The 56,117-nt window shown below is 66.7% G+C and carries 55 protein-coding genes (2 of these 55 running past the window's edge); 35 read left to right on the forward strand and 20 right to left on the reverse strand.

Going from position 1 to position 56,117, the window contains the following annotated elements; genetic code table 11:
• Positions 1-779 carry the 5' portion of a two-component system sensor histidine kinase NtrB gene (locus tag CWC60_RS10020; RefSeq protein ID WP_109793839.1) on the reverse strand. The gene continues 307 nt to the left of window position 1, outside the view, so only the first 779 of its 1,086 coding nucleotides appear in the window; the start codon lies at positions 777-779; its stop codon lies beyond the left edge, outside the window.
• Positions 776-1,750 carry a tRNA dihydrouridine synthase DusB gene (gene dusB / locus CWC60_RS10025; RefSeq protein WP_109793840.1) on the reverse strand — a complete coding sequence of 325 codons (975 nt, stop codon included), beginning with the start codon at positions 1,748-1,750 and terminating at the stop codon, positions 776-778. The genes CWC60_RS10020 and dusB overlap by 4 nt, the downstream gene beginning before the upstream one ends.
• Positions 1,751-1,869: 119 nt before the next feature.
• Between dusB and CWC60_RS10030 the strand changes: the two genes are divergently transcribed.
• Genes CWC60_RS10030 through CWC60_RS10040 form a run of 3 tightly spaced genes read left to right on the forward strand, consistent with a single transcriptional unit; the run spans position 1,870 to position 4,024 of the window.
• Positions 1,870-3,051, forward strand: a complete 1,182-nt coding sequence (locus CWC60_RS10030) for a bifunctional 2-C-methyl-D-erythritol 4-phosphate cytidylyltransferase/2-C-methyl-D-erythritol 2,4-cyclodiphosphate synthase (RefSeq protein WP_109793841.1) — start codon at positions 1,870-1,872, stop codon at positions 3,049-3,051.
• Entirely contained in the window at positions 3,048-3,521 is a 474-nt protein-coding gene (locus CWC60_RS10035; RefSeq protein WP_109793842.1) for a phosphatidylglycerophosphatase A family protein, read from the forward strand. The genes CWC60_RS10030 and CWC60_RS10035 overlap by 4 nt, the downstream gene beginning before the upstream one ends.
• Positions 3,518-4,024: a CinA family protein gene (locus tag CWC60_RS10040; RefSeq protein ID WP_109793941.1), complete on the forward strand. Its 507-nt coding sequence runs from the start codon at positions 3,518-3,520 to the stop codon at positions 4,022-4,024. The genes CWC60_RS10035 and CWC60_RS10040 overlap by 4 nt, the downstream gene beginning before the upstream one ends.
• Positions 4,025-4,107: 83 nt before the next feature.
• Here the strand turns inward: CWC60_RS10040 and CWC60_RS10045 are convergent, their stop codons facing one another.
• The gene (locus tag CWC60_RS10045; RefSeq protein WP_206419866.1) at positions 4,108-4,359 is read right to left on the reverse strand and encodes a hypothetical protein; all 252 of its coding nucleotides are present in this window, start codon (positions 4,357-4,359) and stop codon (positions 4,108-4,110) included.
• A gap of 237 nt (positions 4,360-4,596) precedes the next feature.
• A complete protein-coding gene (locus tag CWC60_RS10050) occupies positions 4,597-4,794 on the reverse strand; it encodes a hypothetical protein (RefSeq protein ID WP_109793942.1) in 198 nt (65 codons plus the stop codon).
• Between the two features lie 356 nt (positions 4,795-5,150).
• Between CWC60_RS10050 and CWC60_RS10055 the strand changes: the two genes are divergently transcribed.
• The 3 genes from CWC60_RS10055 to CWC60_RS10060 are packed head-to-tail and all read left to right on the forward strand — an operon-like array spanning position 5,151 to position 5,716.
• The gene (locus CWC60_RS10055) at positions 5,151-5,342 is read left to right on the forward strand and encodes a hypothetical protein (protein WP_109793844.1); all 192 of its coding nucleotides are present in this window, start codon (positions 5,151-5,153) and stop codon (positions 5,340-5,342) included.
• The gene (locus CWC60_RS23585) at positions 5,339-5,479 is read left to right on the forward strand and encodes a hypothetical protein (RefSeq protein ID WP_164516468.1); all 141 of its coding nucleotides are present in this window, start codon (positions 5,339-5,341) and stop codon (positions 5,477-5,479) included. Before CWC60_RS10055 ends, CWC60_RS23585 begins: the two co-directional genes overlap by 4 nt.
• Positions 5,480-5,536: 57 nt before the next feature.
• Positions 5,537-5,716: a hypothetical protein gene (locus tag CWC60_RS10060; RefSeq protein WP_109793845.1), complete on the forward strand. Its 180-nt coding sequence runs from the start codon at positions 5,537-5,539 to the stop codon at positions 5,714-5,716.
• A 148-nt stretch (positions 5,717-5,864) separates the two neighbouring features.
• On the opposite strand, the gene CWC60_RS10065 is transcribed toward CWC60_RS10060, so the two are convergent.
• From CWC60_RS10065 to CWC60_RS10095, 7 genes are all read right to left on the reverse strand, one after another.
• Positions 5,865-6,317, reverse strand: coding sequence for a type II toxin-antitoxin system RatA family toxin (locus CWC60_RS10065; protein WP_109793846.1), 453 nt, complete (start codon positions 6,315-6,317; stop codon positions 5,865-5,867).
• Between the two features lie 7 nt (positions 6,318-6,324).
• A complete protein-coding gene (lipA, locus tag CWC60_RS10070) occupies positions 6,325-7,278 on the reverse strand; it encodes a lipoyl synthase (protein ID WP_109793847.1) in 954 nt (317 codons plus the stop codon).
• Positions 7,279-7,308: 30 nt separating this feature from the next.
• Positions 7,309-8,709, reverse strand: coding sequence for a dihydrolipoyl dehydrogenase (gene lpdA, locus CWC60_RS10075; RefSeq protein ID WP_109793848.1), 1,401 nt, complete (start codon positions 8,707-8,709; stop codon positions 7,309-7,311).
• Between the two features lie 18 nt (positions 8,710-8,727).
• Positions 8,728-10,050, reverse strand: a complete 1,323-nt coding sequence (locus CWC60_RS10080) for a pyruvate dehydrogenase complex dihydrolipoamide acetyltransferase (RefSeq protein ID WP_109793849.1) — start codon at positions 10,048-10,050, stop codon at positions 8,728-8,730.
• Between the two features lie 13 nt (positions 10,051-10,063).
• On the reverse strand, positions 10,064-11,473 hold the full coding sequence (locus CWC60_RS10085; protein WP_109793850.1) for a pyruvate dehydrogenase complex E1 component subunit beta: 1,410 nt from the start codon (positions 11,471-11,473) through the stop codon (positions 10,064-10,066).
• Positions 11,474-11,489: 16 nt separating this feature from the next.
• Positions 11,490-12,542: a pyruvate dehydrogenase (acetyl-transferring) E1 component subunit alpha gene (pdhA, locus tag CWC60_RS10090; protein WP_109793851.1), complete on the reverse strand. Its 1,053-nt coding sequence runs from the start codon at positions 12,540-12,542 to the stop codon at positions 11,490-11,492.
• Between the two features lie 112 nt (positions 12,543-12,654).
• Positions 12,655-12,987 carry an FtsB family cell division protein gene (locus CWC60_RS10095; protein ID WP_109793852.1) on the reverse strand — a complete coding sequence of 111 codons (333 nt, stop codon included), beginning with the start codon at positions 12,985-12,987 and terminating at the stop codon, positions 12,655-12,657.
• Positions 12,988-13,369: 382 nt separating this feature from the next.
• Between CWC60_RS10095 and CWC60_RS10105 the strand changes: the two genes are divergently transcribed.
• From CWC60_RS10105 to CWC60_RS10135, 6 genes are all read left to right on the forward strand, one after another.
• A complete protein-coding gene (locus tag CWC60_RS10105; RefSeq protein ID WP_109793854.1) occupies positions 13,370-14,419 on the forward strand; it encodes a TRAP transporter substrate-binding protein in 1,050 nt (349 codons plus the stop codon).
• A gap of 161 nt (positions 14,420-14,580) precedes the next feature.
• Complete coding sequence (locus CWC60_RS10110) at positions 14,581-15,234, forward strand: TRAP transporter small permease subunit (protein ID WP_109793855.1); 654 nt, start codon at positions 14,581-14,583, stop codon at positions 15,232-15,234.
• Positions 15,235-15,236: 2 nt separating this feature from the next.
• On the forward strand, positions 15,237-16,835 hold the full coding sequence (locus CWC60_RS10115; protein ID WP_109793856.1) for a TRAP transporter large permease: 1,599 nt from the start codon (positions 15,237-15,239) through the stop codon (positions 16,833-16,835).
• A 100-nt stretch (positions 16,836-16,935) separates the two neighbouring features.
• On the forward strand, positions 16,936-17,307 hold the full coding sequence (locus CWC60_RS10120) for a VOC family protein (protein WP_109793857.1): 372 nt from the start codon (positions 16,936-16,938) through the stop codon (positions 17,305-17,307).
• A complete protein-coding gene (locus CWC60_RS23590; protein WP_206419867.1) occupies positions 17,297-17,716 on the forward strand; it encodes a thiol-disulfide oxidoreductase DCC family protein in 420 nt (139 codons plus the stop codon). The genes CWC60_RS10120 and CWC60_RS23590 overlap by 11 nt, the downstream gene beginning before the upstream one ends.
• A complete protein-coding gene (locus CWC60_RS10135; RefSeq protein ID WP_164516469.1) occupies positions 17,713-19,449 on the forward strand; it encodes a saccharopine dehydrogenase family protein in 1,737 nt (578 codons plus the stop codon). The genes CWC60_RS23590 and CWC60_RS10135 overlap by 4 nt, the downstream gene beginning before the upstream one ends.
• A 17-nt stretch (positions 19,450-19,466) precedes the next feature.
• On the opposite strand, the gene CWC60_RS10140 is transcribed toward CWC60_RS10135, so the two are convergent.
• The 5 genes from CWC60_RS10140 to CWC60_RS10160 form a co-directional block, all read right to left on the reverse strand.
• A complete protein-coding gene (locus tag CWC60_RS10140) occupies positions 19,467-19,988 on the reverse strand; it encodes a helix-turn-helix transcriptional regulator (protein ID WP_109793859.1) in 522 nt (173 codons plus the stop codon).
• On the reverse strand, positions 19,985-20,599 hold the full coding sequence (locus CWC60_RS10145; protein WP_109793860.1) for a cytochrome b/b6 domain-containing protein: 615 nt from the start codon (positions 20,597-20,599) through the stop codon (positions 19,985-19,987). Before CWC60_RS10145 ends, CWC60_RS10140 begins: the two co-directional genes overlap by 4 nt.
• Positions 20,599-21,006, reverse strand: coding sequence for a PepSY domain-containing protein (locus CWC60_RS10150; protein ID WP_109793861.1), 408 nt, complete (start codon positions 21,004-21,006; stop codon positions 20,599-20,601). The genes CWC60_RS10145 and CWC60_RS10150 overlap by 1 nt, the downstream gene beginning before the upstream one ends.
• A gap of 137 nt (positions 21,007-21,143) precedes the next feature.
• Positions 21,144-22,019, reverse strand: a complete 876-nt coding sequence (locus tag CWC60_RS10155) for a DMT family transporter (protein ID WP_206419868.1) — start codon at positions 22,017-22,019, stop codon at positions 21,144-21,146.
• A gap of 79 nt (positions 22,020-22,098) precedes the next feature.
• Positions 22,099-23,649 (reverse strand): fatty acid--CoA ligase, encoded by a 1,551-nt coding sequence (locus tag CWC60_RS10160; protein ID WP_206419869.1) that lies wholly within the window; start codon positions 23,647-23,649, stop codon positions 22,099-22,101.
• A 765-nt stretch (positions 23,650-24,414) separates the two neighbouring features.
• Between CWC60_RS10160 and CWC60_RS10165 the strand changes: the two genes are divergently transcribed.
• From CWC60_RS10165 to CWC60_RS10220, 12 genes are all read left to right on the forward strand, one after another.
• On the forward strand, positions 24,415-24,948 hold the full coding sequence (locus CWC60_RS10165; RefSeq protein WP_109793862.1) for a peroxiredoxin: 534 nt from the start codon (positions 24,415-24,417) through the stop codon (positions 24,946-24,948).
• A gap of 207 nt (positions 24,949-25,155) precedes the next feature.
• Positions 25,156-25,728 carry a hypothetical protein gene (locus tag CWC60_RS10170; RefSeq protein ID WP_109793863.1) on the forward strand — a complete coding sequence of 191 codons (573 nt, stop codon included), beginning with the start codon at positions 25,156-25,158 and terminating at the stop codon, positions 25,726-25,728.
• A gap of 19 nt (positions 25,729-25,747) precedes the next feature.
• On the forward strand, positions 25,748-27,430 hold the full coding sequence (locus tag CWC60_RS10175; protein ID WP_109793864.1) for a methyl-accepting chemotaxis protein: 1,683 nt from the start codon (positions 25,748-25,750) through the stop codon (positions 27,428-27,430).
• A gap of 94 nt (positions 27,431-27,524) precedes the next feature.
• Positions 27,525-28,643, forward strand: a complete 1,119-nt coding sequence (gene dprA / locus CWC60_RS10180; RefSeq protein ID WP_109793947.1) for a DNA-processing protein DprA — start codon at positions 27,525-27,527, stop codon at positions 28,641-28,643.
• Between the two features lie 104 nt (positions 28,644-28,747).
• Entirely contained in the window at positions 28,748-31,348 is a 2,601-nt protein-coding gene (gene topA, locus CWC60_RS10185) for a type I DNA topoisomerase (protein ID WP_109793865.1), read from the forward strand.
• Positions 31,349-31,350: 2 nt separating this feature from the next.
• Positions 31,351-33,579 carry a ribonuclease R gene (gene rnr, locus CWC60_RS10190; protein ID WP_109793866.1) on the forward strand — a complete coding sequence of 743 codons (2,229 nt, stop codon included), beginning with the start codon at positions 31,351-31,353 and terminating at the stop codon, positions 33,577-33,579.
• 50 nt (positions 33,580-33,629) lie between these two features.
• Positions 33,630-34,334, forward strand: a complete 705-nt coding sequence (locus CWC60_RS10195; protein ID WP_109793867.1) for a histidine phosphatase family protein — start codon at positions 33,630-33,632, stop codon at positions 34,332-34,334.
• A gap of 63 nt (positions 34,335-34,397) precedes the next feature.
• On the forward strand, positions 34,398-36,479 hold the full coding sequence (locus tag CWC60_RS10200) for a molybdopterin-containing oxidoreductase family protein (RefSeq protein ID WP_109793868.1): 2,082 nt from the start codon (positions 34,398-34,400) through the stop codon (positions 36,477-36,479).
• Between the two features lie 30 nt (positions 36,480-36,509).
• Positions 36,510-36,920 carry a DUF6524 family protein gene (locus CWC60_RS10205; RefSeq protein ID WP_206419870.1) on the forward strand — a complete coding sequence of 137 codons (411 nt, stop codon included), beginning with the start codon at positions 36,510-36,512 and terminating at the stop codon, positions 36,918-36,920.
• Positions 36,921-36,996: 76 nt separating this feature from the next.
• On the forward strand, positions 36,997-37,164 hold the full coding sequence (gene rpmG, locus CWC60_RS10210) for a 50S ribosomal protein L33 (protein ID WP_109793870.1): 168 nt from the start codon (positions 36,997-36,999) through the stop codon (positions 37,162-37,164).
• Positions 37,165-37,328: 164 nt separating this feature from the next.
• A complete protein-coding gene (locus CWC60_RS10215) occupies positions 37,329-39,266 on the forward strand; it encodes a flavin-containing monooxygenase (protein WP_109793871.1) in 1,938 nt (645 codons plus the stop codon).
• Between the two features lie 10 nt (positions 39,267-39,276).
• Entirely contained in the window at positions 39,277-39,801 is a 525-nt protein-coding gene (locus tag CWC60_RS10220; RefSeq protein ID WP_109793872.1) for a pyridoxamine 5'-phosphate oxidase family protein, read from the forward strand.
• Positions 39,802-39,899: 98 nt separating this feature from the next.
• Here the strand turns inward: CWC60_RS10220 and CWC60_RS10225 are convergent, their stop codons facing one another.
• Positions 39,900-41,039: an NADH:flavin oxidoreductase/NADH oxidase gene (locus CWC60_RS10225; RefSeq protein ID WP_109793873.1), complete on the reverse strand. Its 1,140-nt coding sequence runs from the start codon at positions 41,037-41,039 to the stop codon at positions 39,900-39,902.
• 86 nt (positions 41,040-41,125) lie between these two features.
• On the opposite strand from CWC60_RS10225, the gene CWC60_RS10230 reads away from it, so the two are divergent.
• Together CWC60_RS10230 and CWC60_RS24270 are read left to right on the forward strand one after the other, a co-directional pair.
• Positions 41,126-41,896, forward strand: coding sequence for an enoyl-CoA hydratase/isomerase family protein (locus CWC60_RS10230; RefSeq protein ID WP_109793874.1), 771 nt, complete (start codon positions 41,126-41,128; stop codon positions 41,894-41,896).
• 271 nt (positions 41,897-42,167) lie between these two features.
• On the forward strand, positions 42,168-44,483 hold the full coding sequence (locus CWC60_RS24270; protein WP_164516470.1) for a calcium-binding protein: 2,316 nt from the start codon (positions 42,168-42,170) through the stop codon (positions 44,481-44,483).
• On the opposite strand, the gene CWC60_RS10240 is transcribed toward CWC60_RS24270, so the two are convergent.
• The gene (locus CWC60_RS10240) at positions 44,480-44,911 is read right to left on the reverse strand and encodes an acyl-CoA thioesterase (protein WP_109796306.1); all 432 of its coding nucleotides are present in this window, start codon (positions 44,909-44,911) and stop codon (positions 44,480-44,482) included. The two genes, CWC60_RS24270 and CWC60_RS10240, sit on opposite strands and share 4 nt — an antisense overlap.
• A gap of 84 nt (positions 44,912-44,995) precedes the next feature.
• On the opposite strand from CWC60_RS10240, the gene CWC60_RS10245 reads away from it, so the two are divergent.
• From CWC60_RS10245 to CWC60_RS10270, 6 genes are all read left to right on the forward strand, one after another.
• Positions 44,996-46,945 carry an AMP-binding protein gene (locus CWC60_RS10245; protein WP_109793877.1) on the forward strand — a complete coding sequence of 650 codons (1,950 nt, stop codon included), beginning with the start codon at positions 44,996-44,998 and terminating at the stop codon, positions 46,943-46,945.
• Between the two features lie 334 nt (positions 46,946-47,279).
• Positions 47,280-48,134 carry a diaminopimelate epimerase gene (gene dapF / locus CWC60_RS10250; RefSeq protein ID WP_109793948.1) on the forward strand — a complete coding sequence of 285 codons (855 nt, stop codon included), beginning with the start codon at positions 47,280-47,282 and terminating at the stop codon, positions 48,132-48,134.
• On the forward strand, positions 48,131-49,375 hold the full coding sequence (gene mtaB / locus CWC60_RS10255; protein WP_109793878.1) for a tRNA (N(6)-L-threonylcarbamoyladenosine(37)-C(2))-methylthiotransferase MtaB: 1,245 nt from the start codon (positions 48,131-48,133) through the stop codon (positions 49,373-49,375). Before dapF ends, mtaB begins: the two co-directional genes overlap by 4 nt.
• Complete coding sequence (ftsY, locus tag CWC60_RS10260) at positions 49,375-50,310, forward strand: signal recognition particle-docking protein FtsY (RefSeq protein ID WP_109793879.1); 936 nt, start codon at positions 49,375-49,377, stop codon at positions 50,308-50,310. The genes mtaB and ftsY overlap by 1 nt, the downstream gene beginning before the upstream one ends.
• A gap of 3 nt (positions 50,311-50,313) precedes the next feature.
• Positions 50,314-50,961, forward strand: a complete 648-nt coding sequence (locus CWC60_RS10265; RefSeq protein WP_109793880.1) for a septation protein A — start codon at positions 50,314-50,316, stop codon at positions 50,959-50,961.
• Positions 50,958-51,839, forward strand: a complete 882-nt coding sequence (locus CWC60_RS10270; protein WP_164516471.1) for a heme-dependent oxidative N-demethylase family protein — start codon at positions 50,958-50,960, stop codon at positions 51,837-51,839. Before CWC60_RS10265 ends, CWC60_RS10270 begins: the two co-directional genes overlap by 4 nt.
• A gap of 85 nt (positions 51,840-51,924) precedes the next feature.
• Here the strand turns inward: CWC60_RS10270 and CWC60_RS10275 are convergent, their stop codons facing one another.
• Positions 51,925-52,860, reverse strand: coding sequence for an alpha/beta fold hydrolase (locus CWC60_RS10275; protein ID WP_109793882.1), 936 nt, complete (start codon positions 52,858-52,860; stop codon positions 51,925-51,927).
• Positions 52,861-52,927: 67 nt separating this feature from the next.
• On the opposite strand from CWC60_RS10275, the gene CWC60_RS10280 reads away from it, so the two are divergent.
• From CWC60_RS10280 to CWC60_RS10285, 3 genes are read left to right on the forward strand one after another with little or no spacing between them, the layout of a single operon-like run.
• Entirely contained in the window at positions 52,928-54,094 is a 1,167-nt protein-coding gene (locus CWC60_RS10280; protein WP_164516472.1) for a serine hydrolase domain-containing protein, read from the forward strand.
• Positions 54,091-54,261, forward strand: a complete 171-nt coding sequence (locus CWC60_RS23595) for a c-type cytochrome (protein WP_164516473.1) — start codon at positions 54,091-54,093, stop codon at positions 54,259-54,261. The genes CWC60_RS10280 and CWC60_RS23595 overlap by 4 nt, the downstream gene beginning before the upstream one ends.
• Before the next feature lie 9 nt (positions 54,262-54,270).
• Positions 54,271-55,548: an NAD(P)/FAD-dependent oxidoreductase gene (locus tag CWC60_RS10285; protein ID WP_109793884.1), complete on the forward strand. Its 1,278-nt coding sequence runs from the start codon at positions 54,271-54,273 to the stop codon at positions 55,546-55,548.
• A 21-nt stretch (positions 55,549-55,569) separates the two neighbouring features.
• Here CWC60_RS10285 and CWC60_RS10290 read toward each other — a convergent pair whose 3' ends face one another.
• A protein-coding gene (locus tag CWC60_RS10290; protein WP_109793885.1) for an aldo/keto reductase crosses the window boundary here: on the reverse strand, positions 55,570-56,117 show its 3' portion. Its footprint extends 439 nt past the window's final position; 548 of the gene's 987 nt are visible here — the last part of the coding sequence; its start codon lies off the right edge, out of view; the stop codon is at positions 55,570-55,572.

Genomic DNA, 56,117 nt, shown 5'->3' on the forward strand with positions numbered 1-56,117 from the left:
CCGTTCTTCTTCGGCACCGCCTCGGCGGCGTTCTTCACCAGATTGAGGAAGACCTGGATGAGCTGATCGCGGTTGCCCAGCACAAGGGGCAGCGATGGATCGTAGTTCTCGACGAAGCGCACGTTCGGCGCGAAGCCGTTCTCGGCCACCCGGCGCGCCCGCTCCAGCACCTCGTGGATGTTGACCGCCGTGCGCTCGGACGGCCGCGGGTCGGAGAACGCCTCCATCCGGTCGACCAGGGCGACGATGCGCTGGACCTCGTCGACGATCAGGCGCGTCAGTTCCTGATCGGGTTCGTCGACGTTCTGTTCCAGAAGCTGCGCCGCGCCGCGGATGCCGGAGAGCGGGTTCTTCACCTCGTGCGCCAGCACCGCGGCCATGCCGGTCACCGCCCGGGCCGCGCCCCTGTGGGTCAGCGAGCGGTCCATCTTCGAGGCGATGGTGCGCTCCTCGATCTGGATCACGACGGAGCCGGGCTGCTCCACGATCGGCGAAAGCTGGATATTGACCGTCTTCACTTCGGAGCGTGGCGTACCCAGCAGAACGCCATATTCGGAAATCGCGCCCATCCCGTCCCGCGCCTGGCGGAACAGCGACAGGAGCGGGCTGCCGAAGGGCGCGATGTCGTTGATGGTCTGACGGCGGAGCATGGCCTGGCCGATGCCGAAGAACTCCTCGGCGGCGGGGTTGGCCAGCAGGATCCGGCCCTGCCCGTCCACCACCAGAAGCGGGTCGGCGATGGCGCTGACGACCGCCTCGTGGCTCGGCGTCGCGGTCATGCAGCCATGGCCCTTTCCCGGAAGTGGGATTCGATCGCCGTCAGCACGCGGTCCGGATCCGCCTCGGTCATCACCTCGCGGCGGAAGGCAGTCGGGTCATCGAGATGCTCGCCGTACCAGCCGAGATGCTTGCGCGCGATGCGCACGCCGTGCTCGAGATCGCCGGCGGCGACGATGTCGCGGTAGTGGTCCATGGCGATGCGGCCGATCTCCGCCAGGCCCGGGCCGGTCCAGTTGCGGCCGTTCAGTTCCGCGGCGATCCGCGCCGGCAGCCACGGCCGGCCCTGGGCGCCGCGGCCGATCATCACGCCGTCGGCCCCGGACTGAGCCAGACACGCCCGCGCATCCGCTGCGGTGCGGATGTCGCCATTGGCTATCACCGGCACGGAGACCGCGGCCTTGACCCGGGCGATGAAACGCCAGTCCGCCCGGCCCTTGTAGAACTGGCAGCGGGTACGGCCATGCACGGTGATCATCTTCACGCCGATGTCCTCGGCGATGCGTGCGAGTTCCGGGGCGTTGCGGCTCTCGTCGTCCCAGCCTGTCCGCATCTTCAGCGTCACCGGCACGTCGACCGCGCCCACCACGGCGCGGATGATCGCCGCCGCCTTGCCGAGGTCGCGCATCAGCGCGGAGCCGGCATAGCCGCCTGTGACCTGCTTTGCCGGACAACCCATGTTGATGTCGATGACCGCGGCGCCCCGGTCGGCGTTGAAGCGCGCCGCCTCGGCCATGATCGCAGGATCGCAGCCGGCGATCTGCACCGCCGGCACGCCGACGCCGTCCGGCGCCATCATGCGCCGCGCCCGGTTCTGGCCCGTCAGCGCCTGGCGGCCGGCCACCATCTCCGAGAAGGCGAGCGCAACGCCGAAGCGCTTGACGGCGCGGCGGAACGGCGGGTCTGTGATGCCCGACATCGGAGCCATGAGCACATGCCCGTCCAGCTGGATGTCGCCGATTTCAATGCTCATAATTTGATCAACTGAGAACGCTGATTAATTCATAGCCAAACATGGCGCATTGTCGCCCGAATGGCAAGCGGACCATCGAGCTATGGCGAAGCGGCGAAACGCTGTAGTAGCTTCCGGCCATGAACTGCGCCGCCCTCATCGTCGCCGCAGGCAGAGGCCGCCGGCTGGGCGGTTCCCTGCCAAAGCAGTACCTGCCGCTCGGCGAGGGCGCGGTGCTGCGGCATACCGTAAAGGCATTTCTGGGTCATCCGGAAATCGGGGCCGTCCGGGTCGTCATCGGCGCGGAGGACCGCGCCCTCTACGAATCGGCGGTAGGCGACCTCGAACTGGAGCCCCCGGTGACCGGCGGCGCGGAACGGCAGGACTCCGTCCGCCTCGGCCTGCAGGCGCTGCGCGACTTCGCCCCCGAAAGGGTTCTGATCCACGATGCCGCGCGCCCTTTCGTCTCCCGGAAACTGATCGACGCCGTGCTGGCCGGACTGGCCGGCGCCGATGGTGCGCTGCCCGCGCTGGCCGTCAGCGACAGCCTGAAACGTATCTCGGGCGAGGTGATCGCAGAGGATGTGGACCGCGCCGGGCTGGTGCGGGCGCAGACGCCCCAGGGCTTCCGCTTCGACACCATTCTCGCCGCCCACGAGGCGGCGGCGGGACAGGCGCTGACCGACGACGTGGCCGTCGCCCGCATGTACGGCATCGACGTGGTCACCGTCCAGGGCGAGGAAGACAACTTCAAGATCACGACAGCCGGCGACCTCGCCCGCGCCCGCGGCCTCCTCGCCGGACGCGCAGCCGCGTCGCGCAGTTCCCACGTCTACCGGACCGGCAACGGCTTCGACGTACATCGCTATGCGGCCGGCCGGCCGATGGTCGTCTGCGGCATCGAGATCCCGCATGACCGGGGCCTCGCCGGCCATTCCGACGCCGATGTCGGCCTGCACGCCATCACCGACGCCGTCCTCGGCGCCATCGCCGACGGCGATATCGGCGACCATTTTCCGCCAGGCGATCCGCAATGGCGCGGTGCGTCGTCCGACCGGTTTCTCCGCTTTGCCGCCGACCGGGTGCGGCAGCGGGGCGGCGAGATCGTCGCCGTGGACGTCACCCTGATCTGCGAGACGCCGAAGATGAAACCGCACCGCGAAGCGATGCGCGCTTGCATCGCCGCCATCGCCGCCATCCCGACGGACCGGGTCAGCGTGAAGGCCACGACCACCGAAAAGCTCGGCTTCACGGGCCGCGGCGAAGGCATGGCCGCCCAGGCCACGGCGACAGTGGCTCTCCCCGCCGGAACCACCGGATGATTGATCGCTTCGCGACCATGGTCGCCACCTTCTTCTGGGTCGGCAACGCCCGCTGGGCGCCCGGCACCATGGGCTCGATCGCGGCGGCGCCGGTCGGCTGGGCGATGCTGGAATTCGGCGGCAAGCCGGCGCTGCTGACCGGCGTCCTGATCGCCTCGCTGCTGGGCTGGTGGGCGGCCAGCCGCCACATGCGCGTACGCGACCGCCGCGACGATCCGCAGGAGATCGTGATCGACGAGGCGGCGGGCCTGTGGATCGGCTATCTGGCGCTGCCGGACGCCGGCTGGGCCGGCTGCCTCGCGGGGCTGGTGCTGTTCCGCGTGATCGACATCTGGAAGCCCGGGCCCATCGGCTGGGCCGACAGACGGCTGAAGGGTTCGCTGGGCGTGATGGTGGACGACCTGATGGCCGGGATGCTGGCCGCGCTGCTGCTCGGCGGCGGCTACTGGATGATGGAGCAATGGGCATGACCACCGACAGCGGGGCGCTGCATCGGGCGGCGATCGATCTTCTGGAGGCGCTGAAGGCGCGGGAGGCGATGATCTGCACGGTGGAAAGCTGCACCGGCGGCATGATCGCCGCGGCGCTGACCGATATCGCGGGCTCATCCGCCGCCGTCGCCGGGGGCCTGGTGACCTATTCCAACGAGGCCAAGCACGATCTGGCGGGGGTGCCGATGGCACTGATCGAACGGCACGGCGCGGTTTCGGAGCCGGTCGCCGTCGCCATGGCCGAGGGCGGGCTGCAGGCCTGCCGCGCCCATATCGCGATCGCGGTGACCGGCGTCGCGGGACCGGGCGGCGGCAGCGTCGAGAAGCCGGTCGGGCTGGTGCATTTCGCCTGCGCCGCCACGGGCAGCACGACGCTGCACGAACGCCACCTGTTCGCCGACCGCGGGCGCGCCTTCATCCGCCGCGAGACCGTGGCGCAGGCCTTCCGGCTCGTGCACCGCATGCTGCGCGCACAAGACTGAGCCGGACGGCCCGAAGGACGCACGGCTCCACGTTCATTGAATTTCCCGATTGCCGCCGAAACCGGCCGGCCGGCGGCGCAGGTTCAGGCCCTGCGGGCTTCCTTAGGGTCGACGACGCGGAACTCGCTCGAGGCTCTTTCCTCGCCCGTCTCGCCAAGCTCCTCGTCCCTGACTTCCAGACCGCGCCGGATCAACTCACGGATCGCGGCCGCGCGGGTCGGCATCCGGTTGCGGAACCGCCAGTCGTCGACGGTTTCCAGCTCGTGATCGTCCAGCATGAGCTGGAGCTTTTCGGTGCGCTTCGGCGGATGCGTATTCGATATGCTACTCGTCACTGACCGCCCCTCCTCGCTGCGTGGTAACGCTCTTCATCACAGGGTGTCATTACAACACGCCAACGACCGCTTCGGCCAGTGCTGCCGCAGCAAGAGTTCCCCACCTACGCTCAGCGCGGCCGGCCCGTGACATTCAGCGGAACCTGCAAGTTACCGAAATAGCTCGATAATCGGAAGCCATGCGTCAAGGACGGGTCAGAACCGCTCCGTGCTTCAGGGAACGCGCGGCGTTGCCGGTCAGTCCTTCTGTTCCCGGGCTTCGTCGGGATCGACGATGCGGAAATCCGTGGATGTCCGGTCGCTCAGATCCTCGGGCACATCGGCTGGCGAAAGCAGCCCCCGCCGGATCAACTCGCGAATGGCGGCCGCCCGCGACGGCATCCGGTTGCGGAACCGCCAGTCGTCGATCGCTTCCATCTCGAGGTCGTCCAGCATCAACTGGAGCTTCTCGGTCCTCTTGGGGGGATGCGCCTCAACCATGCTACTCAACTCTCCAACCAAACATGATGGGACATTCATCCTAAGGCACATGGGTCACTTACTCCAACTACTTATTTACCATCGGCCACGTCACCTGCGTCATATGCATGGGTTCACAATACTCGGTAGATAACTGAAAAACCAGCGGTACCATCAAATCATGAATAGATGTGACATCACTATTTGGGTGAACTCCCCTACATGGATGAAATGTAGCAAGTAGATCATACGAAAATATTTGATCCGGTTCGCTTCGGTTTCTAGGTTCAGGGGCATGGCAACAACGCCATCAACGACAAGAAGGAGCCGACATGCCCTTGCTGCTTTCGATCGTGGTCACCGAAGACATCCTCGACGATGTCACCAGGGGTCCCGGGGAGGTGAGGGATCCCGATGTCCGGGGCGCGCTGAAGACGGACGGAAAAGCCCGCACCGCGCGCCGGACGGCCAAGGAAGGCCGGGACATGGTCAAGGCTCTGGAAGAACGGAGTACAACAAGATGAGCATCCGCGAACGCATCCTCGCCTACATCGCCATTGTCGCCTTCGGCGGCGCGCTGATCGCCTGCGAGAACACCATTCGCGGGGTCGATCAGGACGCCGAGGAAACCGGCGAAGCGATCGAGGACAGCTTCGAGTAGACGCCCGGACACAACCGGGCCCGATGAATCAATGCGTAGAGTAGACAGGAGGGCAAGATGATCAGTGACCGTGCAGCAGGACGCCTGATCGCGATTGCAACGATACTCGTGGGCGCCATGGTTGCCATGGCGACGGAACCCCTGCCCGCTGCGACGCAGCACGAAACGAACTCCGGGCTGACCGAGATCGCGCCGACAGAAGCGCTGCAGCCCGATCTCGCCAGCCTGGTTCCCTGAGCGGCGGAGCGGTGCGCGACCGCACATCCTCTGCAATGCCTGAATTCGGCCCCACAGGCAGAGTGAACCGGGATCGGTCAGTACAATAACAAGACCCGGGAAAGGGCCAGGGGCCGAAAGTCGAGCAGTCACCTGAAAAGGTGGCTGCTCATTTTCTTTGGGCCGCCGTTTCGCCGTAGAGTGCGTCGGCACGTCTCTCGAACGCCGTCACCATGCGCCGCACGGCTTCGTTGAACAGGGGTTCCACCGCCCTGCGCAACAACCGGGAGCGGAACTCGAAATCGACCATGAAGTCGACCTCGCAGCCCTTCTCGTGGTCGCGGAAGACCCAGTGGTTCTCGAGATACCGCATCGGCCCTTCGATATAGGCCACATCGATGCGCGGGGTCGCGGGCTCCAGGTCCACTTTCGAACGGAATCGTTCGCGGAACATCTTGAAGCCGATCAGCAGGTCGGCGGTGATCTGTTCGGCGCCGTGGGAGACGATGCGAACGCCGACGCACCAGGGCAGGAACTGCGGATACTTCTCCACGTCCGCGACCAGCGCGTACATCTGTTCGGGCGTGTAGGGCAGCACGCGATTTTCGGAGTGTTTCGGCATCAGCCGGTCAGGATGCCGCCTTCAGGCGCCGTTCCCGCGCTGCGCGCAGCCGCTCGAAATCGTCGCCGGCGTGATAGGACGACCGTGTCAGCGGCGTCGCCGAAACCATCAGGAAGCCCTTGCCATAGGCGCTCCGCTCGAGGCTCGCGAATTCGTCCGGCGTGACGAAGCGGTCGACCGCGTGATGCTTGCGGCTGGGCTGCAGGTACTGGCCGATGGTCATGAAATCGACCTCGGCGGAGCGCAGATCGTCCATGACCTGCAGCACTTCCTCCCGCCCCTCGCCCAGGCCGACCATGATGCCGGACTTGGTGAACATGGACGGGTCGATTTCCTTCACCCTGGAGAGGATGCGCAGCGAATGGAAATAGCGGGCGCCGGGGCGGACCTCGCCGTAAAGCCGCGGCACCGTCTCCAGATTGTGGTTGAAGACGTCGGGCCGGGCATCGACGACCTTCTCCAGCGCGCCGGGCTTCTTCTGGAAATCCGGGGTCAGCACCTCGATGGTGGTGCCGGGGCTGGCCTCGCGGATGCGCAGGATGGTCTGCGCCATGTGATCGGCGCCGCCGTCGTCGAGGTCGTCGCGGTCGACCGAGGTGACGACGACATGGTTCAGCCCCAGCTTCTTCACCGACTGGGCGACGCTCTCCGGCTCGAAGGGATCGAGCTGGCCGGGCCGGCCCGTCTTGACGTTGCAGAAGGTGCAGGCGCGGGTGCAGGTGTCGCCCATGATCATCATGGTGGCATGGCCCTTGGCCCAGCACTCGCCGATGTTCGGACAGGCCGCTTCCTCGCAGACCGTATGCAGCTTGTGCTCGCGCATGATCGCCCGGGTTTCCTGGTAGGCGGGCGAGGTCGGCGCCTTCACCCGGATCCAGGCCGGCTTCTTCTTCCACACCGGCTGGTCGGGCCTGTGGGCCTTCTCCGGGTGGCGCGGCGCGGCTTTGACGATGTCGGTCATGCAGACCTCAGGACTTCCACGGAACTCGGATCAGAAATGGATGGCCCGACCATAGGCGTCAAGCACGGACTCATGCATCATCTCCGACAGCGTCGGATGCGGGAACACCGTGTGCATCAGTTCCACCTCGGTCGTCTCCAGCGTCTTGGCGATGCCGTAGCCCTGGATCAGCTCGGTCACTTCCGCGCCGATCATGTGCGCGCCCAGCAGTTCCCCCGTCTTCCTGTCGAAGACCGTCTTGACCATGCCTTCCGGGTCGCCCAGCGCGATGGCCTTGCCGTTGCCCATGAAGGGGAAGCGGCCGACATTGACCTCGTGGCCCTTCGCTTTCGCCGCGGCCTCGGTCAGGCCGACGCTGGCGACCTGCGGCTGGCAGTAGGTGCAGCCGGGAATGTTGGTGACCTCGAGCGGGTGGACGTCCATCCCGGCGATCTTCTCGACGCAGATGACGCCCTCATGGCTCGCCTTGTGGGCCAGCCAGGGCGGACCGCAGAGGTCGCCGATGGCGTAGACGCCGGGCTCGCCCGTGCGGCAGTAGCCGTCGATCTTCACGTGCGCGCGGTCGACCTCGACCTTCGTGTTCTCCAGGCCGATGTTCTCGACATTGCCGACGATGCCGACGGCCAGGATGACGCGCTCGACCGTGATCTTTTCGCTCTTGCCGTCCTTCTTCTTCACCGTCGCAGTGACGCCGTCCTTCGTCTTGTCCAGCTTCTCCACCGTCGCGCCGGTCATGATCTTCATGCCCTGTTTGGTGAAGGCCTTCTCGGCGAAGGCGGAGATCTCCTCGTCCTCCACGGGGAGGACGCGGTCCAGCACCTCGACCACCGTCACCTCGGCGCCCAGCGTGCGGTAGAAGCTGGCGAATTCGATGCCGATGGCGCCGGAGCCGACGACCAGCAGCGATTTCGGCAGGCTTTCGGGGACCATCGCCTCCTTGTAGGTCCAGATGCGGTCCCCGTCGGGCTCCAGGCCGGGCAGCGTCCGCGCCCGGGCCCCGGTGGCGAGCACGATGTGCTTCGCCCTGATCTCGTCGACCGCCTTGCCGTCCTTCGTGACCTTGACGACGCCCTTGCCGCCCAGCGCGCCGTGGCCGTCGAAGACAGTGACCTTGTTCTTCTTCAGCAGGTGCTTGACGCCGCCGGAGAGCTGGCCCGCCACCTTGCGCGAGCGCTTGACCACGGCGGCGGCGTCGATCTCGATCTTGCCGTCGATTCTGAACCCGAAATCCCCGGCGTGCTGCATCAGGTGGTAGACCTCGGCCGATCGCAGCAGCGCCTTGGTCGGGATGCAGCCCCAGTTCAGACAGATGCCGCCCAGGTGCTCCCGCTCGACCAGCGCCACGTTCATTTTCAGCTGCGCCGCCCGGATCGCGGCGACATAGCCGCCGGGGCCGCCGCCGACGACGACCAGATCGAATTCCTTCGCCATTTCAGTCGTCCCCCTGGATCAGAGCAGCATGGTGACCGGGTCTTCCAGGAAGCCCTTCAGGGTCTCCAGGAAGCGCGCGCCCTCGGCCCCGCCATAGACGCGGTGATCGCATGACAGCGTCGCGGTCATGACGGTGGCGACGGCCAGCGCGCCATCCTTGACCACCGGCTTCTGCTTGCCCGAACCCACCGCCAGGATGGTCGACTGCGGCGGATTGATGACGGCGACGAACTGGTCGATGCCGAACATGCCCAGGTTGGAAACCGTACAGGTGCCGCCCTGGTACTCCTCCGGCTTCAGCTTGCCGTCGCGGGCGCGGCCGGCCAGGTCCTTGGCCTGGTTCGCGATCTCCACCAGGCCCTTGCGGTCGGCATCGCGGATCACCGGCGTGATCAGTCCGCCCTCGATCGCCACGGCGACCGAGACGTCGACCTTGCGATGCTGCAGGATTGCCTCGCCGGTGAACTGGGCGTTGATCTCCGGGTGGCGGTGCAGCGCGAGCGCCGTAGCCCGGATGATGAAGTCGTTGACCGAGATCCTGTAGGCGTCGGAGCGGCCGTTGAGATCCTTCCGCATGGCCAGCAGACGGTCGAGTTCGATGTCCATCGTGAGATAGAAATGCGGGATCGTCTGCTTGGCCTCGGTGAGGCGGCGCGCGATCGTCTTCCGCATCGAATTGAGTTTGATCTCCTCGTAGTCGTCCGTCGCCGGCGGATAGTCGCCGGCCACGGCAAGCGGCGTCGGCGCCGGCGCTGCCGCGGCGGTGGCAGCGGCCTGTGGAGCCGCCTTCTTCGCCGTCCCCGCCTTCACGGCGGCTTCGATGTCGCGCTTGACGACGCGGCCCTTCGGACCGGAGCCCTCGATGGCGGCGAGATCGAGGCCGGCCTGCTCGGCCATGCGCTTCGCCAGCGGGCTGGCGAAGATGCGTCCTCCGCCGCCGGATGCCGGCTTCGGCGCAGGCGCGCGGGCGTCGTCGGCCGCCGAGGCGGCGGGCTGTTTCGCCGGCCGCGGCGCTTCCGGTTCAGGTTGGGCCGTTTCCGCTGGCGGGGGCGCGGCCCCGCCCTCGGGTTCGTAGCCCTCCAGTGCGCTCTCGTCCTCGCCCTCTTCCAGCAGGACGGCGATGGGCGCGTTGACCTTCACGCCCTCGGTCCCCGCCTCGACCAGCAGCTTCCCGATCGTGCCCTCGTCGACGGCCTCGACCTCCATGGTCGCCTTGTCGGTCTCGATCTCGCAGAGCACATCGCCGGCGGCGACCGTGTCGCCAGCCTTGACCTGCCAGCTGGCCAGCGTGCCTTCCTCCATGGTGGGCGACAGCGCGGGCATGGTGATGGTGATCGGCATCTCGCGTCCCCCCTCAGTCGGCGTAGCAGACGGCCCGGGCCGCCTCGACGATGGTCTCGGGTTGCGGCAGAGCCAGCTTCTCGAGATTCGCCGCGTAGGGCATGGGTACGTCCTCGCCGGTGACGCGCTTCACCGGCGCGTCGAGCCAGTCGAAAGCCTCCTCCATCACCCGGGCCGAAAGCTCCGCCCCGATGCCGCAGGTCGGGAAGCCTTCCTCCAGCGTCACCAGGCGGTTGGTCTTCTTCACCGACCGGATCACGGTCGCGGTATCCATGGGACGGAGCGAGCGCAGGTCGATGATCTCCGCGTCGATCCCCTGTTCCGCCAGAATCTCGGCCGCTTTCAGCGCCTTCTCGATCATGATGGCGTAGCCGACCAGGGTCACGTCCGCGCCCTTGCGGACCACCTTGGCCTTGCCGATGGGCAGGACGAAGCCGTCGTCCTTCGGCACCTCGCCGGTGCGGCCGTAGAGAATTTCGTTCTCGAGGAAGATCACCGGGTTCGGATCCCGGATCGCCGCCTTCATCAGGCCCTTGGCATCGGCCGCCGACCAGGGCGCCACCACCTTCAACCCCGGAATCTGCGCGTACCAGGCGCCATAGTCCTGGCTGTGCTGCGCGCCGACACGGGCGGCCGCGCCGTTGGGGCCGCGGAAAACGATGGGGCAGCCCATCTGGCCGCCGGACATGTAGAGGGTCTTGGCCGCCGAATTGATGATCTGATCGATCGCCTGCATGGCGAAGTTGAAGGTCATGAACTCGACGATGGGCCTCAGCCCGCCGAACGCCGCGCCAACGCCGACGCCGGCGAAGCCGTGCTCGGTGATCGGCGTGTCGATCACCCGCTTCGGCCCGAAGCGGTCGAGCAGGCCCTGAGACACCTTGTAGGCGCCCTGATACTCGGCCACCTCCTCGCCCATCAGGAAGACGGTCTCGTCGCGCTCCATTTCCTCGGCCATGGCGTCGCGCAGCGCCTCGCGGACGGTCTGCTCGACCATTTCGGTCCCTGCCGGGATCTCGGGCTCCTCCTCGTCGTCGACCGCAACCGGCTGCGCGGAGCGCGGCTGCGCCTCCGCTTTCGGCGGCGGCGTGGCTGGCGCCTCGTCGACATGGGCGTCGCCTTCACGGTCCGGCGACGGCCCGCCCTTGGGCTCGTAGCCCTCCAGATCGGACTTGTCCTCGCCCTCGCCCAGCAGCACGGCAATGGGCGCATTGACCTTCACGCCCTCCGTGCCTTCCTCGACCAGCAGGCGGCCGATGGCGCCCTCGTCGACCGCCTCGACCTCCATGGTCGCCTTGTCGGTCTCGATTTCGCACAGCACGTCGCCGGGGGCGACGTCGTCACCCTCCTTGACCAGCCACTTGGCCAGCGTGCCCTCCTCCATGGTCGGCGAAAGGGCGGGCATCGTAATTGTGATCGGCATCGCTCAGGCTCTCCCCTCAGGCCTCGCGCAGGATGTCGGTATAGAGTTCGGAGGGATCCGGCTCCGGGCTCTGCTGGGCGAACTCGGCCGCGTCGGAGACGATCCCCTTCACCTCGCGGTCGATCGTCTTCAACTCGTCCTCGCCGGCGTCGAAGTCCTCCAGCAGCCGGGCGCGGACCCGCTCGATCGGATCCTTCTCCTGGCGCATCTTGGCCACTTCCTCCTTGGAGCGGTACTTGGCCGGATCCGACATGGAATGGCCACGGTAACGATAGGTCTTCATCTCCAGGATGATCGGCCCGTTGCCCTCGCGCACGTATTTGACCGCCTCCTCGGCGGCGGCCTTGACGGCCAGGACGTCCATGCCGTCCACCTGCCGCCCCGGGATGCCGAAGCTCTCGCCGCGTTTGGCGAGTTCGACCTGCGCCGAGGACCGGGCCACCGAGGTGCCCATGGCGTACTGATTGTTCTCGATCACGTAGATCACCGGCAGCTTCCACAGCGCCGCCATGTTGAAGGCCTCGTAGACCTGACCCTGGTTGGCGGAGCCGTCGCCGAAATAGGTCACGCTCAGCGCGCCCGTTCCCTTGTACTTCTCGGCCATCGCGAGACCCGTCCCGAGCGGCACCTGGGCGCCGACGATTCCGTGTCCGCCGTAGAAGTTCTTCTCCCGGCTGAACATGTGCATGGAGCCGCCCTTGCCCCTGGAGTAGCCGCCGGCGCGGCCGGTAAGTTCGGCCATGACGCCGCCCGCCTCCATGCCGCAGGCCAGCATGTGGCCGTGATCGCGATAGGACGTGATTACCTTGTCGTCCGGTGTCAGCGCTGCCTGGATGCCGACGACGACCGCCTCCTGACCGATGTAGAGGTGACAGAAACCGCCGATCAGGCCCATGCCGTACATCTGGCCCGCCTTCTCCTCGAAGCGCCGGATCAGCAGCATTTCGCGGTAGAAGGACATCAGTTCGTCCTTGCTCGTCTCCGGCGGCGCGGCCTCCGCCTTGGCGGCGCCGGCGCGGCTGCGCGCGCGGGGCGCCCGGCTGGAACGGCTGCTGGTGGACTTGGCCATGCTTCCTCCCCGGCCCTGTTCGGGCCACTCACCTGGCGACGGGACACGGCGGACAGTAACGCACAGATTTTCGCCCTCTGCACGGCGAAACTCCGCGTTAACTCGGAATCAGTTACCGCCCTGACGCGGAAGGCCCGGGGTGCAGGATGACGACCTCGTCGGGACGGCTCCATCCGAGGATGCGCCGCGCCTGTTCCTCCAGGATGTCGCCGTCGATCTCGGGGCCGCGGATCAGTTCGACCCGGCGCCGGAGCCGCTCTTGGCGCGCCTGCAGGTCCTCAAGTCTTTCCTGCTGGTGCCCGGCCTCTGCCTCCAGTTTCCTGAGCGCGACCAGGCCCCGCTCGCCATAGGCGGCGTGGAATCCGAAATAGAACACCAGGGCCGCGCCGATGAGCGGGGGCGCGAACTTCAGCAGGTGTCTCGATCCGGCGGTCGAAAGGGTCATCGACGAATCGAATCAGAACCGATTCGCCCGGTCAAACGGATTGCGCCGCCTTCATGTGCTTTTTCCGCCGAAGCGCCCAAAGCGTTGCCGAATTGACTCTTTTCCAGCGCACCGGACGGCTGACGCGAGGTCATCCTCGATCGATCGACGCCATTCCGCCGAAGGACAAATACTCATGAGTATAGTTTTTGATACCGATCAGTAAAAAGCACCCTGGCTCTGTTCTTTTCTGATTGCGGCCATTGCGTCATGCGCGCAGGCGAGGCTAAATGACCGCAACGAGGCGTCAGAAGAAGCGCCCGCTTTACCTGCGTCCAACTGCAGGAACCCGGCGAAACGCCGGAGGAAAAAGGGACCGGTGGTCCGCAAAGGGAGGTAGATCATGAATCTCATCAAGACGTTGGGCGCGGTAGCGCTTGCGGCGAGCGTAACGCTCGCCATGTCGGCATCGGAAGCCGACGCGAAGAAGGTCCGCTGGAAGCTGCATTCCGCCTTCGGCACGAACGTGGCGGTTCTGGGGCCGGTCGGGCCGCGGATCACCGGCTGGGTGGACAAGGCTTCCGCCGGCGATTTCGACATCAAGGTGTTCGAGCCCGGCGCGCTGGCCGGCGGTTACGCCTACTACGACCCGATCAGCCAGGGCGCGTTCGAGGCGGCCTACGGCACACCGGGCGCCAATCAGGGCAAGAACTCGGTCTTCGCCTTCCTGTCGACCTGGCCGTTCGGCCCGGGCGCGCTGGAGTTCAACGCCTGGCTGCAGTACGGCGGCGGCATCGAGCTCGGCAAGGAGTTCTACGGGCGCGACAACATCGAATACTTCTACTGCGGCATGATCCCGCCGGAGACCTCCGGCTGGTTCCGCAACAAGATCACCAGCCTCGACGAGCTGAAGGGCCTGAAGATGCGCTTCTTCGGCATCGGCGCGAAGGTGATGCAGAAGTTCGGCGTGGCCACCCAGCAGCTCGCCGGCGGCGATATCTATCCGGCGCTGGAACTCGGCACCATCGACGCCACCGAGTTCTCTATGCCGGCCATCGACCGCACGCTCGGCTTCTACCAGATCGCCAAGTACAACTACTTTCCCGGCTGGCATCAGCAGTCCACCACCAACGAGTTCCTGGTGAACCGCGACAAGTGGAACGAGCTGGATGACCAGAAGAAGGCGATCTTCGAGATGGCCTGCACGGCCAATATCGGCGTGGAACTGGCCGAGGGCGAAGCCCTTCAGTCCGCGGCGATGATCGCCAACGAGAAGGACGGCGTGGAGAATGTCGACTGGTCGCCGGAGATCCTCGACCAGCTCCGCGGCGCCTGGGGGGAGGTGCTCAAGGAAGAGCTTGCGGCCAATCCGGACGTCAAGCGCCTGTGGGACAGCTACACCGCCTTCCACGAGGAGTACAAGATCTGGGGTGAGCGCGGCTACCTGAGGTAGTCCGGCGTGACGCGGCGGCGGTCCTTGGTGGCCGCCGCCGCACCCGGTTTCGCAACGACCGGCGTGAGTACCCGCGCCGGTCGATTCTTGCCAACGGCACGGGCCCCGGCAGCGTCAGATCCGGGTCCGCGGACACCCACGAAGACGGGACTCCCGACAAGATGCTCAAACTCGCCGACGCGGCCGACCGTTTCTCCCGCTCCATCGGGAAGGGCGTGAGCTGGCTGATCCTGCCGCTGATCATGATCATCATGTTCGATGTGATCACGCGGAAGATCGACTTCATCAAGGACTGGTCCGCCGAGATAACGATCCACTACGGCTATTCCGTCTCCTTCATCCTGCAGGATCTGCAGTGGCACATCCACGGCGTGCTGCTGATGCTGAGCTTCGGCTTCGCCTATCTGATGAACGCCCATGTCCGCGTCGACATCTTCCGGGAAATGGGCTCCCGGCGAACCCAGTGCTGGATCGAGTTCATCGGCCTGGTCCTGTTCGCCATGCCGTTCCTGTGCTTCATGCTGGCCAAGTCCATCGACATGGTGGCCCTTTCCTACCATCAGGGTGAGGGGTCGGAATCGATGGTCGGGATTCCCTGGCGCTACGTCATCAAGTCGGCGATGCCGATCGGCTTCTTCGTCATGCTGATCGCCGCCTTCGCCATGACCATCCGCGTCGCGGCCTATCTCTGGGGGTCGCCGGACGCGCGGGTCCGCGCCGAACAGGACATCCCCTTCTTCACCGATATCGACGTGCTGCCGAAGGTCTCCCTGGACGACGGGCCGGAAATCCTTTCGGTCGAGGGAGAGCGCTGACGATGGAATTCTTCGAATGGCTGATTGACGATCACCTCTACGACTACATCGGCGGCTACATGTTCCTGGCGCTGGCCCTGGCCCTGTTCACGGGCCTGCCGGTCGCCTTCGCGCTCGGCGGCATCTCGCTGATCTTCGGCCTGCTGGGCATTGCCATCGGCGTCCTCGACTACGCCATCTTCTACCAGGTCATCAATCGCATCTGGGGCGGCGACGGCGCCTCGGGCGCGGTGCAGAACCCGATCCTGGTGGCCATCCCCTGTTTCGTGTTCATGGGCACCATGCTGGAGCGCAGCCGCGTCGCCGCCGACCTGCTGCACATCCTGCAGATCATGCTGCGCCGCGTGCCCGGCGGCCTCGCTCTCTCGATTACCGTCATGGGCACCATCATGGCCGCGACCACCGGCATCATCGGCGCCTCGGTCGTGATGATGACCCTGCTGGCGCTGCCGACCATGCTGCGGCGCGGCTACCAGCATTCGCTGGCCACCGGCACCATCGCCGCCAGCGCGACGCTGGGCATCCTGATCCCGCCCTCGATCATGCTGGTGCTGATGGCCAACCTGCTGGCGGTCTCAGTCGGCAACCTGTTCATCGGCGCGGTGCTGCCGGGTCTGGTGCTGTCCGGCCTCTACTTCATCTACATCATGACCCGGGCGACGATTAACCCGAGCGTCGCCCCGCCGCTGCCCGAAGACATGATCCAGGTCGATCCGACGAACTTCCGGAACGTCGCCGTCTATTTCTCGGTCACCGCGGCCATCGTGATCGCCGTCTACATCCTCTCGCAACTGGGCATCGACTGGGTGAACTGGTCGCTGATCGGTTTCCTCGCCATCTTCACCTATTCGATGATGATGGGGCGCAAGGAGGGCAACACCATCTTCGGCGGCATCCTGAAGGGCTTCGTGCCGCCGATCTTCCTGATCATCATGGTGCTGGGGTCGATCTTCGCCGGCTGGGCCACGCCGACCGAGGCCGCGGGCATCGGCGCCTTCGGCTCGATGATACTGGCCGCCTTCAACCGCACGCTGACCAAGGAGGTCGTGCGGGAAGTCTGCCACCGTACGGGGCTGACCACGGCGATGATCTTCTTCATCTTCGTCGGGGCGACGGCGTTCTCGACCGTCTTCCGCAACGTCTATGGCGAGGATCTGATCATCGAACTGATCGAAGTCCTCGACCTGGGCGCATGGCCGCTGCTTTTCCTGCTGATGTTCTCGGTCTTCCTGATGGGGTTCTTCTTCGACTTCCTGGAGATCACCCTGATCATCCTGCCGGTCTTCGCCCCCGTCATCCAGGCCTTCGCACCCGAGTTCGCAAGCCATCTGGGCGTCGAGGGTCTGCCCTTCCAGCAGATCCAGGAACAGGTGATCTACTGGTTCGCGATCCTCGTGGCGGTGAATCTGCAGACATCGTTCCTGACACCACCATTCGGCTTCGCGCTGTTCTACATGAAGGGCGTGGCGCCGCCGGAAGTGAAGATGCAATCGATCTACCGGGGCATCATCCCGTTCGTGACGCTGCAGGTGATCGGTCTCGGCGTCGTCATCCTGTTCCCGCAGGTCACACTCTGGCTGCCCAGACTGATGCTGCAATAGGGCGGCGGCCGGTGGGGCGGCGGAGGACCGCCCCCGGCCCCGCTGCAATCGCGGACCCGAGGCCCATATGCGGGGAAACAGCATCCCCGGGAGGCCGACAATGAAACTCTATGGCATACGCATCTTCGTCGACGATTTCGACAAGGCGCACGAATTCTATTCCGACCTGCTGGCCCTGCCGACCAACTGGCGGGCCGACGGGATGCGGGCCGCCGGCTACGGCCTGGAGAATGCGGAACTGATCGTCGAGGAGGCGAAGGCGGCCGACAAGGGCCTGGTCGGCCGGTTCGTCGGTATCTCAATGACCATCGACACCATCGAGGCCGCCTACGAGACCCTCAGCGGCCGGGGCGTGCGCTTCGAGGGCCCGCCGGAAAAGCAGGAATGGGGCGGCACGCTGGCGCATTTCCGCGATCCGGCCGGCAATGTCCTGACCCTGCTGGAACAGGGCGGGGACGCCCGTGACCGGTGACGGCGGCGACCTGCCCGAGCACCTGCTGATCATGGACGGCGATTGCGCGCTGTGCTCCGGCGCCGCACGCTGGATCGCCCGCCACGACAGACGCGGCGAGTTCCGTATCGCCACGGCGGACAGTCCGCTGGGGCGTCGGCTTCTGGCCGGACAGGGCCTCGACCCGGACGACCCCGAAAGCTGGCTCTACATCGAACGGGGACAGGTCCGGACCTCCCTGGACGCCGTGATCGCCGCCGGCGCGCGGCTGGGCGGCGCCGGACGCCTGCTCGGCGCCTTCAGGGTCCTCCCCCGCCCGGCGCAGAACTGGCTCTACCGCCGCATCGCGCGCAACCGCTATGCTCTCTTCGGCCGGGCCGAACTCTGCGCCCTGCCGGACCCGGAACTGCGGAAGCGGCTTGTTCAGTGAAAGTCTTCGTCATTGGCGGTGCAGGCGTGTTCGGCAGCCGGGTCGCGACCCTGCTTTGTCGTGATGGCCACCAGGTGGTTCTGGGCGGCAGGCGGCGGGCCCCCCTTCAAGAGCTGGCTCATCGTCTTGGGTGCGAATTCACCATTCTCGACCGATCGGATGACCTCACTCCGATCACATCCACTGGCGTCGAGATCGTCGTCGACGCGGTCGGACCCTTCCATGCCTATGGCGAGGAACAATACCGGATTCCCCAGTACTGCGCCGAACATGGCCTGAGCTACATGGACCTCGCAGACGATGCGGACTTCGTCGCCGGCGTCGCCCGTCTTGATGGCGCTTTCCGCCGGGCCGACAGATTTGCGCTCTCGGGTGCATCAAGCGTTCCCGGCCTGTCCGCTGCGGCAGTGCGCGACATCGCCAGCAATATGGATCGCATCGATGTCATCGAGACGGCGATCCTGCCCGGAAACCGCGCGCCACGGGGATACTCGGTCATTGCCAGCATACTCTCCCAGGTCGGCGGCCCGATAGACCTCTGGCGTGGCAACCGCTGGGTCCGGTCCCGCGCCTGGAGCGAACCGCGCAACTATCGCCTCCCGAACGGGCAAAGGCGTCACGCCCGCCTTCTCCGCGTGCCCGACACCGCACTGTTTCCGGACCGATTCGGGGCAAGGTCTGTTCTCTTCCGAGCAGGCATGGAGCTTGGCGTGCTGAACGGCGGCGTTACGGTCGTTGCCTTGCTCAGGCGCCTCACCGGCGTCGCGCCACCACCCTGGATGAGCCGAGCGGCTCACCTCATCGCATCGGCCTCTCACCAGATGGGAACGGACGAGGGCGGTATGGAGGTGAGTGTCGTCGGCACACGCGACGGCGACATGGTACGGGATCGATGGTCGCTGTTCGCATCGAAAGGCGACGGTCCGTTCATTCCGGCCATAACCGTACGGGCTCTGCTGAGGCGCTACGAAACCATTCCGCCGGGCGCGCGGCCCTGCCTTGGGGATTTGATGCTGAGCGACGCTGTTGCCGCCATGTCTGACCTCTCGGTCACGCAGCGGACAACGCATGAAATGCAGCCAACTCTGTTCAGGGAAGCGCTCGGCGAACGATGGCGCGACCTTCCGATATGCGTGCGGCGGCTCCATTCAGTTCAGGACATCGAGAGTTTCACCGGACGCGCCGAAGTGATCAGAGGCAACAGTCTGATTGCTCGCTTTGCCGCATTCTTTTTTCGCTTTCCGAAGCCGGGCCGCGATGTTGCCTTGACCATCACCAAGACACGCACGAGCCGTGGCGAGATATGGGAGAGGAACTTCGATGGCCGGATTTTTCGATCCTATCTCAAGCCCTCGCGGCGCCACCACTACCGCGAACGTTTCTGGGTTTTCGACTACGAACAGGAGCTCCCAGTTGTCGACGGGCGGATGAGCCTGCCGGTACGCCGTGGCTGGCTCATAAGGGTCCCCTTGCCCCGCTTCCTCCTGCCGCGAAGCGATAGCGTCGAATATGAAGAAGACGGCCTGTTCCGGTTCGATGTCGGTCTCTACGCACCGTTGGGTGGCGGGCTTATCGTACGCTACCGGGGATCGGTCGCGCCAAGTGGCGACCCAACGCCCGGCCAGGCGGCGTTCGCGGTTGAAGGTGTAGATGTCGGTGACCACGCCGATCAGGGGCCAACGGCCGGGCCGACCTCTGCGCCCTGCCGGACCCGGAACTGCAGCGGCGATTGATTGACGGGGTGTGACGCTCAGACCGCGTTGTGGACCCTGCCGCCCATGAGTTCCTCGACGAACAGGCCGACAAGCTGGGTGCGGTTGGAGACACCGGCCTTGGCGTAGATACGGGCAAGTTGGGCCCGAACGGTGCCCTGGGCTGCGTTGCGGAATCCGGCGATCTCGGCCACGTCGAAGCCCTTCAACGCGAGCATCGCCACGTCGGACTCCGCCGGAGTCAGTTTCCATCTGGCGAAATAGCTGTCGATCAGTTCGACGAAGGCGCCGGATGCCACCGACAGCGCGGCTTCGGCACGCTGGTTCCGCTCCAGCGTGCGGCGCATCTCGAGCCCGCCAAGAACGACGCCCGCCACCAGCATCAGGGCGACCAGCGCTTCGAAGGCCGTGTGCAGATCCAGACCGACACGGCCGAAATCGGTGATCACATCGCCGACGAAGAAGACCGCGCAGAGCGCCTGGACGGCCAGCAGGACGGCCAGGATGGCCGCCCGCCGGTCGCCGGCGCCGTGTCCCGGATCTTTCCGCCCGGCGGTCATTCGCGCCGGGAACGCGGCGTCTCCCGCAGGCCCGTCACCATCTGCCGCGCCAGGTTCACGCCGGAGAGCCGACTCTCCAGGATCACGCCGCCGACATGCAGCGCCGCCAGCAGCAGAAGCAGATTGGCGAAGACCTCATGCACCTCTTCCAGAATCTCTTCTCCCTCGTCGTCGTGCTCGTCCTCTTCACGGGTCTCATATTGCTCCACCCGAGCGTCGGAAGCGGCCGGAAAGGGCGAGCTTTCCATCATCACGCCGGTCACGGAAACCAGCGCCAGCGACCCCCAGAGGGCATAAACCATCAGGGCCCCAAGCGGATTGTGGGAATCATGCCGCCGGTGGCGGCCGGTCATCAAGTCGCCAATATGCCCCAGCGCAGCCGACAGGCTTGGCGGGAAGGCCGAGAACCGGGCCGGGGCGGTGCCCACGAACCCCCACATGACCCGCAGCGCCAGCAGTCCGAGGGCCACATAGCCGATCCAGATATGGGCCAGCGCGTGCTCGTCTATCACCAGACCGTTCAGCAGCACCGCAATCGCCACGCCCCAGTGGGTGAGCCGTACCAGCGGGTCCCAGATGCGGACCGGCCGGTTACCCGCTTCAGTGGCCATCAGTCGTCTTCCCGGACACGGAGAACGCGGCCGTCCACGCCATCGACATCGATCTCGTAGTGCCGTCCGTCGCGGATCGCCCTTATCTCGACCCGGCCATGCTCGCGCTCCATGCGCACGATGCGGTAGCCTTCGTCCGTCAGCCTGCGGGCGAGATCGTCATCGAACACCCGGGCTTCCGCTTCGCTGCGGCGATATCCTTCGTCCCCGTCTTCCTGATCGTTCCGGCGTTCATCATCCCGGTCGCCGCGCGTTTCGTGTTCACGGTCGCGCTCCCGGTATTCGCGTCGCTCATGGTCGCCATATTCGGCGCGGACGCCACGGTCGTCGCCCTGGCGATCGGACGCCATCGCAGGTGCGGCAATCAGAATTGGTGCGGTCAGGGCAAGCATGATCATGGCCTTCATCGGACATCTCCATCTCCGGTTCGCGGCGTCGCCGCCGCCCCCTTCAATGGCGCGTGGACCCGGGGTCCGATATCGACCCGACGCTTACAACGCCCCGCGTAAGCGCATGCTTATGCCGGAATTCCGCGGTTTCCGCCTCAACGCCCGGCCAGGCGGCGTTCACGGTAGAAGGTATAGATGCCGGTGACCACGACGATGGCCGCACCGATCAGGGTCCATCGGTCGGGCCAGTGGCCGAAGACGACGATGCCGGAGAAGATAGCCCAGATCAGGATGGTGTAGCGGAAGGGCGAGACGAAGCCGATGTCACCCACCCGCATCGCCGCTACCGATGACGTGTAGCCGGTGATCAGGAAGCAGGCCGCGCCGCCCAGCAGGGCGATCTCGTAGCCGCCGATGGGCCGCCATTCCTGCGTCGGCGCGAAGACCGCGCCCATCAGCGTGATGAAGAAGGCGGTGAGCAGGGCGACGAAGGCAGACGGAATCGACGCCGTCAGCCGCCGGGTCATGATGTCCCTGAGCACGATGAAGCAGACCGCAGCCAGCGCCCAGAGTGAATAGGCGTTGAAGCCCTCCGAGCCGGGCCGGACGATGATGAGCACGCCCGCGAAGCCGACCAGAATGGCGCTGTAGCGCCGCCAGCCCACCGGCTCCCGCAGGAACAGCGCGCCCGCCAGCGTCACCGCCAGCGGCATGGACTGCAGGATTGCCGTGGCGTTGGCGATCGGCATGTTGAACAGCGCCTGCAGGAAGCAGTAGGTGCCGCCGACCTCGCCGGCGATGCGCCAGGCGAGGACCGTCCGGTCGCCGCGCGGGACGGAGACCATCAGGGCGCCGCGCCGCCAGGCGATGAGCGCCAGCATGGTCGTGGCGAACAGTCCGCGCACCAGCAGGGCCTGAAAGAATCCCACATCCGCCGAGGCGAGCTTCATCATGGCGTCGTTGATGCCATAGCCGGCCATGCAGACCGACATCAGCAGAGCGCCCCGGAGATTGTCGGCCGACGAGTTCATCGCGCGATCTGGCGCGGAAGCGGCGCGGCCCGCAAGCGCGAACTTCGCCGGGCCGTCATTCGCAGCACCCGGCAGGCAGTCAGTTCACCTGCCGGTCCCGGCCTTCCCAGTAGGGCGCGCGCAGTTCCCGCTTCAGGATCTTGCCCGACGGGTTGCGCGGCAGCTCGGCGACGAAATCCACCGACTTCGGCGCCTTGTACCCGGCGATGCGCTCCCGGGCGTAGGCGACCAGTTCGTCTTCGGTCAGGCGCGCGCCTTCCTTCAGCACGACCACGGCCTTGACCGCCTCGCCCCACTTCACGTCGGGCACGCCGATCACCGCGATGTCGGCGATCGCGGGATGGCCGAACAGCGCGCTCTCCACCTCGGCCGGATAGATGTTCTCGCCGCCGGAGACGATCATGTCCTTGATCCGGTCGTGGATGTAGAGATAGCCGTCCGCGTCCAGATAGCCGGCATCGCCGGTGCGGAACCAGCCCTCGCGCAGCACCGCCGCGGTCGCCTCGGGGCGCTTCCAGTAGCCCTTCATGTTCTGCGGCGTCCGGCAGATGATCTCGCCGACCTCGCCGGCCGGCAACTCCCGGCCCTCGTCGTCGACGATGCGGATCTCGACCGCCTCGTGGGCCTTGCCGCAGGACTTCATGCGCGGGCCGCCCTCCGGACGGTGTTCCTCGGGCGGCAGATAGGTGATGGCGCCTGACGTCTCGGTCAGGCCGTAGACCTGGGCGAAGTCGCAGCCGAACAGGCCGACGGCGCGCTGCAGCAGGTCCAGCGGGATCGGCGAGGCGCCGTAGATCACCAGCCGCAACGAGGAGAAATCCGTGTCCTTCACCTTCGGATGCTGGGTCAGGAACAGGATCACCGCCGGCACGAACAGCACGATCGAGACCCGTTCGGTCTCGATGGTCTCCAGGATCAGGCCCGGATCGACGTCGGCTTGCAGGATGTTGGTGCAGCCCGAGTAGAGACCGACGATGCCCCAGCCGCCGCCGGCAATGTGGAACAGCGGCATGCAGATCAGGTTGACGTCATCCGCATTCCAATTGGCCCAGCGCCGTGTCGCCGCCGGCATCAGGGACATCAGGTTGCAGTGCATCAGTTCGACGCCCTTGGGGTGCCCCGTGGTGCCGGAGGTGTACATCTGGCAGGCCGTGTCCGTCTCCAGCACCTCGACGCCGCATTCGTGGTCGCCGCCACGGTCGCGCCAGGCCAGATAGTCCGTCCATTCGTCGTCGGCGAAGTCGACGGCGACGATCCGCTTCACCGTCGGCAGGTCGCCCGCGATCCGGCGCACCAGGGCGGCATGGGCGGCATCGACGAAGAATGTCTCGGCCCCTGCATCGTTGACGACGAAGGCGACCTCCGGCGGCGCCAGACGGAAATTGACCGGCACGAGAACGACGCCTGCCTTGGCGGCGCCGAACTGAAGTTCGAAGAAGCGGTCGGTATTCGCGGCCAGCAGCGCGATGCGCGCGCCCTTGCCCAGGCCCGCGGCGCGAAGCGCGTTGGCGACCCGGTTGGTCGATCGATCGAGATCCGCATAGCTGTGTTCGCGGCCGCCGAACTTCAGCGCCGTCTTGCCGCCCCGTTCGGCCGCATGATGACGAAGAATGTCGCCCAGAACCTTCACGGCTTGCCTCCCTCGGATCCGCCCTGCGACGGACCTACAGCCAGCGATCCGACGGCGCAAGCCGATGCGCACCGATCACCGCCGGCCGGCGGGAGCGCCTTTGAGCGGATCGGGACCGGCGATCCGCCGGCCCAGGCACGGCGGGCTGTGACATCGGTCATTCAAGAGATGGAATAATTCCATTTGGCATTGTCAGAAACGTTGGAAGCCCCATTTGCCTGAGCAGTGGCAAGGGACAGCCCGCGCCACCGATTGCATCCGTGCCGGCATCTCCGTTCCGGCGAGGATCGCGGTATTCCGTGACCGCGTTGTGACCAACGCGATGCCCTTCCGTGATCCTGCTGGCGTTGTGCCGGAGCGATACCAGATTGAGGACAGTCGGGCGCGGTAGCCGGATCGCCCGACGCACCAAGGGAACGGCGCGGAACCGCATCTTCCATGCCCATGGAGCGGATGCGGCGCTCGCGCCTCGGAGGACCCGGCCACCCCCTCGGCCGGGTCCTCCCCCGCGGCGCAGGGCCACCGCCTGCTGTCCGCTCACCCCTGTTACCGGTTCGGCCCGCGGCCCGCACATTGCGTAGCGTCCGGCCGCGCCGCGAGCCGGAAAGGAAGCCTTCGCCGCTCCGGCGGCGGAGGCTTCCACCTCCGTGCCACGCTGCCGGGCGATCATCTTTATATTAAAATCATTCTAATTCGTATTGACGCGCCCGTCCCCGACGCCTAAATCGGGATCATCGAACAACACACGGGCAAAGGAGATTTTTCATGCGCGTCCCATCCGTAACCTTCAAGACCCGCGTCCGCGACGAATCCGTCGAGGGGCCGAACAAGTTCCGCTGGCAGGACCGGACATCCGACGAGATCTTCAAGGGCCGCAAGGTCATCGTCTTCGGTCTGCCGGGCGCCTTCACGCCGACCTGCAGCTCGACCCACCTGCCCCGCTTCGAGGAGCTCCACGACCTGTTCATCGAGCAGGGCGTCGACGAGATCGTCTGCCTGTCGGTCAACGACGCCTTCGTGATGTTCCAGTGGGGCCGTCACCAGGGCATCGAGAAGGTAACCCTGCTGCCCGACGGTTCGGGCGAGTTCACCTCCAAGATCGGCATGCTGGTGAAGAAGGACAATCTCGGCTTCGGCTATCGCAGCTGGCGCTATTCCATGCTGGTCGAGGACGGCGAGATCGTCGAACTCTTCGAGGAGCCCGGCAAGGGCGATGACGTCGAGGGCGATCCCTTCGAGATCTCGAGCGCCGACCACATGATCGACGTCGTGCGCAAGCGCTACGCCAAGGCCGCCTGAACCCGCGCCGACACTGCAAACTAACCCAAATCCCCGCCGGGCTCCGGCGGGGATTTTTCGTTGTGCCCGGTTCGCGGCCTTCCGCCCCACATCGCCGGGCGGCAGCGCGATACAGATGAACTGTCCTTACCGGTTTAACCAAAACGAAAGTTCCTCCCATTACCACCTCGAAATGATCGGCTTCGAACAACCCCCAGGAGGAACGCCATGAACCACGTTGTCCGGACGGCCCTCGCCGCCGCTCTCGCCCTCGCGGCCCTGCCGGCGGCAGCGAACGAATTCCGCGCCCCGCTGGAACAGCTCGCCCGGGGCGAGATCCGCAATATTGTCAGCGACGCCACGGTCGTCGCCGCGATCAACGCCCAGAACCAGAAGACCGCCGGATTGGGCCAGACCGATATCGACGGTCTCGACAAGAAGTGGCGCGCGGAGGTCGACGGCGGCGGCGAGATGATCTCCGAAGTCCTCGCCAACAACCTCTCCGGCTATCTGAAAGCCCGCAAGGAAGCCGCAGGCGGCCAGTTCACCGAAATCTTCGTCATGGACGGCAAGGGCCTCAACGTGGGCCAGTCCGACGTCACCTCCGACTACTGGCAGGGCGACGAAGCCAAGTGGAAGGAAACCTTCCTGGCCGGCGCCGACTCGATTCACATCGGCGATGTCGAGCTGGACGAGTCGACCCAGACCTATCAGAGCCAGGTCAGCGTTCCGATCGTCGACCCCGCCAGCGGCGCCGTAATCGGCGCGGCGACGTTCGGCGTCGACGTTTCGTCTCTCTGATCCGACGGAGAACCCGGTCATGACCGAACAGACCCAGTCCGCGCCCGCCCCGAAGCGGAAGGACGACATCCGCCGCTTCCGCGGCCTCGGGGCGCGGCTCATCGCCGTGGTGCTGCTCGGCGTCGTCGCCGGGTTCACCGCCATCATCGCGCTCCAGTTCACTGCGGAGCGCGAGCGCGTCAGGGAGTTTGTCGCCGCCGGCAATCTGGAGCAGACCCGGCTTCTGGCCGCCCAGGTCGGCGGCGCCGTACGCTTCGGCAAGGTCGAACACATCCGCGACGCCTACCAGCCCCTGACAGCCGGCGAAGGAGCGGCCGTGGCCGCCATCCGCGTGATGAAGGCCGACGCCGGCGCCATCGTCGAGTACAATTCGGAGGCTCTGGCCGCCGCTGACGAAGCGGCGATCGAGGCCGCGGTGACGCGGTCCGCCGAAACCGGCGAGCCGTTCAACGCCATGGCCGGCGGTCAGCAGGTCGTCGTCACGCCGATCCGCTTCGGCCCGAACAACGACGTGGTCGGCACCCTCGCCATGGTCTGGGACTTCGGCCGCGCCGACGCCGAGATCCTGTCGGGCGCGCTGGAGGCGCTGGTGATCGCCGGCGCCATTGCCGCCGCGCTGCTGGCGGGCATCGTATTCATGATCTCGCGCATGGTTTCCCAGCCCATCCTGCAGATGAACCGGCGTATGCAGGCCCTCGCGGCCGGCGACACCGGGACCGCGGTGCCCTATCTGGACCGCCGCGACGAGATCGGAGCGATGGCGAAGTCCATCGAGGTGTTCAAGCGGAACGCCATCGAGAAGGCCGAACTGGAATTGCGTGAACGCGAAACGGAGACCCGCGCCGAAGCGGAACGCAAGGCAGCGATGCACGAACTCGCGGGCGAGTTCGAGCAGGCGGTTGGCAACATCGTGAAGGCCGTCTCCAGCGCCGCTACCGAGTTGCAGGCCGCGGCCCAGGCCATGACGGCCACCGTGGACGAAACCAACAACCGCTCCGCCGCCGTTGCCAGCGCCTCCGAGCAGGCATCGGTGAATGTCCAGACCGTCGCCTCGGCCACGCAGGAAATGTCGAACTCGATCCGCAAGATCGGCCGCCAGGCGTCCGAATCCTCGACACGCGCCGGCACCGCCGAAAGGGAAGCCGACGAGACGGTCATCACCGTGCAGCAGCTTGCCGACACGGCGGAGAAGATCGGCGAGGTCGTGGCCCTGATCAAGGAAATCGCCGAGCAGACCAACCTGCTTGCGCTCAACGCCACCATCGAGGCTGCCCGCGCCGGGGACGCCGGCAAAGGCTTTGCGGTCGTCGCATCCGAGGTCAAGACGCTGGCCAGCCAGACCGCCAAGGCGACGACGGACATCGCCGAGCAGATCCAGGCCATCCAGGCCGCCACCGGCAGCTCGGCTGCGGCGATCTCCCGGGTGACCGGCGCGGTCAAGGAACTGTCCGGCATCGCCTCGACGATCGCCGCGGCAGTGGAAGAACAGACCGCGGTCACCCAGGACATCTCCCAGAACGTGCAGCAGGCCGCTTCCGGCACGCAGGATGTCTCGGTCAACATCTCCGGCGTCACCGAGGCGGCGAGCCAGTCCAGTTCCGCCGCCGCCCAGGTTCTCGCTTCCGCCGGCGATCTCGCGCATCAGGCCAACGCCCTCAACACCGAGATCAACGGCTTCCTGGAGCGCGTGCGCGCCGCCTGACACGGATGATCACAGGCCAACCCACAACCCCCGCCGCCCGCCGGCGGGGGTTGTTCGTTTGTACCGGACGCGCAACCGGTGCATGCTGCCGGCCATGAAACCGGCGGACACCGATGGCGAACGACTGGCCCGGCTGCGGCTGATCCGCAGCGAGAACGTCGGCCCCGTGAATTTCATGCGCCTGCTGGCGCGGTACGGCGACGCCGAGGCGGCGCTGGAGGCGCTGCCCGATATTGCACGCCGCAATGGCCGCCGCAGGCTTCGGGTGGCGTCCGTCCAGCAGGCGGAGAGGGAAGTCGAAGGTCTTCGCCGCATCGGCGGACGGCTGATCATGGCCGGCGACGCCGATTATCCGGCCCGACTGGCGCAGGCGGAAGGCGCGCCGCCGGTGATTTCCGTGCTGGGTGACGCCAGCCTGCTGGAACGGCCGACGGTGGCCGTCGTCGGCGCCCGCAACTGCTCCGCCAACGGCCGCACGCTCTGCCGCCGCATCGTCGGCGAACTGGGCGCCCAGGGCCATGTCGTGATCTCGGGCCTCGCCCGCGGCATCGATGCCGAGGCCCACCGCGCCAGCCTCGATACCGGAACCGCAGCCGTCGTCGCCGGCGGCGTCGACATTTTCTATCCGCCGGAGAACGAAGCCCTGCAGAAGGAAGTCGCCGAACACGGCGTCATCCTGGCCGAACAGCCCCTGGGCGCAGAGCCCAAGGCGCGGCACTTCCCCCGCCGCAACCGGGTGATCTCCGGGCTCTCGCTGGGCGTTCTGGTGGTGGAAGCGGCATTGCGCTCCGGCACGCTGATCACGGCGCGCTACGCCGGCGAGCAGGGCCGCGACGTCTTCGCCGTGCCGGGTTCGCCGTTGGACCCCAGGGCCCGTGGCGCCAATCGCCTGATCCGCGAGGGCGCGCGTCTGGTGGAAAGCGCCGACGACATCCTCGAGGAGCTTGCCTCGGGCCGCACCAGCCTGTTCCAGCCCGTGCCGGCGCGCTTCGAGGGTCCGGTGGAGGATGCCGGCTTCGCTCTCGATCCGGGCGACGAGGCGCGCAGCGCCCTGGTCGAGGCCCTGTCGCCGGAGCCGGCGGAAGCGGACGTGCTGATGCGGGCCAGCGGCCTCGGTCCCTCCGATTTCAACGCGCTCATCGTCGAACTGGAGATTGCCGGCCGGGTGCAGCGTCATGCCGGCAACCGTTACGCCCTCAATCATGACGGGTGAGACCTCCCGGCCGCGAGGGCCGTTGACAGCCTATGGGCCAGCCCCCATTTTCGCCGCTCACTGATCGGGCTTCCGGCCCCCTCCCCCCAACGCGCTGAGGTGCCATGGACGTCGTTGTCGTCGAGAGCCCGGCCAAGGCCAAGACCATCAACAAGTATCTGGGATCCAACTACAAGGTCCTGGCATCCTTCGGTCATGTGCGCGATCTGCCCTCCAAGGACGGTTCGGTCCTGCCGGAGGAAGACTTCTCCATGACCTATCAGGCCGACCCGAAATCGGCCAAGCACCTGAAGGCCATCGCCGACGCGGTGAAGGATGCGGATCGGCTGGTGCTGGCGACCGACCCCGACCGCGAAGGCGAGGCGATCTCCTGGCACGTGCTGGAGGCGCTGAAGTCCCGCCGGGCGCTGAAGAAATCGGTCGAGGTGGAGCGCGTCGTCTTCAACGAGATCACCAAAGGCGCCATCACCGAGGCGATGAAGCACCCCCGGGCGATCGACATGGACCTGGTCAACGCCCAGCAGGCGCGCCGGGCGCTCGACTATCTGGTCGGGTTCACGCTGAGTCCGGTGCTCTGGCGCAAGCTGCCGGGCGCGCGCTCCGCGGGACGGGTGCAGTCCGTCGCGCTCCGGCTGATCGTCGAGCGCGAACTGGATATCGAAAAGTTCAGGCCGCAGGAATACTGGTCGATCAAGGCCGTCTTCCGTACCGCCGCGGGGGAGGATGTCACCGCGCGCCTGACGCAGGTCGACGGACGCAAGCTGGACCGCCTGGACATCAAGACCGAGGCGGAAGCGATGGAACTGGCCCGCCGCGCCGAGGCGGGCAGCTTCACCGTGGGCGAGATCGAGACCCGTCAGACCAGCCGCCGGCCCTGGCCGCCCTTCATCACCTCGACCCTGCAGATGGAAGCCTCGCGGAAGCTCGGCTTCAGCGCACGCCAGACCATGCAGGTGGCGCAGAAGCTCTACGAAGGCGTGGACATCGGCGGCGAGACCATCGGCCTGATCACCTACATGCGGACAGACGGCGTCCAGCTCGCCTCCGAGGCCATTGACGCCATCCGCGCGACCATCGGCGAGGAATACGGCCGGCCCTACGTACCCTCCAAGCCCCGTCACTGGGCGACCAAGGCGAAGAATGCCCAGGAAGCGCACGAGGCGATCCGCCCCACCGACGTCACCCGCACGCCGGAACAGATGAAGCGCTACCTCTCGGCCGAGCAGTCCAGGCTCTACGAGCTGATCTGGAAACGCACGGTGGCCAGCCAGATGGCCGATGCGCGCCTCGCCCAGACCGGCGTGGACATCCCGGACGCGGACGGCGGCATCGTCTTCCGCGCCACCGGCACGGTGGTCGAGTTTCCCGGCTTCCTGAAGGTCTACGAGGAGGGGCGCGACGACACCTCCGATGACGATGACGACCGCCGCCTGCCGAAGCTGACCGAAGGCGAGAACCTCGACCGCCGCGAGGTGCAGCCGGACCAGCATTTCACCCAGCCGCCGCCGCGCTACACCGAAGCAACGCTGGTCAAGAAACTGGAGGAGCTGGGCATCGGCCGGCCCTCCACCTATGCCTCGATCCTCTCGGTTCTGCAGGACCGCGACTACGTCACCCTGGAGAAGAAGCGCTTCGTGCCCCAGGACAAGGGCCGCGTCGTCACCGCATTCCTGATCAACTTCTTCAGCCGTTATGTCGAATACGACTTCACCGCCTCGCTGGAGGAGGAACTGGACGACATCTCTGCCGCCAAGGAAGACTGGAAGGAGGTGCTGCGGCGCTTCTGGAAGGACTTCTCGGCGGCGGTCGACGAGACGAAGGAACTGCGGATCGGAGAGGTGCTGGAGGCGCTGAACGATTTCCTGGCGCCCTCGCTGTTCCCGGAAAGGGAAGACGGCTCCGACCCCCGCCTCTGCCCGAACTGCAGCGAAGGCCGGCTGAGCCTCAAACTTGGCAAGTTCGGCGCCTTCCTTGGCTGTTCCAACTATCCGGACTGCAGGTTCACCCGCCGGCTGGGCGGCGACGACGATCAGAAGAAGGCCGAGATGGAAGGCGACCGGGAGATGGGCGTCGACCCCGCCACGGGCGAGACCATCTGGCTGAAGATCGGCCCCTACGGCCCCTATCTGCAACTCGGCGAAGGCGCCCCGGGCGAGAAGCCGAAACGCGTCTCCCTGCCCAAGGGGCTGGAGCCGAACGATGTCGATCTCGAACTGGCCATCCGGCTGATCACCCTGCCGCGGCATGTCGGCGAGCACCCGGAGACCGGCAGCCCGATCACGGCGGGCATCGGGCGCTACGGTCCGTTCGTCGAACATGAGAAGAAATATGCCAATCTGCCCGACTGGCGCGAGGTGCTCGACGTCGGCATCAACCGCGCCGTCACCGTGCTGGCGGAAAAGAAGAGCGGCGGGCGGGCGCAGCCGAAAGCGCTGAAGTCCCTCGGCGAGCATCCGGAAGAAGGCGGCGAAGTACAGGTTCTCGACGGCCGCTACGGTCCCTATGTAAAGCACGGCAAGGTCAACGCGACGATCCCGAAGGACGTCGATCCGCAGTCCATCACCATGGACGAGGCGGTGAGGTTGATCGCCGAACGTGCGGCGAAGGCCGGCAAGGGCAAGAAGAACACGAACTCGAAGACGGCGGCAAAGGGCGCGGCGAAGACATCGACTAAGAAGGCCCAGCCGAAGTCGAAAGCGAAGTAGGCGTGAACGACGGCAATCTGCCGACCAAGAAGGAAATCCGGGATTTCATCGACGAATCCGGCGGGACCGCCGGAAAGCGGGAGGTGGCGCGCGCCTTCGGCATCAAGGGCCAGGACCGCATCTGGCTGAAACGCGTGCTCAAGGAAGTCGCCGCCGAGCGCGGAGCCGAAACCGAGGAGAAGGGCCGCCCGCCCGGCCGCCTGCCGCCGGTCATGGTGCTGGACGTCACCGCCATCGGCGAGGACGATGACGTGCTCTGCCGGCCAGCCAAGTGGGAATCGGAAGCTGAATGCCCGCGCATCGTGCTCGATCCCGACACGGTCCGCGGCCCGGCGCCGAAACCGGGCGACCAGTTCCTGGCCCGTCTGTCCCGGCACCGGTACGGCTACGAGGCCCGCGCGATCCGGCGGCTGCAGATCACGCCGCGGCGCATCCTGGGCGTGCTGCAGATGGTCGGGGCCGAGGGCCGCGTCCGCCCCGCCGACCGCAAGCTGCGCGACGAGATGATCGTGCGCGCCGGCGACCTAAAGGGCGCCCGGTCCGGCGACCTTGTGGAGATCGAGGCCCTGCCCGGCCGCGCGCTGGGACCGCGGCACGCGAAGGTCGTCGACGTGCTGGGCTCCTTCGACAATCCCCGCGCCATCTCGCTGATGTCGATCCAGACTCATGGCATACCGAAGGACTTCACCGCGGAGGCACTGGGCGAGGCGGCGGAAGCGCTGCCGGTGACGGAACTGCACGGCCGCGAGGATCTGCGCGATGTGCCGCTGGTCACCATCGATCCTTCTGATGCGCGCGACCATGACGACGCGGTCTGGGCGGCGGACGACGACGACCCCGAGAACGAAGGCGGTTTCCGCATCATCGTCGCCATCGCCGATGTCGCCCATTACGTCCGGTCGGGCAGTGCCCTCGACAAGGCGGCTCAGGAACGCGGCGTCTCCTGCTATTTCCCCGACCGGGTCGCGCCCATGCTGCCGGAGACCCTGTCCGCCGACCTCTGCTCGTTGATGCCCGGCGAGGTCCGGCCCGTTCTGGCGGCCGAGATCGTGATCGACGCCAAGGGCCGGAAGCTTCGCCACCGCTTCCGGCGCGCGCTGATGCGCTCGGCGGCCAACATCGCCTACGAGGACGTGCAGGCGGCGATCGACGGCGCGCCGAGGCCAGAGGTCGAGCCGCTGCTGGACAACGTCCTGAAGCCGCTCTTCGCCGCCTACCGGCTGCTGGCGAAGGAGCGGGACCGCCGGCAGCCGCTGCACATCGAACTGCCGGAACGCAAGGCGGAGATCGGCGAGGACGGCTACATCGCGGCGATCCGGCCGCGCGAACGACTGGAGGCGCACAAGGTCATCGAGGAGATGATGATCCTGGCCAATGTCTGCGCCGCGGAAACACTGGAGAAGCGCAAGAAGATCTGTGTCTACCGCGTCCACGAACCGCCCGACCCGGAGCGCCTCAAATCGCTGAAGGAGTTCCTCGAGACCCTGGAAATCGACTTCACCATCGGCGAGGTGATGCGGCCGAAACAGTTCAACAAGGTGCTGGACCGGGCCTCCGGCACCGACGAGGAAGCGATGGTCAACGAGGCGGTGCTGCGGGCCCAGACGCAGGCCTATTACAGCACCGACAACATGGGCCATTTCGGCCTCTCGCTGAAGCGCTACGCCCATTTCACCTCGCCGATCCGCCGCTACGCCGACCTGCTGGTGCACCGCGCCCTGATCGACGCCATGCGCGCCGGCAATGACGGCCTGCGCGACATGGACAAGGCGGCGGTGGAGAAACTGGCCGAACAGACATCCGAATTCGAGCGCCGGGCCATGCTGGCCGAGCGCGACGCCATGGACCGCTTCACGGCGATCTACCTGAAGGATCAGATCGGCGGCATGTTCGCGGGCCGGGTGTCGGGCGTGACCAGGGCTGGGTTGTTCGTCAGCCTCGCCGAGACGGGCGCCTCCGGCATCGTGCCCATGCGCACCCTGGGCGACGATTACTACGACTTCGACGAGCAGGCGCGCATGCTGGTCGGGCGGCGCACCGGCCGTCTCTGGAGGCTGGGCGACCCGGTGACCGTGAAGCTGCAGGACGCGGTGCCGGTGACCGGCGGTCTGGTGCTGGAGATCGTGGCGAGCGAGAAGAAAGACGCCAGGGCGAAGGCCCGGCCCGGACCGAAACGCCCCGCCGGCGGCCGTCCGCCGCGGGAGAAGCACCGCGGCCGAAGGCGTCGCTGAACTGTCATCCGGCGGCGCGAACATGGTCGCCGGACCCTGGAGGAACGAACATGACCGACCTGGCCGCCGACCGGCGGCGCGTCTATCTGATGCGTCATGGCGATGTGAACTACTACGACGAGAACGGCGTCCGCGTCGCCGAGCCGGACAAGGTGCCGCTGACCGATCTGGGCCACGAACAGGCCGCGGCCATGGGCGAGGCGCTGCGCGAGGTCCATTTCGACCGCGCCGTCTGCTCGGGCCTGCTGCGCACGGTGCAGACAGCGGAAGGCGCGCTGGGCGGCCGCACCGACCCGAAACTCGAGGTCATCGGCGGGCTGCGGGAGATCAGGTCCGGCGCCGCCGCCCTGATGAACCGGTCCGAGTCGCTGTCCGAAATGGTCTACGCCTTCGAACGCGCCCACGAGCCCGGCATGCGCTTCGCCCGGGGCGAGGCCTTCGACGATTTCTACGAACGGGTGACGAAGACCATCCACGAACTGCTGATCGAGGACGACTGGCGCACCATGCTGATCGTCGCCCATGGCGGCGTGAACCGGGCCGTCTTCTCCTGGCTGGCACATGCGGGTCTGCACGGGCTGGCGCGTTTCGAACAGGACACGGCCTGTCTGAACATCATCGATCTGGACGTCGCCGACGGACGGCTGCAGCGCTATTTCCTGCGCATGCTGAACTGGCGGCCCGACGAGCCATGGCGTCTGGACGACCGCCGCACCAACCAGGAACGCTACTTCGCCCAGCGCGCCGACGCCTGATCCGCTTGCCGCCGCGTCGGGCGGACGCTAGGTGTATTTGCGTTGGGAACCTGGGAGGCCGCCATGAACGCGCCCGTCACCGTCGCCTATTCCGCCTGTCCGCACGACTGTCCGTCGACCTGCGCGCTGGAGGTGGACGTCCTGGCGCCGGACCGGATCGGCCGCGTGCGCGGGTCGAAGGACAACAGCTACACCGACGGCGTGATCTGCGCCAAGGTCGCCCGCTACGCCGAGCGCATCCACCATCCCGACCGGCTGACGAAGCCGATGATCCGCACCGGCCCCAAGGGCTCCGGGCAGTTCCGCGAGGCGTCCTGGGACGAGGCGCTGGACCTGGTGGCGGAGAAGTTCCTTGCCATCGAGGCCGAACACGGCGCCGAGGCGATCTGGCCCTATTATTACGCCGGGACCATGGGCCTGGTGATGCGCGACGGCATCAACCGTCTGCGCCACGCCAAGGGCTACAGCCGGATGCACGGCACCTTCTGCACGACGATGGCCTTCACCGGCTATATCGCAGGCACCGGCCTGCTGGCCGGCGTCGACCCGCGCGAGATGGCCAAGTCGGATTGCGTCGTGATCTGGGGCACCAACCCGGTGAACACCCAGGTCAACGTCATGACCCACGCCATCAAGGCCAGGAAGGAACGCGGGGCGAAGATCGTCGCCATCGACGTCTACCGCAACGGCACCATCGACCAGGCCGACATGGGCCTGATCCTGAAGCCGGGCACCGACGGCGCACTGGCCTGTGCGGTCATGCACATCGCCTTCCGCGACGGCCATGCGGACCGCGACTACATGGCGAAGTACACCGACGATCCGGCGGGCCTGGAGGCGCATCTGGCCGACAGGACCCCGGAATGGGCGGCGGAGATCACCGGCCTCGGCGTCGAGGAGATCGAGGCCTTCGCGAAGCTGGTGGGCGAGACGCCACGGACCTTCTTCCGGCTGGGCTACGGCTTCACGCGCGGGCGCAACGGCTCGGTGAACATGCATGCGGCGCTTTGCGTGCCGGCGGTTCTGGGCTCCTGGCGGCACGAAGGCGGCGGCGCCTTCCACAACAACGGCGCCATCTATCACTGGGACCGCGGCCTGATCGAGGGACTGGACGCGCCGGGCCGCCACACCCGCATCCTGGACCAGTCGCGCATCGGCCCGGTGCTGACGGGCGATCGGCGCGACCTGGGCGACGGGCCGCCGATCATGGGCCTTTTCATGCAGAACACCAATCCGGCGATGGTCGCGCCGGAACTGAACAAGGTGCATGCGGGACTGGCCCGAGAGGATCTGTTCACCTGCGTCCACGAGCAGTTCCTGACCGAGACGGCGCAGTTCGCCGACGTCGTGCTGCCGGCGACCATGTTCCTGGAGCACACCGACCTCTACCAGGGCGGCGGCCATCAGCACATCCTGCTGGGTCCGAAGGCGGTCGACGCGCCCGAGGGCTGCCGCAGCAATCACGAAGTGATCTGCGCCCTGGCCGAGCGGCTGGGCGCCGAGCATCGCGGCTTCGCCATGGGCCCGGAAGAGATCATCGACGAGACGCTGAAGAACTCGGGATGGCCGGGAATCGACGAATTGCGCGAAAAACGCTGGTTCGACGTGCAGCCGGATTTCGAGACCGCGCACTATCTGAACGGCTTCGGCCATCCGGACGGCCGGTTCCGTTTCCGCCCCGACTGGTCGGAATGCGCGCCGAAGGGATTCGGACCGGACGGCGCGCCCGGCGACATGCCCGCCTTCCCCGACTACTGGGGCCGCGAGGACCGGGCGACGCCGGAGAAGCCCTTCCGGATGAGCACCAGCCCGGCCAGGAACTTCCTCAACTCCTCCTTCACCGAGACGCCGACCTCGAAAAAGCGGGAGAACCGCCCGACCGTGAAGATCGGTCCGGCCGACGCCGGGAAGCTGGGCATCGCGGACGGGCAGCTCGTGAGGCTTTCCAACGAGCGCGGCACCGTGCGCCTCCATGCGGAGGTCTTCGACGGCCTCCGCCCCGGCGTGATCATCGTCGAATCGGTCTGGCCCAACGCCGCCTTCGTCGACGGGCTGGGCATCAACGCGCTGACCAGCGCCGAGCCCGGCGCGCCGGTCGGCGGCGGCCTGTTTCACGACACGGCGGTGGCGGTCGAAGCGGCCTGAGGGCGCCGCACCGAGGGGGAAGACGACAACATGCATATGGATTTCGCGGGCTTCTTCAAGCGCTGGCTCATTGCCCTCGTACTGGTGCTGGTGACCTACAACCCGACCGCCTTCAACTATCTCAGCTGGACCTTCGACGAGTTGCAGGTCGACCTGCCCTACAAGCTGCTGGTGGGCCTCATCCTCGTCGTCGGCTACGTCATCTTCCTGCGCGCGACCTTCCGCTCCATCGGCATCTTCGGAATCGTGCTGATTGCCGCGATCTTCGGCGTGATCATCTGGATCCTGGTGGACCAGCAGATGCTGGATCCGACCAACCGCGACGCCCTGATCTGGATCATCCTGGTCGTGGTCGCGACGATCATGGGCGTCGGCGTCAGCTGGAGTCACGTACGCCGGCGCATTTCCGGTCAGGCCGACGTTGACGACGTCGAGGAATAGGCCCACTTTCCATTGACATCCACGCCCGCGGGATTATCTTCCGCGCTCCGGAATTCAGACTGAGACGAGACACGCCATGGCCAAGCCAGTTGTTCAGAAGATCAAGCTCGTGAGCACCGCCGGCACGGGCTACTACTACGTGACCAAGAAAAACCCGCGCAACCTGACCGAGAAGATGTCGCTGAAGAAGTACGATCCGGTCGCGCGCAAGCACGTCGAGTTCAAGGAAGCCAAGATCAAGTAGGCTTCCGCCGGCAGTTCGGAATCCAAGCGAAGAGGCCGCGGCGACGCGGCCCCTTTTGCATTTCCGGCATCGCCTTGATACTCATTGGTATAATTTACATCTGATCGGTAGGCTTCACGGATTGCATCGAAGCTGACAGTTTGGCCGTGGGGAGGAGCAAGCCAATGAAGATCGAGATTCACGACCTGCCGAAAGACAAGCTGGAGGTGGCGCTCGACGAGGCCGACTATCGCGTGCTGCCGATGGTCCTCTATCACATGACCGGCGACCGCAAGTGGCTGGAGGAGCCGTTCCGGCCCGCCCGCGACGTGCGCCTGATCGCCGACGAGACCGCCGGCCTCTCCGAGGAAGCGCGCGCCGAACTGCGCCGCGCCGCAGTCGAGATTCTCTCGCGTCCTGGCCTGGAGCCGGCGGTGCGGGACCCCGGCGACGAAGTGATGGTCGAGATGATGAACACCTGCCTGGGCGAACGCATTCCGCCCGAATACGCGCCCATGATGCGCGAGCAGGTCGGCCTGGCGTCGCAGCACAACGGCTGGCGGCGGCCGCAGGAGACGACGCCCGTCGACGAGCGGCCGGTGCTGATCGTCGGTGCCGGCGCCAGCGGCATCGCCCTTGGCTCCCGGCTGAAGGATCTGGGCGTTCCCTTTCGTATCGTCGAGCGCAACGACCGCGTCGGCGGCACCTGGTACGAGAACATCTATCCCGGCTGCGGCGTCGACACACCGAACCACGCCTATTCGTTCTCCAATGCGCGGCCCTATCGCTGGCACCGGTATTTCTCCACCCGCGACCAGCTGCACGACTATCTGGAGCGTTCGGTCGACGAATTCGGCCTGAACGACCGGATCAGCTTCCGCACCGAGGTGGTGAAGGGCGAATGGGACGAAGGCGGCCGTTTCTGGCGCGTCGAACTGCGGCGCGCCGACGGCTCGATCGAAGCGGTCGAGACCAAGGCGCTGGTCAGCGCCATCGGCCAGCTCAGCCTGCCGACCCTGCCCGAGATCAAGGGGCTGGACAGCTTCAGGGGGCCGCTGTTCCACACCGCAGAGTGGCCGGAGGGCCTGGACCTGAAGGGAAAGCGGGTCGCCGTGATCGGCACCGGCGCCTCGTCCATGCAGGTGGTGCCGTCCATCGTCGACGAGGTGGCCGAACTGCATGTCTATCAGCGCAGTGCCCAGTGGGCGCGTCCGATCCCGCGTTATCACGATCCCATCGGCGAGGGCGCCCAGTGGCTGCTGGAGAACGTGCCCTTCTACGCCGCATGGTTCCGGCTCACCATGCTCTGGCGCTATGGCGACGGCCTGCTGCCGACGTTGCGCAAGGATCCGGACTGGGAGCATCCCGAGCGCTCGCTGAACCGCGCCAACGAACGCCACCGCCAGGAAATGGCAGCGCATATCGAGAAGGAGCTGGAGGACCGCCCCGACCTGATCGAGAAGTGCATGCCCACCTACCCGCCCTACGGCAAGCGCATCCTGCTGGACAATGGCTGGTATCAGGCGATCAAGAAACCGAACGTCGAACTGATCACCGACCGGGTCGAGCGCATTGCGGAGAACGGCGTCGTCACCGAGGACGGCCGGCTGCGGGAGGTCGACGTCGTCATCATGGCGACCGGCTTCAAGGTCTCGCTCATGGCGGCCCGGCTCAACCTGACGGGCGCCGGCGGACGGAAGCTGGAGGAGGACTGGGCCGACGACGACCCGCGCGCCTATCTCGGCATCACGGTGCCGCACTTCCCCAACCTGTTCGTCATGCAGGGCCCGAACACCGGCCTTGGCCATGGCGGCAGCGCCATCTTCCAGGCCGAGTGCCAGGCGAACTACATTGCCGAGGCCCTGAAGACGATGATGGAAAAGGACATCGAGGCTCTGGAGCCGACCGAGCAAGCCCAGGAGGACTGGTGCGCCAGGGTCGACGCCGAGCACGAACAGATGATCTGGACCCATCCGGGCATGACCACCTACTACCGGAACAAGGCGGGCCGGGTCTACTCGGTCACGCCATTCCGGCTGGTGGACTACTGGCACTGGACCCGCGACATCGACCTGTCGAAATACCGCATCGAGCCGGCGGGCGACGCCGCCAGCGCCGCCTGAGGAGACAATCATGCCCAAGCTGACCGACGCGGAGCGCAACGCGTTTCTGGCCGAACGCAAGGTCGTCATGAAGATCGGCGTCGTCCGCCCAGACGGCAGCCCCTTTGTCACGCCGCTGTGGTTCATTCACGAGGATGGCGCCATCTGGTTTACGCCCCGCGAGCGTTCGGAGTGGTTCGACTGTCTGCGCCGCGACCCGCGCTGCTCGCTGTGCATCGACGAGCAGCCCCTGCCCTACCGCAAGGTGATCGTCGAGGGCCGGGCAGAGCTGGTCCATGACGTCGGCGAGGATGACGAATGGCGCGACCTCTACCGGCGCATGGCCGCGCGCTACGTGCCGGAGAAGGACGCCGAAGCCTATGTGCGAAACACCATCGGCGAAAGACGGGGCCTGTTCCGGGTGAAGCTCGCCGATGCGAAGGTGCGCACCTGGCGCCTGCCGCTCAAGGATGAGCCCGGCGAGGGCATCTGGGCGAAGCGCTACTTCCAGGACCCGAACGTGCAGTTCGACACCCGCGGGCCGGAGAAGAGCTGAGAGCTGATCAACAACCGTGGCGTCCTGGAGCTCGACCCCAGGACACAGTCCTTCCTATTACCGGGCCCTTGGATCCAGTCCAAGGGCCACACCATTTCCTACAGCTGCCGCGCGTCGCCGACGGCCTTCGGCGCCGTCCGGCGGCGATGGGCGAAGGCCTGCGGCCATTTCGACGGCAGGGCGCGGGCGTACTGCGCCGGGTAGGGAATCTCGACACCCAGCTCCTCCGCGGCATGCCAGGCCCATCGCGGGTCGTACATCATGCCCCGGGCCAGCATGACGAAGTCGGCGCGGCCCTCGGCGATGATCGCCTCGGCCTGCTGCGGCTCGGTGATCATGCCGACCGCCATGGTCGGGATCTCCGCCTCCCGGCGGATCTGTTCGGCGAAGGGCACCTGATAGCCGGGGCCGATCGGGATCTGCTGGCGCGGATCGAGGCCCGACGTGGTGACGTCGATGAAATCGCAGCCGCGGTTCTTCAGTTCGCGCGCCAGCTCCGCCGTCTCCCCGAGCGTCCAGCCGCCCTCCACCCAGTCGGTCGCCGATAGGCGGATGCCGAGCGGGCGATCATGTGGCCAGACCGAGCGCACGGCGTCGAAGACCTCCAGCGGAAAACGCATGCGCCCCGCCAGGTCGCCACCATAGGCGTCCTCGCGCCGGTTCGAGATCGGCGAGAGGAACTGGTGCAGCAGATAGCCATGGCCGCCATGCAGTTCGAACAGGTCGAAGCCGATGCGCGCGGCGCGGATGGCGGCCTGCACGAACTCCTCGCGGACCCGGGCGAAATCCTCGGCCTGGAAGGCGCGCGGCGTATGCCAGCCCTCGGCATAGGGCAGCGCCGACGGCGCGATCGTCTGCCAGGCGCCCTGCTCCGACGGCAGCGGCTTGCCGCCGCGCAGCGGGATGTCCGTCGAGGCCTTGCGGCCGGCATGGCCGACCTGGATGCCCAGTTTCGCCGTGCCGTGGCGGCGGCAGAAATCGATGGCGCGGGCCAGCGCCGCCTCGTTCTCGTCCGAATAGAGGCCGAGGCAGTTGTGCGTGATCCGCCCCTCCCGGCTGACATGGGTCGCCTCGACGATCAGCAGCCCGGCGCCGCTCATGGCCAGGTTGCCGAGGTGCATCAGATGCCAGTCGGTCGCCGAGCCATCCTCGGCCAGGTACTGACACATCGGCGAGACAACGACCCGGTTGTCGAACGTCATCCCGCCCAGCTCGAATTCGGAAAACAGTGCGCTCATGCCTTCGGCCCCTCCCCTTCGGCCTTTGACCCCGTCACGGTCGCGGGCGAAGATAGTGCGAAGATCCGGACAAGGGGAGGCTTGGAATGACCGACGCGACCGTGCTGCTGCGGATCGAAGGGGATATCGCCCACATCACCTTGAACCGTCCGAAGGCGAAGAACAGCCTCCGCCCCGAGGATCTGGCGCTGCTGGCCGATTGCCTGGCGCAGGCCGAACAGTCCCGCGCGCGCTGTCTGGTGCTCTCGGGCGCCGGCGGCGCCTTTTCCGCCGGCCGGGACATCGCCGGCACCGACCCGGCGAACGACGACAATCTGGGCCTGCTGCGCGACACCATTCACCCGGTGCTGAAAAAGGTCCGCGATCTGCAGGTGCCGACCGTCGCCATGGTCGAGGGCCCCTGTCTCGGCGTCGGCTTCGGCCTCGCCTTCGCGTGCGACATGGTGATCGCGGCGGACGACGCGGTGATGGGCAGCCCCTTCCGCAATATCGGCGTGATCCTGGACTCGGGCGGCCACTACCACCTGAAGACCCGGATCGGCGTCCATCGCGCCTTCGAACTGATCTACACCGGCCGACTGATCAAGGGCGCCGAAGCCGCCGACATGGGCCTGATCAACCGCGCGGTCCCGCAGGCCGACCTGAGAGGCGAGGTGACGAAGCTCGCCGGCCACATCGCCGCCGGTCCGACGAAGGCGTTCCTGATCTCCAAGCGCATCCTGAACAGCGATCTCGGCTTCGAGGCGACGCTGGACGAGGAGGCCCAGGGTCAGCAGGAAGCCTGCACCAGCGCCGACGGCGTCGAGGGTTTCAGGGCCTTCCAGGAGAAGCGGAAACCCGTCTTCCGCGGCGAGTAGCGGCAAAACGCCGAACGCGGATACACGGCAATGATTTCAACCGTCTGGCATCTTTTCCCGATTGCGCCGATCACTGGAAATCATTAATATAATGTGAATATATGTTCGGATTGACCGGCTGGCGATGACATTTGCTCACCGTGTACGTCGGAGCCGGGAATGTACCCGAAATCAAGAATGACCGAGTCTGACGATGCTCGAAGAGTCCGCTGCGGCGGAAATTGAACCGAGCTTCAGGGGAGCCGATATTGCGGGGTCCCGGGGAGTCGATTTGGACACATCGGGCATTTCACGTTTCGACGGTTTCGGCATACGCACGTTCGCGGGCGTCGGCGACGTGAATGGCGACGGCCTTGACGACATTGCCGTGGGCTCGCTGTGGGCGTCCGCGCGGGATTTCGTGACCGTCGGCAACTTTTCCGTCCTGTCGGCGGAAACCGCTGCAGCGTCGGAAAGCCGCGTCGAAGCGCGCCTGCTCTATCGCACCGACGGAAGCGACAGCCTGCTGGAAGGTTTCTCCTTCTCGACCACCGGCGATTTCGACGGGGACGGCAATGGGGAATTTCTTGTCGGCCGCGATCCGCGCGTCTTCGCCGGTTCAGGTCTGGCGGACCAGGGTCGGCATCTGCTCCATGAGATCGGCGACAACGGCATCACGCCGGGAGCCAGCCTGTTCACCATGGGTGGAAGCGAGACCGATTTCGTTGGCGACATCAACGGTGACGGTTTCGACGACCTTTTCGTCACCGTCCCGACTGGCCATTCGATCTTGCTCGGCAACGCCGAAGGAGCGGTCGACCGGGCCGTCGTTCTTGCCGGCGAAACGGGTATCGGAGCCTTCACCCTCGGTCGGGCGACATCAGGGGGCGGCGACCTGAATGGCGACGGTTTCGGCGACTTTGCGACGTTGATCCGCAATCAGTCCGCCGTTCGGGCAATCCATGGCCGCGCCGAGTTGTCGGGGATCGATCTGGGAGGAGGTGAGAACGGCTTCCGACTCGCATTGCCCGGCGCCGCGACCAATGTCGAGATCCTCTCCGATTTCGACGGTGACGGCACGAGCGACCTGCTGGTCTCCTGGCGTGGCGGCGCAGCCGTTCTGCTCGATACCGCAGCGCTGGAAGGAACGCTTTCGCTCGCGGATCTGGACGCGAGCAGGCGGATCCTGATCGAATCCACCGGTTTCAACGACCTCGCCCGGGCCGTGGGCGACATCAATGGAGACGGCCGGGAGGACATCAACTTCTCGCAGCGCCTTCCTGACGGAAGCGTCAACGTCGGCGTTCTGTTCGGAAGCGGGCAGCTTCCGGGCAACGTGGGGCTGGCCGACCTGGACGGCGTCAACGGCTTCGTCATCAGCGGCGCGCGCGCAGGCAAATCGGTCGGCGACGTCAATGGTGACGGAATCGATGATATGATGCTCCGCACGGACCGGGGCACGGGTTCGGCCATGACCATTCTGTTCGGTCGCCCTTCCCCGCCTCTGGATGAGGGTGCGCCCCCCGACAAGGCGGCTCCGGTGGACGCTCCGGGAGAAACTCTCCGCGGAACCGCGGAAGACGATGTCATTCATGGCGGCCTGACCGATGATTACATCGCCGGCGAGCGGGGCGATGATTCCCTGTACGGCGGCGATGGCGACGACACGCTGCGGGGCGGCCGGGCGAACGATATGCTGTCGGGGGGCGCCGGCGCCGACGTCCTCAACGGCGGCGAAGGCGAAGACACCGTCGATTTTGGCGACTCAGGCGGCGGCGTCTTCATTCGCCTGATGATATCGAAGGGGCTGGGGGGCGAGGCCGCCGGCGATGAAATACGCTTTGTCGAACACGCCGACGGATCGGCTTTCGACGACCGGCTCTATGGCAGCGATAGCGACAACGTGCTCAATGGCGGCGGTGGCAACGACCGTCTTCAGGGACATCACGGCAACGACATGCTGCAGGGCGGGGCCGGCGATGACACCCTGGTCGGCGGCGATGGGGACGACACCATCTTCGGCGGCGATGGGGACGACACGCTGAGAGGCGGCGCGGACACCGACCTCCTGCGCGGCGGCAGTGGTCGTGATCATATCGACGGCGGAACCGGAAATGACACTCTGTTTGGCGGCGAAGGCGCTGACAGACTGTACGGTCAGGATGGCGCGGATCGGTTGTTCGGCGAGGCCGGCGACGATGTGCTCATCGATGGCGGCGGCGACGACCTGCTGGAAGGGGGCGACGGCAATGACGTATTGCGCGGCAATGCAGGCGACGATCGCCTGTTCGGCGGCCTCGGACACGATTTCATCAGCGGTGGCACCGGCGCCGATCTACTGAATGGCGGCGCCGGAGACGACACGCTGGCCGGCGGGCCGGGGTCCGACCTGTTCGTCTTCACGCGGAACTCGGGCCTCGACACGGTCACGGACTTCGATCAGGGGGACGGCGACCGCCTCGATCTGACAGCGTTCGGTCTCACGCCCGGGGCGATATCGCTCATCCGGAGCGGCGATAACCTGATCGTCTCCGGCGACAGCTTCGAAGTCGTCCTGCTGAACACGCCCCCGGAGTCGTTCCGGATCGAGGACACGGCCCTGTTCTAGTCCTCGGGATTCTCCACCAGCAGCGAGTCGATCAGCTCGATCGTGTCCTCGCGCAGCGGCACCGGCTTCCGCGCGGCAAGGTCGAAATGGATCGTGATGACCTCCATCGTCGCCGCCAGTTCGCCGGTTTCGGCGTTGGTCATCCGGTGTTTCAGGGTCAGCGAGGTGCGGCCGCGCCTGGTGACGCAGCTTTCCACCACAATCGGGCTGCCGACCTTCTGCTCGCCCTTGTACTCGACCGTGTGCTTGACGTCGGCGAAGCCCATGTTCTGGTCGCCCATCTCGGTCCACTTGTAGCCGCAGGCCGACAGCGCGTGGCACGAGGCCTGATCGAAGAAGTTGATGTAGTACATCACGTTCATGTGGCCCATGTGGTCGCAGTGCCACGGGTAGATCACGCCTCTGAATGTCTCTGTCCAGCCTGCCACGTTGTTTCCTCCCCTTAACGCGTGCCGTCATCGCGGCCATACTCGCCGCGGGGAGACCATAGAGGCAAGGGGAGGTCCCGCGAAATGGCCAGCGACTACACTTGGGTTCCGACGCCGGAATACACCGACAACGCCAACCTGACCCGCTTCATCCGGGCTCTGGGCTGCGGCGACGAGGCCGAGCTGGTGCGCCGCTCGACGGAGGATCCCGACTGGTTCTGGAACGCGGCGATCGCGGAACTCGGCATACGTTTCGGCACACCCTACGAGAAGGTCATGGACGTCTCCGAGGGCCTGCCCTGGGCGAAGTGGTGCGTCGGCGGCACGATGAACTTTACCGACAATGTGCTCGACCGGCACCGCGGCACCCCCGTCTGGGACAAGGAGGCGATCGTCTGGCACGGCGAGGACGATTCGGTCCGCCGTCTCACCTACGCCGAACTGGACGGGGAAGTCCGCAACCTGGCCGCGGGACTGACCGCGCTCGGCGTGAAGGCCGGCGACGCCGTCGGCGTCTACATGCCGATCCTGCCCGAGACCGTGGTCGCCTTCCTCGCGGTCTCGCGGATCGGCGCGATCATCTCGCCGCTTTTCTCCGGCTTCGGCGCGGAGGCGATCGTGAAGCGCATGAACGACGCCGGCGCCGTCGCCGCCATCACCGTCGACAGCGCCAGGCGCCGCGGCCAGGACGTGCCGATGAAGCAGGTGATGGACGAGGCCGCTGCCGGCATTCCGACGCTGGCGCACATGATCGTGCTGCGAACGACCGGCGCTGACTGCCCGATGGTCGAAGGCCGTGACCACGACTGGCGCGATCTCGACCGTGCGGACGCCGACGCCGAACCGGTGCAGGTGCCGGCCGACCAGGCCATGATGATCGCCTACACCTCGGGCACCACCGGGCGGCCCAAGGGCGTGGTGCTGACCCACTGCGGCCTCGGCGTGAAGGGCGCCCTGGACTTCCATGTTTCCTTCGACCTGAAGCCGGAGGACCGGCTGCTGTGGCTGGCCGATTTCGGCTGGGTCACCGGCCCCTACTCGATGGCGGGCACGCTCTATACCGGCGCCACCTTCATTCTGGCCGAGGGCACGCCGGACTGGCCCGACAAGGGGCGCATATGGCGCATCGCCGCCGAGCACGGCGCGACCTTCTTCGGCATCGCGCCGACCGCCGTGCGCGGGCTGATGCGCTACGGTCCGGAGGAGGTGCAGAAGCACGATCTCTCGAAAATCCGCATCCTGGCTTCCACCGGGGAGCCCTGGACCGAGGAAGCCTGGCTGTGGTTCGCCGAACACGCCGGCGACGGCGGCCGCTGCCCCATCATCAACGTCTGCGGCGGTACCGAGATCGGCGGCGGCTTCATTGCCGGCAACGTGCTGAATCCGCAGCGCGCCTGCTGCTTCGCCGGACCGCTGCCGGGCATGGGCACCGATATCGTCGACGGCCAGGGCCGGCCCGTGGGACCAGGCGAAGTGGGCGAACTGGTGCTGCGCAATCCTTCCATCGGCCTGTCGCGCGGCATCTGGAACGATCCGGAGCGCTATATCGAGACCTACTGGTCGATGTTCCCCAACCTGTGGCGGCACGGCGACTGGGCCAGCCGCGACGCGGACGGCCTGTGGTACGTCCACGGCCGCTCCGACGACACCATCCAGGTCGCCGGCAAGCGTGCCGGTCCCGCCGAGATCGAGGGACTGGTCATGGCGACCGGCAAGGTGGTGGAGGCCGCCGCCGTCGCCCTGCCCGATCCGATCAAGGGCGAGGCCGTGCTGATCGCCGCGATCCCGGCGCCGGGGGTGCAGGCCTCCGACGAGATCGCGGCGGAACTGTCAGCGGCAGTGGTCAAGGGCCTCGGCAAGGCGTTCCAGCCCAAGCGCATACTCTTCGTGGACGACCTGCCCAAGACGCGCTCGCTCAAGATCATGCGCCGGGTCATACGGGCCCTGGTTCTTGAAGAGAATCCGGGCGATCTGACCGCGCTCGCCAATCCGGACGCGATCGAGGCGGTGCGGCGGGCAGCAAAGGCTGCTTGAAATAGTGCACCGAAATTCGGCAGTGTATGTATTGCGTCATTTGGCGCGGGAGCGAAGTCGGATTGAGCACATTGCAGATGGGGAAACTGTGCTAATCTTGCATTAATCGAAATTCCGGCGCGGCCATCGGCCGTTTCCGGCAACAGGGTTTCTCCGGGCCTCTCCTCCCCAAACAGCGGCCGGAGAACACCGGCGCAGGGAACCTCCCCTCCCTCGCGCCAAAAATCAGGGACCCGCGGCCTTGTATCCGGCCGCGGGTCCCTGTTCGTTCCGGGACCGGCGCAAGGCCGGAGGCGATGGACAGGACCGCCGCTCGGCCCATATAAGGCGCACCATGAATCCCCTGCCCTTCATAAAGATGCACGGTCTGGGCAACGACTTCGTCGTGCTGGACGCGCGTCGCCATTCGATCGCTCTGACCCCAGAGACGATCCGGCGGCTGGGCGACCGCCGCCGCGGCGTGGGGTTCGACCAGTTGCTCACCCTCCTGCCCAGCGACGACGCCGCGTGCTACATGCGGATCGACAATTCGGACGGCTCGTCCGCCGGCGCCTGCGGCAACGGCACGCGCTGCGTCGCCCGCCTCCTGCTGGAGGAAAGCGGCGCCGCGGAAGTCGGGATCGACAGTCCGGGCGGCCTGCTTCGCGCCCGCCGCGCGCCGGGAGGTCTGGTGACCGTCAACATGGGCGCGCCGCGTACCGGCTGGCGCGACGTGCCGCTGGCGCGTGAGATGGACACGCTCCACGTGGACCTCGCGGTCGAGGCCGGCGGCTGCCGGCTGAGCGACCCGGTGGCGCTGTCCATGGGCAACCCGCATGCGGTCTTCTTCGTCGACGATGCAGAGGCCGTGCCGCTGGAAGTCGTCGGACCGCTCGTCGAGCGCCACGAACTGTTTCCCGACCGCGCCAACTGTTCTGTGGCGAGCGTGCGCGCCGACGGTTCGATCCGGCTCAGGGTCTTCGAACGCGGCGCGGGCATCACCCAGGCCTGCGGCTCGGGCACCTGTGCGACCTACGCTGCCGCGCGCCTGCGCGATCTGGTCCAGGGCCCGGCGCGTATCGACCTGGATGGCGGACCGCTGTGGATGGACATGAACGACCAGGGCGAGATCCTGATGACCGGCCCGGCGAGCCTCAGCTATCGCGGCGAGATCGACGCGGAAATGCTCGCCGGCGCGGAGGCGGCATGACCGGTCCCGAGATCGTCACCTTCGGCTGCCGGCTCAACGCCTACGAATCCGAAGTCATGCGCGGGCACCCGACCCTGGCCGGACGCGACGACGTGGTCGTGGTCAACACCTGCGCCGTCACCGCCGAAGCCGAGCGCCAGGCGCGCCAGACCATCCGCCGCCTGCGCCGGGAGCACCCGGGGGCGGAGATTGTCGTCACCGGCTGCGCGGCGCAGATCGCGCCCGAGAGCTGGGCCGCCATGCCCGAGGTCAGCCGCGTCGTCGGCAACCGGGAGAAGCTGGAGGCCCGCTCCTTCCTGAACGGGCGCAACGAGCCGATCCTGGTCGACGACATCATGACGGTGGAGGAAACCGCCGGGCACCTGATCGAGGGTTTCGACGGCCGCGCCCGCGCCTTCCTGCAGGTCCAGAACGGCTGTGACCACCGCTGCACCTTCTGCATCATTCCCTTTGGCCGCGGCAATTCACGCTCGGCCCCGGTCGGCCAGGTGGTCGACGAGGCGCGCAAGCTGATCGCCGGAGGCGTGCGCGAGATCGTGCTGACCGGCGTCGACATCACCTCCTACGGCCCCGACCTGCCGGGCCGGCCGACCCTTGGCCAGCTCTGCCGGCGGCTGCTCGCCCAGATCCCGCAACTGGAGCGGCTCCGGCTCTCCTCCATCGACCCGGTCGAGGTGGACGACGATCTCTGGCGGCTGATCGCGGAGGAGCCGCGGCTTATGCCGCACCTGCACCTCTCGCTGCAGGCGGGCGACGACATGGTCCTGAAGCGCATGAAGCGCCGTCACGACCGCGACGACGCCGTCCGTTTCTGCGAACGGGCGCGGGCGCTCCGTCCCGGCATCGTCTTCGGCGCCGATCTGATCGCGGGTTTCCCGACCGAGACGGAGGCCATGTTCCGCAACACCCTGAACCTCGTCGACGACTGTGGCCTGACCTGGCTGCATGTCTTCCCCTATTCGGAACGCCCCGGCACGCCGGCGGCGAAGATGCCTGCGGTGGCGAAGGCCGAACGCAAGGAGCGCGCGGCGCGATTGCGCGAGAAGGGCGCTGCGGCCGCGGCGGCACACCTCGCCGAACAGGTCGGCCGGCCGATCGAGGTGCTGGTCGAGCGCGACCGGCGCGGGCATTCCGCACACTTCGCCGCCGTCGAACTGGACCGCGACGCCGAGCCGGGCCAGATCGTCCGCGCCCGCGGCGCCTCGGTGAGCGGCGAGACCCTGCTGGCGGAGGCGGCCTGATGGCGGACGGCGAACGCAAGGGCTGGTTCGGCCGGCTCCGCTCCGGCCTCGCCAAATCGGCGAGCCAGCTTACCGGCAACATCTCGGCGCTGTTCACCAAGCGCAAGCTGGACGACGAGGCGCTGGAGGACCTGGAGGACGTACTGATCCGCGCGGACCTGGGCGTCCAGGCGGCGGGCCGCATCACCCGGGAAATCGCGCGGACCCGCTACGACAAGGACGTCGACGAAGGCGAGATCCGCGAAGCCCTGGCCACCGAAGTCGCGAAGACGCTGGAACCGGTAGCGCGGCCGCTGGAGATCGACCCGGCCGCGAAGCCGCACGTGGTCCTCGTGGTCGGCGTCAACGGCACGGGCAAGACGACGACGATCGGCAAGATCGCCCACCACGAGCGTGGCAATGGCCGCAAGGTGGTGCTCTGCGCCGGCGATACATTCCGGGCTGCCGCCATCGAACAGCTGAAGATCTGGGGCGAGCGCACGGGCGCAGAGGTCATCGCCCGCGACCAGGGCGCGGACGCGGCCGGCCTCGCCTTCGACGCGCTGAAGACGGCGCGGGAACAGGCCGCGGACCTCCTGCTGATCGATACGGCCGGGCGGCTGCAGAACAAGGCCAACCTGATGGCCGAACTGGAGAAGATCGTCCGCGTGCTGAAGAAGCAGGACGAGACCGCGCCGCATTCGGTGCTGCTGGTGCTCGACGCGACGACCGGCCAGAACGCGGTCAATCAGGTGGAGGTCTTCCAGCAGGTCTGCAACGTGACCGGGCTTGTCATGACCAAGCTGGATGGGACCGCCCGCGGCGGCGTCCTGGTGGCCGTGGCCGAGAAGTTCGGACTGCCGGTCCACTACATCGGCGTCGGCGAACAGGCCGAGGACCTGAAACCATTCGACGCGCGCGACTTCGCCCGCGCACTCTGCGGCGTGGGAGACTGAACGATGAGCGAGACCGCCGTGAAGCCGCGCCGCCGCCATATGGGCCAGGGCCTGAAGGTCGCGACCGAGGTCGGTCCTCTCGGCGTCTTTTTCCTGGTCAACAGCCAGTCGCACAACATCTTCGGCAATGCCGAGCCGCAGAACATCTTCTGGGCCACCGGCGCCTTCATGATCGCCATCGCGATCTCGCTGGCCGTCGCCATCTCCATCGAGCGCCGGCCGCCGGTGATGCCGCTGGTCTCCGGTGTACTGGTTCTGATCATGGGCGGGCTGACTCTCTATCTGCAGGATGAGCTTTTCATCAAGCTGAAGCCCACCATCGTGAATTCGATGTTCGCCGCCGCACTGCTGGCCGGACTCGCCTTCGGCCAGCTCTTCCTGAAGTACATTTTCGGCGCTGCCTTCTCCCTCTCGGACAAGGGCTGGCGCGTCCTGACCTGGCGCTGGGCAGGCTTCTTCGTCTTCCTGGCCATCGTCAACGAGATCGTCTGGCGCAGCTTCTCCACCGATCTGTGGGTCAGCTTCAAGGTCTTCGGCATCATGCCGATCACCATCGCCTTCGCGCTGTGGCAGATGCGGGTGGTCTACCGTTATCAGATGGACCCGGAGACCGGAGAGAAGTCCGTCGAGGGGTCCGGGGGCGGGTCGTGATTCCCTATTTCCCGGCCGAAGGCGGAGAATACCGCCTGTCGCTGGGACTGAAGGTTCTGCAGCCTGCCGCCTGGATCGAAATCGACTCGAATTTCGCTTCGGAAACTGCTGAAAAGAAACGACTTCTGATCGAGAACCGGAACGGGGTCTTCCTCGCCCTTCCCGGTTCCGAGGCCGGCCAGGCCGAATTGATCGAGACCCTCTCGGCCCACCTCCTCGAGCATCATGCTGACCGCTACAGCCACACCTCGGAGGGCCTGCGCGTGGCTGCCACCGGCGAGACGGTACAGCCGGACCCCGCCGCGCCGCTGACGGCGGCCGCGAGCCTGGTCCAGGAAGACGTCCTGCTGCTCCAGCCCTCGTCCGAGGGCCATCGCCTGGTCGCCGGCCTGCTCGGCTTCCCGACGCGCTGGCGGCTCGCCGACAAGATGGGCAAGGCGCTGGCCGGCATCCACGAACCCGTGCCCGGTTACGCCGACCGCCTGTCGCGGCAGATGGACCGGCTGTTCGCCGCTCTCACGCCCGAGCGGCTGCTCTGGCGGCTGAACTTCTCCCTGCTGGACAACCCGTCCCTGCATCAGCCGGGCGGCCATAACGATCCGAACGCCGGCCGCGGGCTCACAGCCGGCAATATCGGCGAGAAACTCTGGTTCCGTGTGGAGCGTCAGACGCTTCGGCTGCTGCCGAAGACGGACACGACGGTGTTCACCGTCCGCATTCACCAGGCGCGTCTGCGGGATGTTGTCACGACGCCGGAACGCGCCCGCGACCTCGCCGCGGCCATCGACGGCATGTCGGAGGGGATGCGCCGCTACAAGTCGATCCCCGGATTCGAGGCGCCGCTCAAGGCCTGGCTGGCGGTGGTGGCAGAAGGATAATAAATGGCGTCCTGGGGCTTGACCCCAGGACCCAGTCCTTTGGTTCGCTGGGCCCTTGGATCAAGTCCAAGGGCGCCGATGTCAATCACGCCGACAGCCACCCGGCCACCACATCGCGGAGCTGGTGGCGCTGGTTCTCCAGAAGCAGCGAATGCGTGCCGCCGCCGATCATGGTGAAGCGCCGCTCCGCCGTGCCGGTCAGCCGGGAAAAGACTTCCAGCCCCTGCTCCGGCGTCGTCTCCCGGTCCCATTCGCCCACCACCACCATCGTCGGGCAGCGGATCCGGCCGGGATCATAGGTCGGATCGCCCTTCAGCCAGTGCTGCTGCACGTCCTTGACCACGCCGGTCGGGGCCCGCAGACGCGGCGGATCGTGACGGACCGATTCCGGATCCGTGGCCACCGCCGCCTCCGCCCAGGCGCGGAGGCGCTCGGCGGGTGCGATCGCGTCCCGCTGGGCGTCGTCCAGGTCCACGGTCCAGCGCTTGACGATGGCATCGGCATCGACCGTGCGGTAAGCCCCGAGCTGGCCCGGGACCGCGATCTGGACATTGCCCGACCGCAGCCAGAGCGCGCCGGCCAGCACCAGCCGCCGGATCTTCTCCGGCAGGTCGCCGGCGACCTGCCCCCCGATCGCGGTGCCCCAGGAATAGCCGAGGAGGTCGAGTTGCCCGACGCCGCGTTCGGCCAGGATGAAGTCGATCACGCGTTTCACGTCGCCGACGGCCTCGGCCGTATCGACAATGGGGCCGTTGGCCTCGGCGGCCTGGTCCATCTCAGGCGGGCGGTCCGCGACGCCATAGCCCAGAAGGTCGACGCACCAGGCGTCGAAGCCCCGACCCGCCATCCAGTCCAGCCAGGAAACGCCTTCGACGGGGTAGTCGAACATGATCGTGGATGGATAGGTCGCGCCATGGACGAACAGCACCGGCGGGCCCGAACCGCCGCGCTTGTTGCGGACCAGGACGTTCAGCCCCTTGCGTCCGCTCGCCACACTGTGATCGGTCGCCGTTACCGTCATTTCGTCCCCCTGCCTTTCATGACGGCGCCGATTGTCACATGATTGGGCCGCGCTACGGGAGGCGGAATTGACGGAACCGGGATTTCAGAGCTTCGACCGGCTGCTGGCCGGCCATGTACGGGACGGGAAACTGGCCGGCGTGATCGGTTGCGTGGCCGACGACAGCGGCGTGCGGCACCTGTTCATGGACGGGGTGAAGGACCGCGAGAGCGGCCGGCCGATGACCCGGGACACGATCTTCCGCATCTACTCCATGACCAAGCCCGTCACCGGCGTCGCGGTGATGATGCTGCGCGACGAGGGCCGTTTCGAGCTCGACACCCCGGTATCCGATTTTCTGCCGGCGTTCCGCGACCTGAAGGTGCTGCAGCCCGACGGCACGACGCGGCCGGCGAAGACGCCGATGACGATCCGCCACCTGCTGACTCATACCGCCGGTCTCACCCTGCCGCTGTCCTACGACGGTCCGCTCGCCGACATGTACAGGAACGCGGGCCTTGAGGGCATGCGCAGCAGCGGCAGCCTGACCGATATCGCCGACCGTCTCGCCGCCCTGCCGGTGGATTTCGAACCCGGGACCCGCTGGCAGTATTCCATGGCCCAGGATCTGCTGGGCCGGATCGTCGAAGTGGCGGGCGGACAGCGCTTCGACCGGTTCCTGGAAGAGCGGATCTTCCGTCCCCTTGGCATGACGGATACCGGCTTTCACGTACCGGCGCCGAAGAAGGACCGCTTCTGTTCGGTCTATCCCGCGCCGGACGACGGAACCAACGCGCCGATCGACCGCTGGGACGACAGCCGCTTTCTGGCGCCGCCCGATTTCCCTTCCGGCGGCGGCGGCCTGGTTTCCACCCTGGATGACTACCTCGTCTTCGCACGGATGCTGATGGACGGCGGGCGCGGCCTGCTGGCGGCGGAAACGGTCGCCGAGATGACGCGCAATCACCTTCCCGGCGGCTGCGACATGGCCGCGATGGGCGTCGAGGAATTCAGCGGCGACCGCTGGGAGGGTTTCGGTTTCGGCCTGACCATGAGCGTGGTCGCCGACCCGGTGAAAGCGTCGACCGGTGGACCGGCCGGCGAATATGGCTGGTCGGGCGCGGCCGGCACCTTCTTCTTCAACGCGCCGGAGCACAGGGCCACAGCGGTCCTGCTGACCCAGTACATGCCCTCGAAAGCCTATCCTCTGCGCCGCCCGTTCCGTGAAGCCGTCTATGAGGGTCTGGCCCGATGAGATTGTTATTGCTTGGTTTCGTTCTCTCGGTTCTGACCCTCGCCGACCATTCGGAAGCTCAGGAACGCAGCCGAGGCGCGGTGCTGGCGCTGTCCTGCGCCGGCTGCCACGGCACCGACGGCATGAGCCCCGGCGCGATGCCGGCGCATTTCGACCGGCTGAGATAAGGTGGCTTCATGAAGAACATTTCCCGCCGCGGCTTCGGCAAGGCGGCGCTCGCCACCGGCATCACCATCATGGTCTCAGGCAAGGCTGCCGCGCAGCGCCGCTATGACGTCGTCGTCATCGGCGGCGGCTTCGGCGGCGCCACCGCCGCGAAGTATCTCCGAAAGTTCGAACCGAAACTGTCCGTCGCGCTGATCGAGCAGAACCGGGTCTTCCACACCTGCCCGTTCAGCAATCTGGTGATCGGCGGGCTGCGGCCGCTCAATGCGATCGCGCACAACTATCTGGCGCTGTCGAAGCGCTGGGGAATCGATGTCATCCACCAGCGGGCCGGCCGCCTGAATCCCAGCGCGCGCACCGTGCGGCTGGCCGACGGGCCGGAGATCGGCTTCGAGAAGGCCATTGTTTCGCCCGGCGTCGATTTCGATTTCCAAGCCATCGAGGGCTACGGCCGGCCAGCGATGCGCACCATGCCCCACGCCTGGAAGGCCGGCCCGCAGACCCGCGAGCTGCGCGACCAGCTGCGCGAGATGGAGGATGGCGGTCTGGTGATCATCGCCCCGCCGATGGATCCCTTCCGCTGCCCGCCGGGCCCATATGAGCGCGCCTCCATGATCGCGCACTACCTGAAGACCCGGAAGCCGCGCTCGAAGATCCTGATCCTCGATCCGAAGACGACATTCTCCAAGGAAGCCCTGTTCAAGCAGGCCTGGGAACGCCTCTATCCCGGCATGATCGAGCATCTGAATGCCGCCGACGACGGCCGCGTCGTCCGCGTCGACCCGGATCGGCTGGAGGTCGAGACCGCCTTTGGCGCACGATACAGGGGCGCGGTGGTCAACATCATCCCGCCGCAGTTCGCGGGCGTCATCGCCGGCAATGCCGGCCTGGCCAACGAGGACGGCTGGTGCCCCGTCAATCCGGTCACTTTCGAGAGCCGGATGGCCCGCGACATCCACATCATCGGCGACGCGGCCATCGCTGGCGCCATGCCGAAGTCCGGCTTCTCCGCCAACAGCCAGGGCAAGATCGCCGCACTGAACGTCGCCGCGGCGCTGACAGGGCGCGATCCGGTCGCCGGATCCTTCGCCAATACCTGTTACAGCATCCTGGCGCCGGACTATGGCATCTCGGTCGCCAAGGTCTACCGCACGACCGACGACGGCATCGTCGGCGTCGAGGGTTCGGGCGGCCTCAGTCCGATGGACGCCGACGCCGGCTTCCGCGCCGCCGAAGCCCATTACGCCCAGGGCTGGTACGAAGCCGTCACCGCCGACATGTTCACCTAGAGCGGCGGGAATTCTCTTCGCCTACTTGTGGCCCTTCGGCCATTGCGGACGATATGGCTTCTCGATCTTCTCGCACTCCTCGGCGCTCAGTTCCACCGAGAGCGCGGCCACCGCGTCGGCGATATGGCCCGGCTTCGAGGCGCCGATGATCGGTGCGGTGACGACCGGGTTCTTCAGCACCCAGGCCAGCGCCACCTGCGCCGGCGGCAGGCCCTTTGCTTCGGCCACGTCACAGACGGCATTGGCAACCGCGAAGTCCTCGTCACGGCCGAAGATGCGCTGCGCCACCGGATCCGACTTCGCGCGATCGGTGCCGCCGATGGACTTGCCCTCGGGTCGCCGGGTCAGGAAGCCGCGGGCCATGGGGCTCCACGGAATGACGCCCACCCCGGTATCCTCGCACCAGGGAAGGACTTCCCGCTCCTCCTCGCGATAGGCGGCATTGTAGTAGTTCTGCATCGAGACGAACTCGGTCCAGCCGTTCATCTGCGCCACGTGCTGCATCTCGATGAACTGCCTGGCCCACATGGAGGACGCGCCGATATAGCGGACCTTTCCGGCCTTCACGC

The organism is Minwuia thermotolerans, from assembly GCF_002924445.1.
GTDB lineage: Bacteria > Pseudomonadota > Alphaproteobacteria > Minwuiales > Minwuiaceae > Minwuia > Minwuia thermotolerans.

Bases quoted from the DNA above. Each gene is read 5' to 3' on its own strand.
- CWC60_RS10170 (WP_109793863.1), top strand. From the start codon at position 25,156: ATGAACCACGTTGTCCGGACGGCCCTCGCCGCCGCTCTCGCCCTCGCG.
- CWC60_RS10230 (WP_109793874.1), top strand. From the start codon at position 41,126: ATGACCGACGCGACCGTGCTGCTGCGGATCGAAGGGGATATCGCCCAC.
- dusB (WP_109793840.1), bottom strand. From the start codon at position 1,750: ATGAGCATTGAAATCGGCGACATCCAGCTGGACGGGCATGTGCTCATG.
- CWC60_RS10085 (WP_109793850.1), bottom strand. From the start codon at position 11,473: ATGCCGATCACAATTACGATGCCCGCCCTTTCGCCGACCATGGAGGAG.
- CWC60_RS10245 (WP_109793877.1), top strand. From the start codon at position 44,996: ATGGCCAGCGACTACACTTGGGTTCCGACGCCGGAATACACCGACAAC.
- CWC60_RS10040 (WP_109793941.1), top strand. From the start codon at position 3,518: ATGACCACCGACAGCGGGGCGCTGCATCGGGCGGCGATCGATCTTCTG.
- CWC60_RS10265 (WP_109793880.1), top strand. From the start codon at position 50,314: ATGAGCGAGACCGCCGTGAAGCCGCGCCGCCGCCATATGGGCCAGGGC.
- CWC60_RS10275 (WP_109793882.1), bottom strand. From the start codon at position 52,860: ATGACGGTAACGGCGACCGATCACAGTGTGGCGAGCGGACGCAAGGGG.
- CWC60_RS10080 (WP_109793849.1), bottom strand. From the start codon at position 10,050: ATGCCGATCACCATCACCATGCCCGCGCTGTCGCCCACCATGGAGGAA.
- CWC60_RS10055 (WP_109793844.1), top strand. From the start codon at position 5,151: ATGCCCTTGCTGCTTTCGATCGTGGTCACCGAAGACATCCTCGACGAT.
- pdhA (WP_109793851.1), bottom strand. From the start codon at position 12,542: ATGGCCAAGTCCACCAGCAGCCGTTCCAGCCGGGCGCCCCGCGCGCGC.
- CWC60_RS10060 (WP_109793845.1), top strand. From the start codon at position 5,537: ATGATCAGTGACCGTGCAGCAGGACGCCTGATCGCGATTGCAACGATA.
- topA (WP_109793865.1), top strand. From the start codon at position 28,748: ATGGACGTCGTTGTCGTCGAGAGCCCGGCCAAGGCCAAGACCATCAAC.
- dprA (WP_109793947.1), top strand. From the start codon at position 27,525: ATGAAACCGGCGGACACCGATGGCGAACGACTGGCCCGGCTGCGGCTG.
- CWC60_RS10150 (WP_109793861.1), bottom strand. From the start codon at position 21,006: ATGAAGGCCATGATCATGCTTGCCCTGACCGCACCAATTCTGATTGCC.
- lipA (WP_109793847.1), bottom strand. From the start codon at position 7,278: ATGACCGACATCGTCAAAGCCGCGCCGCGCCACCCGGAGAAGGCCCAC.
- CWC60_RS10165 (WP_109793862.1), top strand. From the start codon at position 24,415: ATGCGCGTCCCATCCGTAACCTTCAAGACCCGCGTCCGCGACGAATCC.
- CWC60_RS23585 (WP_164516468.1), top strand. From the start codon at position 5,339: ATGAGCATCCGCGAACGCATCCTCGCCTACATCGCCATTGTCGCCTTC.
- CWC60_RS10030 (WP_109793841.1), top strand. From the start codon at position 1,870: ATGAACTGCGCCGCCCTCATCGTCGCCGCAGGCAGAGGCCGCCGGCTG.
- CWC60_RS10155 (WP_206419868.1), bottom strand. From the start codon at position 22,019: ATGAACTCGTCGGCCGACAATCTCCGGGGCGCTCTGCTGATGTCGGTC.
- CWC60_RS10105 (WP_109793854.1), top strand. From the start codon at position 13,370: ATGAATCTCATCAAGACGTTGGGCGCGGTAGCGCTTGCGGCGAGCGTA.
- CWC60_RS10140 (WP_109793859.1), bottom strand. From the start codon at position 19,988: ATGACCGCCGGGCGGAAAGATCCGGGACACGGCGCCGGCGACCGGCGG.
- CWC60_RS23595 (WP_164516473.1), top strand. From the start codon at position 54,091: ATGAGATTGTTATTGCTTGGTTTCGTTCTCTCGGTTCTGACCCTCGCC.
- CWC60_RS10205 (WP_206419870.1), top strand. From the start codon at position 36,510: ATGCATATGGATTTCGCGGGCTTCTTCAAGCGCTGGCTCATTGCCCTC.
- CWC60_RS10050 (WP_109793942.1), bottom strand. From the start codon at position 4,794: ATGCTGGACGACCTCGAGATGGAAGCGATCGACGACTGGCGGTTCCGC.
- rpmG (WP_109793870.1), top strand. From the start codon at position 36,997: ATGGCCAAGCCAGTTGTTCAGAAGATCAAGCTCGTGAGCACCGCCGGC.
- CWC60_RS10175 (WP_109793864.1), top strand. From the start codon at position 25,748: ATGACCGAACAGACCCAGTCCGCGCCCGCCCCGAAGCGGAAGGACGAC.
- CWC60_RS10095 (WP_109793852.1), bottom strand. From the start codon at position 12,987: ATGACCCTTTCGACCGCCGGATCGAGACACCTGCTGAAGTTCGCGCCC.
- CWC60_RS10110 (WP_109793855.1), top strand. From the start codon at position 14,581: ATGCTCAAACTCGCCGACGCGGCCGACCGTTTCTCCCGCTCCATCGGG.
- ftsY (WP_109793879.1), top strand. From the start codon at position 49,375: ATGGCGGACGGCGAACGCAAGGGCTGGTTCGGCCGGCTCCGCTCCGGC.
- dapF (WP_109793948.1), top strand. From the start codon at position 47,280: ATGAATCCCCTGCCCTTCATAAAGATGCACGGTCTGGGCAACGACTTC.
- CWC60_RS10285 (WP_109793884.1), top strand. From the start codon at position 54,271: ATGAAGAACATTTCCCGCCGCGGCTTCGGCAAGGCGGCGCTCGCCACC.
- CWC60_RS10120 (WP_109793857.1), top strand. From the start codon at position 16,936: ATGAAACTCTATGGCATACGCATCTTCGTCGACGATTTCGACAAGGCG.
- lpdA (WP_109793848.1), bottom strand. From the start codon at position 8,709: ATGGCGAAGGAATTCGATCTGGTCGTCGTCGGCGGCGGCCCCGGCGGC.
- CWC60_RS10220 (WP_109793872.1), top strand. From the start codon at position 39,277: ATGCCCAAGCTGACCGACGCGGAGCGCAACGCGTTTCTGGCCGAACGC.
- CWC60_RS10195 (WP_109793867.1), top strand. From the start codon at position 33,630: ATGACCGACCTGGCCGCCGACCGGCGGCGCGTCTATCTGATGCGTCAT.
- mtaB (WP_109793878.1), top strand. From the start codon at position 48,131: ATGACCGGTCCCGAGATCGTCACCTTCGGCTGCCGGCTCAACGCCTAC.
- CWC60_RS10065 (WP_109793846.1), bottom strand. From the start codon at position 6,317: ATGCCGAAACACTCCGAAAATCGCGTGCTGCCCTACACGCCCGAACAG.
- CWC60_RS10145 (WP_109793860.1), bottom strand. From the start codon at position 20,599: ATGGCCACTGAAGCGGGTAACCGGCCGGTCCGCATCTGGGACCCGCTG.
- CWC60_RS10035 (WP_109793842.1), top strand. From the start codon at position 3,048: ATGATTGATCGCTTCGCGACCATGGTCGCCACCTTCTTCTGGGTCGGC.
- CWC60_RS10200 (WP_109793868.1), top strand. From the start codon at position 34,398: ATGAACGCGCCCGTCACCGTCGCCTATTCCGCCTGTCCGCACGACTGT.
- CWC60_RS10115 (WP_109793856.1), top strand. From the start codon at position 15,237: ATGGAATTCTTCGAATGGCTGATTGACGATCACCTCTACGACTACATC.
- CWC60_RS10215 (WP_109793871.1), top strand. From the start codon at position 37,329: ATGAAGATCGAGATTCACGACCTGCCGAAAGACAAGCTGGAGGTGGCG.
- CWC60_RS10225 (WP_109793873.1), bottom strand. From the start codon at position 41,039: ATGAGCGCACTGTTTTCCGAATTCGAGCTGGGCGGGATGACGTTCGAC.